At 71.7% G+C, this 55,742-nt stretch carries 54 protein-coding genes (1 of these 54 cut by a window edge); 25 read left to right on the top strand and 29 right to left on the bottom strand.

All coding sequences use genetic code 11. The features are described 5' to 3' along the window. On the top strand, positions 1-537 hold a 537-nt coding region (locus ACZ303_RS14805; RefSeq protein ID WP_467338829.1), incomplete at its 5' end, for a hypothetical protein. Between the two features lie 192 nt (positions 538-729). On the opposite strand, the gene ACZ303_RS14810 is transcribed toward ACZ303_RS14805, so the two are convergent. The 3 genes from ACZ303_RS14810 to mshA all read right to left on the bottom strand — a co-directional run bounded on the left by ACZ303_RS14810 (position 730) and on the right by mshA (position 3,410). Further along, the gene (locus ACZ303_RS14810; RefSeq protein WP_467338831.1) at positions 730-1,491 is read right to left on the bottom strand and encodes a phosphoglyceromutase; all 762 of its coding nucleotides are present in this window, start codon (positions 1,489-1,491) and stop codon (positions 730-732) included. A gap of 76 nt (positions 1,492-1,567) precedes the next feature. Then, a complete protein-coding gene (locus ACZ303_RS14815) occupies positions 1,568-2,056 on the bottom strand; it encodes a type III secretion system chaperone family protein (RefSeq protein ID WP_467338833.1) in 489 nt (162 codons plus the stop codon). Next, positions 2,049-3,410, bottom strand: coding sequence for a D-inositol-3-phosphate glycosyltransferase (mshA, locus tag ACZ303_RS14820; protein ID WP_467338835.1), 1,362 nt, complete (start codon positions 3,408-3,410; stop codon positions 2,049-2,051). Before mshA ends, ACZ303_RS14815 begins: the two co-directional genes overlap by 8 nt. A gap of 145 nt (positions 3,411-3,555) precedes the next feature. Here mshA and ACZ303_RS14825 point away from each other — a divergent pair, with 145 nt between their 5' ends. After that, positions 3,556-4,362, top strand: a complete 807-nt coding sequence (locus ACZ303_RS14825) for a methyltransferase domain-containing protein (RefSeq protein ID WP_467338837.1) — start codon at positions 3,556-3,558, stop codon at positions 4,360-4,362. A gap of 188 nt (positions 4,363-4,550) precedes the next feature. On the opposite strand, the gene ACZ303_RS14830 is transcribed toward ACZ303_RS14825, so the two are convergent. The 8 genes from ACZ303_RS14830 to ACZ303_RS14865 all read right to left on the bottom strand — a co-directional run bounded on the left by ACZ303_RS14830 (position 4,551) and on the right by ACZ303_RS14865 (position 12,561). Continuing rightward, complete coding sequence (locus tag ACZ303_RS14830) at positions 4,551-4,973, bottom strand: NUDIX hydrolase (protein ID WP_467338839.1); 423 nt, start codon at positions 4,971-4,973, stop codon at positions 4,551-4,553. Then, on the bottom strand, positions 4,970-5,995 hold the full coding sequence (locus ACZ303_RS14835; protein WP_467338841.1) for a CHAD domain-containing protein: 1,026 nt from the start codon (positions 5,993-5,995) through the stop codon (positions 4,970-4,972). Before ACZ303_RS14835 ends, ACZ303_RS14830 begins: the two co-directional genes overlap by 4 nt. A gap of 37 nt (positions 5,996-6,032) precedes the next feature. Further along, positions 6,033-8,354: an RNA degradosome polyphosphate kinase gene (locus ACZ303_RS14840; protein ID WP_467338843.1), complete on the bottom strand. Its 2,322-nt coding sequence runs from the start codon at positions 8,352-8,354 to the stop codon at positions 6,033-6,035. Positions 8,355-8,569: 215 nt separating this feature from the next. Beyond that, complete coding sequence (locus ACZ303_RS14845) at positions 8,570-9,565, bottom strand: hypothetical protein (RefSeq protein WP_467338845.1); 996 nt, start codon at positions 9,563-9,565, stop codon at positions 8,570-8,572. Further along, positions 9,562-10,497 carry an ABC transporter ATP-binding protein gene (locus tag ACZ303_RS14850; RefSeq protein ID WP_467338847.1) on the bottom strand — a complete coding sequence of 312 codons (936 nt, stop codon included), beginning with the start codon at positions 10,495-10,497 and terminating at the stop codon, positions 9,562-9,564. The genes ACZ303_RS14845 and ACZ303_RS14850 overlap by 4 nt, the downstream gene beginning before the upstream one ends. Beyond that, a complete protein-coding gene (locus ACZ303_RS14855) occupies positions 10,494-10,931 on the bottom strand; it encodes a GntR family transcriptional regulator (protein ID WP_467338849.1) in 438 nt (145 codons plus the stop codon). The genes ACZ303_RS14850 and ACZ303_RS14855 overlap by 4 nt, the downstream gene beginning before the upstream one ends. A 103-nt stretch (positions 10,932-11,034) precedes the next feature. Continuing rightward, entirely contained in the window at positions 11,035-11,958 is a 924-nt protein-coding gene (mshD, locus tag ACZ303_RS14860) for a mycothiol synthase (protein WP_467338851.1), read from the bottom strand. Positions 11,959-11,994: 36 nt separating this feature from the next. Then, positions 11,995-12,561 carry a hypothetical protein gene (locus ACZ303_RS14865; RefSeq protein WP_467338853.1) on the bottom strand — a complete coding sequence of 189 codons (567 nt, stop codon included), beginning with the start codon at positions 12,559-12,561 and terminating at the stop codon, positions 11,995-11,997. A 317-nt stretch (positions 12,562-12,878) separates the two neighbouring features. Here ACZ303_RS14865 and ACZ303_RS14870 point away from each other — a divergent pair, with 317 nt between their 5' ends. Continuing rightward, positions 12,879-14,696, top strand: a complete 1,818-nt coding sequence (locus ACZ303_RS14870; protein WP_467338855.1) for a bifunctional metallophosphatase/5'-nucleotidase — start codon at positions 12,879-12,881, stop codon at positions 14,694-14,696. A gap of 240 nt (positions 14,697-14,936) precedes the next feature. Here the strand turns inward: ACZ303_RS14870 and ACZ303_RS14875 are convergent, their stop codons facing one another. From ACZ303_RS14875 to ACZ303_RS14885, 3 genes are all read right to left on the bottom strand, one after another. Continuing rightward, complete coding sequence (locus tag ACZ303_RS14875; RefSeq protein WP_467338857.1) at positions 14,937-15,938, bottom strand: hypothetical protein; 1,002 nt, start codon at positions 15,936-15,938, stop codon at positions 14,937-14,939. 152 nt (positions 15,939-16,090) lie between these two features. Continuing rightward, on the bottom strand, positions 16,091-16,456 hold the full coding sequence (locus ACZ303_RS14880; RefSeq protein ID WP_467338859.1) for a hypothetical protein: 366 nt from the start codon (positions 16,454-16,456) through the stop codon (positions 16,091-16,093). 910 nt (positions 16,457-17,366) lie between these two features. Next, complete coding sequence (locus tag ACZ303_RS14885; RefSeq protein ID WP_467338861.1) at positions 17,367-17,606, bottom strand: dsRBD fold-containing protein; 240 nt, start codon at positions 17,604-17,606, stop codon at positions 17,367-17,369. Between the two features lie 358 nt (positions 17,607-17,964). Here ACZ303_RS14885 and ACZ303_RS14890 point away from each other — a divergent pair, with 358 nt between their 5' ends. The 3 genes from ACZ303_RS14890 to ACZ303_RS14900 all read left to right on the top strand — a co-directional run bounded on the left by ACZ303_RS14890 (position 17,965) and on the right by ACZ303_RS14900 (position 21,265). Further along, complete coding sequence (locus ACZ303_RS14890; RefSeq protein WP_467338864.1) at positions 17,965-19,035, top strand: S1C family serine protease; 1,071 nt, start codon at positions 17,965-17,967, stop codon at positions 19,033-19,035. A 65-nt stretch (positions 19,036-19,100) separates the two neighbouring features. After that, the gene (locus ACZ303_RS14895; protein ID WP_467338866.1) at positions 19,101-19,829 is read left to right on the top strand and encodes a response regulator transcription factor; all 729 of its coding nucleotides are present in this window, start codon (positions 19,101-19,103) and stop codon (positions 19,827-19,829) included. Continuing rightward, positions 19,826-21,265, top strand: coding sequence for a sensor histidine kinase (locus tag ACZ303_RS14900; RefSeq protein ID WP_467338868.1), 1,440 nt, complete (start codon positions 19,826-19,828; stop codon positions 21,263-21,265). Before ACZ303_RS14895 ends, ACZ303_RS14900 begins: the two co-directional genes overlap by 4 nt. A gap of 117 nt (positions 21,266-21,382) precedes the next feature. Here ACZ303_RS14900 and ACZ303_RS14905 read toward each other — a convergent pair whose 3' ends face one another. The 4 genes from ACZ303_RS14905 to ACZ303_RS14920 all read right to left on the bottom strand — a co-directional run bounded on the left by ACZ303_RS14905 (position 21,383) and on the right by ACZ303_RS14920 (position 26,886). Further along, entirely contained in the window at positions 21,383-22,468 is a 1,086-nt protein-coding gene (locus ACZ303_RS14905; protein ID WP_467338870.1) for a threonine aldolase family protein, read from the bottom strand. Positions 22,469-22,666: 198 nt separating this feature from the next. Beyond that, positions 22,667-23,899 carry an ATP-grasp domain-containing protein gene (locus ACZ303_RS14910; RefSeq protein WP_467338872.1) on the bottom strand — a complete coding sequence of 411 codons (1,233 nt, stop codon included), beginning with the start codon at positions 23,897-23,899 and terminating at the stop codon, positions 22,667-22,669. A gap of 64 nt (positions 23,900-23,963) precedes the next feature. Further along, positions 23,964-25,292 carry an MFS transporter gene (locus ACZ303_RS14915; protein ID WP_467338874.1) on the bottom strand — a complete coding sequence of 443 codons (1,329 nt, stop codon included), beginning with the start codon at positions 25,290-25,292 and terminating at the stop codon, positions 23,964-23,966. Positions 25,293-25,632: 340 nt separating this feature from the next. Then, complete coding sequence (locus ACZ303_RS14920) at positions 25,633-26,886, bottom strand: LmeA family phospholipid-binding protein (RefSeq protein WP_467338876.1); 1,254 nt, start codon at positions 26,884-26,886, stop codon at positions 25,633-25,635. Between the two features lie 311 nt (positions 26,887-27,197). Here ACZ303_RS14920 and ACZ303_RS14925 point away from each other — a divergent pair, with 311 nt between their 5' ends. Then, positions 27,198-28,052 carry an NAD(P)H-binding protein gene (locus ACZ303_RS14925; protein ID WP_467338878.1) on the top strand — a complete coding sequence of 285 codons (855 nt, stop codon included), beginning with the start codon at positions 27,198-27,200 and terminating at the stop codon, positions 28,050-28,052. A gap of 43 nt (positions 28,053-28,095) precedes the next feature. On the opposite strand, the gene cspE is transcribed toward ACZ303_RS14925, so the two are convergent. From cspE to ACZ303_RS14940, 3 genes are all read right to left on the bottom strand, one after another. Beyond that, entirely contained in the window at positions 28,096-28,305 is a 210-nt protein-coding gene (gene cspE, locus ACZ303_RS14930) for a transcription antiterminator/RNA stability regulator CspE (RefSeq protein WP_467338880.1), read from the bottom strand. 90 nt (positions 28,306-28,395) lie between these two features. Further along, positions 28,396-29,799, bottom strand: coding sequence for a condensation domain-containing protein (locus ACZ303_RS14935; RefSeq protein ID WP_467338882.1), 1,404 nt, complete (start codon positions 29,797-29,799; stop codon positions 28,396-28,398). A gap of 77 nt (positions 29,800-29,876) precedes the next feature. After that, positions 29,877-30,347 carry an ATP-binding protein gene (locus ACZ303_RS14940; RefSeq protein ID WP_467338884.1) on the bottom strand — a complete coding sequence of 157 codons (471 nt, stop codon included), beginning with the start codon at positions 30,345-30,347 and terminating at the stop codon, positions 29,877-29,879. A gap of 223 nt (positions 30,348-30,570) precedes the next feature. Here ACZ303_RS14940 and ACZ303_RS14945 point away from each other — a divergent pair, with 223 nt between their 5' ends. Next, positions 30,571-31,431, top strand: coding sequence for a helix-turn-helix domain-containing protein (locus tag ACZ303_RS14945; RefSeq protein WP_467338886.1), 861 nt, complete (start codon positions 30,571-30,573; stop codon positions 31,429-31,431). Position 31,432: 1 nt separating this feature from the next. Then, positions 31,433-31,627, top strand: coding sequence for a DUF397 domain-containing protein (locus ACZ303_RS14950; protein ID WP_467338888.1), 195 nt, complete (start codon positions 31,433-31,435; stop codon positions 31,625-31,627). 71 nt (positions 31,628-31,698) lie between these two features. Here ACZ303_RS14950 and ACZ303_RS14955 read toward each other — a convergent pair whose 3' ends face one another. Next, positions 31,699-33,081, bottom strand: coding sequence for a helix-turn-helix domain-containing protein (locus tag ACZ303_RS14955; RefSeq protein WP_467338890.1), 1,383 nt, complete (start codon positions 33,079-33,081; stop codon positions 31,699-31,701). Positions 33,082-33,286: 205 nt separating this feature from the next. Here ACZ303_RS14955 and ACZ303_RS14960 point away from each other — a divergent pair, with 205 nt between their 5' ends. The 5 genes from ACZ303_RS14960 to ACZ303_RS14980 all read left to right on the top strand — a co-directional run bounded on the left by ACZ303_RS14960 (position 33,287) and on the right by ACZ303_RS14980 (position 38,417). Then, complete coding sequence (locus tag ACZ303_RS14960; RefSeq protein ID WP_467338892.1) at positions 33,287-34,288, top strand: Gfo/Idh/MocA family protein; 1,002 nt, start codon at positions 33,287-33,289, stop codon at positions 34,286-34,288. Continuing rightward, complete coding sequence (locus ACZ303_RS14965; protein WP_467338894.1) at positions 34,285-35,538, top strand: DegT/DnrJ/EryC1/StrS family aminotransferase; 1,254 nt, start codon at positions 34,285-34,287, stop codon at positions 35,536-35,538. The genes ACZ303_RS14960 and ACZ303_RS14965 overlap by 4 nt, the downstream gene beginning before the upstream one ends. Further along, positions 35,535-36,086, top strand: a complete 552-nt coding sequence (locus ACZ303_RS14970) for an NUDIX hydrolase (RefSeq protein WP_467338896.1) — start codon at positions 35,535-35,537, stop codon at positions 36,084-36,086. Before ACZ303_RS14965 ends, ACZ303_RS14970 begins: the two co-directional genes overlap by 4 nt. 337 nt (positions 36,087-36,423) lie before the next feature. Continuing rightward, complete coding sequence (locus ACZ303_RS14975) at positions 36,424-37,452, top strand: hypothetical protein (protein WP_467338898.1); 1,029 nt, start codon at positions 36,424-36,426, stop codon at positions 37,450-37,452. Positions 37,453-37,775: 323 nt separating this feature from the next. Further along, on the top strand, positions 37,776-38,417 hold the full coding sequence (locus ACZ303_RS14980) for a twin-arginine translocation signal domain-containing protein (RefSeq protein WP_467338900.1): 642 nt from the start codon (positions 37,776-37,778) through the stop codon (positions 38,415-38,417). On the opposite strand, the gene ACZ303_RS14985 is transcribed toward ACZ303_RS14980, so the two are convergent. Next, positions 38,418-39,080 (bottom strand): class I SAM-dependent methyltransferase, encoded by a 663-nt coding sequence (locus ACZ303_RS14985; protein ID WP_467338903.1) that lies wholly within the window; start codon positions 39,078-39,080, stop codon positions 38,418-38,420. Between the two features lie 176 nt (positions 39,081-39,256). Beyond that, positions 39,257-40,897 (bottom strand): ABC-F family ATP-binding cassette domain-containing protein, encoded by a 1,641-nt coding sequence (locus ACZ303_RS14990; protein ID WP_467338905.1) that lies wholly within the window; start codon positions 40,895-40,897, stop codon positions 39,257-39,259. Between the two features lie 382 nt (positions 40,898-41,279). Between ACZ303_RS14990 and ACZ303_RS14995 the strand changes: the two genes are divergently transcribed. Beyond that, entirely contained in the window at positions 41,280-41,936 is a 657-nt protein-coding gene (locus ACZ303_RS14995; RefSeq protein ID WP_467338907.1) for a hypothetical protein, read from the top strand. A 197-nt stretch (positions 41,937-42,133) separates the two neighbouring features. On the opposite strand, the gene ACZ303_RS15000 is transcribed toward ACZ303_RS14995, so the two are convergent. Together ACZ303_RS15000 and ACZ303_RS15005 are read right to left on the bottom strand one after the other, a co-directional pair. Next, positions 42,134-43,159, bottom strand: a complete 1,026-nt coding sequence (locus ACZ303_RS15000) for a LacI family DNA-binding transcriptional regulator (protein ID WP_467338909.1) — start codon at positions 43,157-43,159, stop codon at positions 42,134-42,136. A gap of 24 nt (positions 43,160-43,183) precedes the next feature. After that, positions 43,184-43,972, bottom strand: a complete 789-nt coding sequence (locus tag ACZ303_RS15005; RefSeq protein ID WP_467338911.1) for a response regulator transcription factor — start codon at positions 43,970-43,972, stop codon at positions 43,184-43,186. Positions 43,973-44,236: 264 nt separating this feature from the next. Here ACZ303_RS15005 and ACZ303_RS15010 point away from each other — a divergent pair, with 264 nt between their 5' ends. Then, a complete protein-coding gene (locus ACZ303_RS15010) occupies positions 44,237-45,097 on the top strand; it encodes an alpha/beta hydrolase (protein ID WP_467338913.1) in 861 nt (286 codons plus the stop codon). Between the two features lie 328 nt (positions 45,098-45,425). Here ACZ303_RS15010 and ACZ303_RS15015 read toward each other — a convergent pair whose 3' ends face one another. Together ACZ303_RS15015 and ACZ303_RS15020 are read right to left on the bottom strand one after the other, a co-directional pair. Then, positions 45,426-47,324: an ABC transporter ATP-binding protein gene (locus ACZ303_RS15015; protein ID WP_467339045.1), complete on the bottom strand. Its 1,899-nt coding sequence runs from the start codon at positions 47,322-47,324 to the stop codon at positions 45,426-45,428. A gap of 92 nt (positions 47,325-47,416) precedes the next feature. Next, a complete protein-coding gene (locus ACZ303_RS15020; RefSeq protein WP_467338915.1) occupies positions 47,417-49,150 on the bottom strand; it encodes an ABC transporter ATP-binding protein in 1,734 nt (577 codons plus the stop codon). Between the two features lie 166 nt (positions 49,151-49,316). On the opposite strand from ACZ303_RS15020, the gene ACZ303_RS15025 reads away from it, so the two are divergent. The 7 genes from ACZ303_RS15025 (at position 49,317) to ACZ303_RS15055 (ending at position 53,919) form a co-directional block, all read left to right on the top strand. Further along, on the top strand, positions 49,317-49,592 hold the full coding sequence (locus ACZ303_RS15025) for a MoaD/ThiS family protein (RefSeq protein ID WP_467339047.1): 276 nt from the start codon (positions 49,317-49,319) through the stop codon (positions 49,590-49,592). Between the two features lie 10 nt (positions 49,593-49,602). Continuing rightward, positions 49,603-51,048, top strand: a complete 1,446-nt coding sequence (locus ACZ303_RS15030) for a hypothetical protein (RefSeq protein ID WP_467338917.1) — start codon at positions 49,603-49,605, stop codon at positions 51,046-51,048. Between the two features lie 136 nt (positions 51,049-51,184). Next, positions 51,185-51,892: an LmeA family phospholipid-binding protein gene (locus tag ACZ303_RS15035; protein ID WP_467338919.1), complete on the top strand. Its 708-nt coding sequence runs from the start codon at positions 51,185-51,187 to the stop codon at positions 51,890-51,892. A 227-nt stretch (positions 51,893-52,119) separates the two neighbouring features. Further along, the gene (locus ACZ303_RS15040) at positions 52,120-52,200 is read left to right on the top strand and encodes a putative leader peptide (protein ID WP_359104787.1); all 81 of its coding nucleotides are present in this window, start codon (positions 52,120-52,122) and stop codon (positions 52,198-52,200) included. Between the two features lie 163 nt (positions 52,201-52,363). After that, the gene (locus tag ACZ303_RS15045; protein WP_467338921.1) at positions 52,364-53,209 is read left to right on the top strand and encodes a sulfurtransferase; all 846 of its coding nucleotides are present in this window, start codon (positions 52,364-52,366) and stop codon (positions 53,207-53,209) included. Between the two features lie 29 nt (positions 53,210-53,238). Further along, positions 53,239-53,529: a DUF1416 domain-containing protein gene (locus ACZ303_RS15050; protein WP_467338923.1), complete on the top strand. Its 291-nt coding sequence runs from the start codon at positions 53,239-53,241 to the stop codon at positions 53,527-53,529. A gap of 132 nt (positions 53,530-53,661) precedes the next feature. Further along, a complete protein-coding gene (locus ACZ303_RS15055; RefSeq protein WP_467338925.1) occupies positions 53,662-53,919 on the top strand; it encodes a DUF3099 domain-containing protein in 258 nt (85 codons plus the stop codon). Between the two features lie 60 nt (positions 53,920-53,979). Here the strand turns inward: ACZ303_RS15055 and ACZ303_RS15060 are convergent, their stop codons facing one another. Continuing rightward, a complete protein-coding gene (locus tag ACZ303_RS15060) occupies positions 53,980-54,348 on the bottom strand; it encodes a DsrE family protein (RefSeq protein ID WP_467338927.1) in 369 nt (122 codons plus the stop codon). 273 nt (positions 54,349-54,621) lie between these two features. Between ACZ303_RS15060 and ACZ303_RS15065 the strand changes: the two genes are divergently transcribed. Together ACZ303_RS15065 and ACZ303_RS15070 are read left to right on the top strand one after the other, a co-directional pair. After that, positions 54,622-55,209, top strand: coding sequence for a heme-binding beta-barrel domain-containing protein (locus ACZ303_RS15065; protein ID WP_467338929.1), 588 nt, complete (start codon positions 54,622-54,624; stop codon positions 55,207-55,209). Positions 55,210-55,449: 240 nt separating this feature from the next. Further along, on the top strand, positions 55,450-55,742 hold the start of the coding sequence (locus tag ACZ303_RS15070) for a FecCD family ABC transporter permease (RefSeq protein ID WP_467338931.1). It continues 808 nt past the right edge of the window; the window shows 293 of its 1,101 coding nt (coding positions 1-293); the start codon lies at positions 55,450-55,452; its stop codon lies off the right edge, out of view.

The following is a 55,742-nucleotide window of genomic DNA, read 5'->3' on the forward strand; positions in this document are numbered from 1 at the left end:
GTCGTGACGCCCGTCGTGGTCGTGGCGGCCATCGTGGTCGTGCCGACCGTCGTGGTCGTCACGGCCGTCGTGGTCGTGCCGACCCTCGTGGTCGTGGCGGCCGTCGTGGTCGTCGTGACGCCCGTCGTGGTCGTGGCGGCCATCGTGGTCGTGCCGACCGTCGTGGTCGTCACGGCCGTCGTGGTCGTGCCGACCCTCGTGGTCGTCGTGGCGACCGTCGTGGTCGTGACGGCCATCGTGGTCGTGACGGCCATCGTGGTCGTGACGGCCATCGTGGTCGTGACGCCCGTGGTCGTGACGGCCGTGGTCGTCATCGTCGCAGTCGTCGTCGTCACGGTCGTGGCGACCGTCGTGGTCGTGGCGACCGTCGTGGTCATGGCGGCCGTCATGGTCACCGCGGTCGTGGTCGTGGTCCGGGCCGTTGGTCTCCGGGACGGCCTCGACAACGGGCAGGCTGCCGAAGGCGTAGGCAGGGGCGACCGGAGCCGCGCAGACGGCGACGACGGTCGCGGCACCGCATATGGCGGAGCGGATTGAGTGCATGGTGTTACCTCCTTGATCCGAGGCTCACCCGGCGACGCGCCGACCGCATCCGCAGCGTATCCGTCTTGCTCCATTCGGTGACCAATCCGTTTTCCGGTCACCCTCGGTATCCGGAATCCGGGCATGCGAAAGCCCCCTGCCCGCGGTCTTCCCGCAGGCAGGGGGCTTCGGCCCGGTGCGGTCCGGTTACTTCTTCTTGCCCTGGTTCTTCACGGCCTCGATGGCGGCCTTGGCGGCCTCCGGGTCGAGGTACGTGCCGCCGGCCTTGACCGGGCGGAAGTCGGCGTCGAGCTCGTAGGCGAGCGGGATGCCGGTGGGGATGTTCAGGCCCGCGATGTCGGCGTCGGAGACGCCGTCGAGGTGCTTGACCAGCGCGCGCAGGCTGTTGCCGTGCGCGGCGACCAGGACCGTACGGCCGGCGAGCAGGTCCGGGACGATGCCGTCGTACCAGTACGGCAGCATGCGGACGACGACGTCCTTGAGGCACTCGGTGCGCGGGCGCAGCTCCGAGGGGATCGAGGCGTAGCGCGGGTCGTCGCTCTGCGAGAACTCGGTACCGTCCTCGAGCGCCGGCGGCGGGGTGTCGTAGGAGCGGCGCCAGAGCATGAACTGGTCCTCGCCGAACTCGGCGAGGGTCTGGGCCTTGTCCTTGCCCTGGAGAGCGCCGTAGTGGCGCTCGTTCAGCCGCCAGGAGCGGTGAACGGGGATCCAGTGGCGGTCGGCGGCCTCCAGGGCCAGCTGCGCGGTGCGGATGGCGCGCTTCTGGAGGGAGGTGTGGACCACGTCGGGGAGCAGGCCGGCGTCCTTGAGGAGCTCACCGCCCCGGATCGCTTCCTTCTCGCCCTTGTCGTTGAGGTTGACGTCCACCCAGCCGGTGAACAGGTTCTTCGCGTTCCACTCGCTCTCGCCGTGGCGGAGGAGGATCAGCTTGTACGGTGCGTCGGCCATGCCCATGAGCGTAATCGACGGTGGGGGTGGCGCTGTGCGCGCTGTCCGTGCCAGCGGTCGGCGGCCGGCGGCCGCGTCAGCTCTCGTCGCGCGTCAGGTTCGTGAACGCGTCGAGGTTGCGCGTGGACTCCCCCCGCGACGTGCGCCACGCGTACTCCTTGCGGATCGCGGTCGCGAAGCCCATCTCCAGCAGGGTGTTGAAGCTGCCGTCCGCGTGCTCCAGCACGGTGCCGAGGATCCGGTCGATCTCGTCCGGGGTCACCGCGGCCAGCGGCAGCCTGCCGACGAGGTAGATGTCGCCGAGCCGGTCGATCGCGTACGACACCCCGTACAGGCGGGTGTTGCGTTCCAGCAGCCAGCGGTGGACGGCGGGGTGGTTCTCGTCGGGGCAGCGGACGACGAAGGCGTTGACCGACAGCGAGTGCTTGCCGACGATCAGCGAGACGGTCGTGGACAGCTTGCGGGTGCCGGGGAGCTTCACGACGTACGTGCCGTCGGCCGGGCTCTCCCATTCGAGTCCGGCCTCGTGGAACGTCTGCTCGATGACGGATTTCGCGTCAGACATGGGTCGAGCGTAGGCGACGCCGCCGCTCGGTGATCGCCGCGGTGTACACATCGGCCGTGGCGGACGCGGCCGTGTCCCAGCCGAAGGACCGCGCGTGCCGGGCCGCGGCGTCGCCCATCCGGTCCACCAGGGCCGGTTCGTCGGCGAAGCGGCCCAGCGCCCGCGCGTAGTCGGCGGGGTCGTGGCCGTCGACGAGGAAGCCGCTGACACCGTCGCGCACGGCCACTGGCAGGCCGCCCACGGCCGCCGCGACGACGGGCGTGCCGCACGCCTGGGCCTCGGCGGCGACCAGGCCGAAGGACTCGCTGTAGGACGGCATGACCAGCACGGACGCGGCGCGGTACCAGTCCGCGAGCTGCTCCTGGCCGACCGGCGGGCGGAAGCGGACGACGTCGGATATGCCCAGGTAGGCGGCGAGCTTCTGCAGCCCCTCGGGCTTGGCGAGGCCGCTGCCGCTGGGGCCGCCGACGACGGGGACGACGACGCGCGGGCGCAGCTCCGGCCGCTGGTCGAGGAGGTCGGCGACGGCGCGCAGCAGGACGTCGGGGGCCTTGAGCGGCTGGATGCGGCCGGCGAAGAGCGGGATCAGGGCGTCGGCGGGCAGGCCGAGCCGTTCGCGGGCGGCCGCCCGGCCGTCGGCGGGGGTGAAGCGGTCGAGGTTCACGCCGGGGTGGACGACGGCGACCTTGGCGGGGTCGGCCTCGTAGTGGTGGATGAGCTCCTCGGCCTCGCCGTCGGTGTTGGCGATGAGGCGGTCGGCGGCCCGGACGATCTGGGTCTCGCCGATCACCCGGGCGGCGGGCTCGGGGGTGTCGCCCTCGGCGAGGGCGGCGTTCTTGACCTTGGCCATGGTGTGCATGGCGTGCACGAGGGGGACGCCCCAGCGCTCGGCGGCGAGCCAGCCGACGTGGCCGGAGAGCCAGTAGTGGGAGTGGACGAGGTCGTAGTGGCCGGGCCGGTGGCCGGCCCACGCCCGCATCACGCCGTGGGTGAAGGCGCAGAGCTGTGCGGGCAGTTCCTCCTTGGCCAGGCCCTCGTACGGGCCGGCGTCGATGTGCCGTACGAGCACGCCGGGGGCCAGCTCCACGGCGGGCGGGAGCGTGCCGGTGGTGGCGCGCGTGAAGATCTCGACCTCGATGTTGATCGCGGCGAGGCGCTTGGCCAGCTCGACGATGTAGACGTTCATGCCGCCCGCGTCGCCCGTGCCGGGCTGGTGCAGCGGGGAGGTGTGGACGCTCAGCATCGCGATGCGGCGGGGCCTGCGGGCGGCTCCCAGGCGCCGGAGCGGAGTGCCGGCGAGCGTGCCGAGCGCGCGGCCGCGGCGGGCGCCGAGCCTGGATGCGTACTGGCTCACCGTGCGTGTCCTCCATCCGCCTTCGGGCGTGCACCACCTGTCACCTGTGGCAACGCCGTGGAGCCGGGTCCCCTTCCCCTCCCCTCGCCGCTTTACCAAAGCGTGACGTGCGGCACCGGAATCCGCCTGCCATAGGGTTTCTTCCATGGCCCCCCGCACTGCCCCGCCCGGCCGTCCCGTCGGTTCGGTGACGCGCGGGACGACCAACCCCAACCGGCTGCGCCGCATGGACCGCTGGATCGCCGACACGCACGGCGCCGCGCTGCGGTCGAGCGCGGACCCGGTCGCGGTCGACCTCGGCTACGGCGCCGCGCCGTGGACGGCGGTCGAGCTGCTGGGGCGGCTGCGGACGGTGTGCGCGGACGCGGAGGTCGTCGGCGTGGAGATCGAGCCGGCGCGGGTCGCGGCGGCGAAGCCGTACGAGCGGGAGGGGCTGTCCTTCCGGCACGGCGGTTTCGAGGTGCCGCTGGGCGGCGGCCGTCGGCCGGCGCTGATCCGCGCGGCGAACGTCCTGCGGCAGTACGACGAGGCCGAGGTCGCGGCGGTGTGGGCCCGGCTGTGCGCGCGGCTCGCTCCGGACGGGCTGCTCGTGGAGGGCACGTGCGACGAGATCGGGCGCCGGCACGTGTGGGTGGCGCTGGGCCCGGAAGGCCCGCGCACGGTCACCTTCGCCACCCGTCTCGGCTCCCTGGCCACCCCCTCCGACCTGGCGGAACGCCTGCCCAAGGCGCTCATCCACCGCAATGTCCCGGGCGAACCGGTGCACGCGTTCCTCCGCGACTTCGACCGCGCGTGGGCCCTGGCCGCGCCGTACGCGCCGCTGAGCGCCCGGCAGCGGTGGATCCGCGCGGTGTCGTCCCTGCGGTCGGACTGGCCGGTGACGGACGGCCCGCGGCGCTGGCGCCAGGGCGAGGTCACCCTGCGCTGGGAGGCGCTTGCGCCTTGCGGCTAGCGGCCGGGCCAGTGTCCCGGCAGGTCTTCGGCCGCGGGCCGTCCTTGCCGCCTGCGGCGGCGGGCGCCCTGCGGGCGCGTCCTCAAACGCCGGACGGGCTCGAATGCGGACGGGCTCGAATGCGGACGGGCTCAGCCAATCCCAGCCCGTCCGGCGATTGAGAACACCGCCGCGCGCCCAGCCGACCCTCACCCCACCCCCGGAACCTCCAGGAACTCATCCACCAGCACGCGGTCCCGCTCCTCCGTCACACGGCGGCGGGCCGCCGTCGGGGGCAGCCACAGGACGCGGTCCACCTCTCGGGTCGGCGCGAACGCGCCGGACGTGGCACGGGCCGCCCAGTAGCGGACCTCCTTCGGGCGGCCCGCCGCGACGTACCGCGCGGTCGGCAGCGGGGCGCCGGGCTCGCACTCCATGCCCGTCTCCTCGCGGACCTCGCGCACCGCGCACTCCAGGGCGCCCTCACCGCGCTTGAGCTTGCCCTTGGGATGTGACCAGTCGTCATATTTGGGTCGGTGGACCAGTGCTATCTCCAGCCGCCCGTCGTACGGCGAGAGCCGCCACAGCACACACCCCGCCGCCAGCACGACATCGTTCACCACGTCGTTCACGGCGCCGCCACCGCCATCCGCTGCCAGATCCGGCCGAAGGCGAACCGTGCCGCCTCCACCTCGTGGCGCTGGTCGGCGTGGAGCACGCCGAGGGCGTACGCCGTGGCGGGCGCGATGCGCGGGGTGCGGGCGGCGGCGGCCGCGGCGGCCGCCGCCTCGGCGGCGTCGCGGTGGCGGTCCAGGGCCTGGTTCGCGCTCAGGAGGCGGATGGCCAGGGGCGTCTCGGCCCCCTGCTCGTCCAGCACCTCCTGCGCGTACCGCCGCAGTCGCACCAGGCGTCGCACCTGGTGCCAGGGCGCGTCCTGCCGCCCCTCGGGGGGCGGCGCGTCGGAGGAGGTGGTCGCGGCGAGGCCGTGGGTGAGGGCCTCGGCGTTGTAGGGGTGCCCGGCGACCGTCAGCGGCAGCGCCTCCGCCGCCTCCATCAGCCGGCGGTGGGACTGCTCGGCCAGGCGTGGCAGGGCCTCGTGGGCGAGCAGGTCGTGCGCGGCGGGGTCCAGCGGCACCTCGGACGCGAGGACCGCCGCGGCGTCGGCCACGGCGTGGAAGCGCGAGGAGCCCAGCACCTGGAGCGCCGCGGAGTGGGCGCGCGTACGGGCCAGCGTCAGCTGCCGCTCCAGCAGCGCCCCGGCGCGGGCGGCTCCGACGGTCAGCCCGCCGCGCTCCGCGGACGGTTCCGTCCCCGAGAGCCGGTGCAGCGCGCCCCGCAGCCGGGCCAGCCGCGCGGTGTAGGCGTGTTCGCGGCCGAGCGTGTCGGACAGCCACGCCATCTCCGTACGGATCAGGTCCGTCCGGTTCGCCTCCGTGAGCAGCCGGTAGACGTGCAGCGTCCCGGAGATCCGGCGGGCCGAGCGGCGCAGCAGCCGGGCGGCCTCGGTCGCGTCCTCGGCGTCGGCGCCGCTGTCGCCGTGCAGCCGCAGGCTGCGCAGGAAGTCCGCCGCCTGCGCGTGCAGATAGGCGGACAGCACCTCCCCGGCGGTCGTCCCGTCCGTCGCCGCGTGTGGTGTCGTTGTCGTTGTCGTCATGTCCCGTCTCCCCGCCGCGGCGGCCGTAAGCGGCGGGTCATGGGGTCGCTGAGCCACGCCGGCGCCTCCGGGCGTCAATGAGCATCTCCTGTACGTTCCGCAGCGGGTGCCCGTCGGCGTCCGTCGCATGTCGGGTCCAGTCGCCGTCCGGGCCGAGGTGCCAGGAGGCCGTGGAGTCGGACGTCCCCGTGTCCAGCAGCCGGCAGAGCGAGGCCCGGTGGCCGGGGTCGGTGACCCGGACCAGTGCCTCGATGCGCCGGTCGAGGTTGCGGTGCATCATGTCGGCGCTGCCGAGCCAGACTTCCGGGTCGCCGCCGTTGCCGAACGCGAAGACGCGCGAGTGTTCCAGGAACCGGCCCAGGACGCTGCGCACCCGGATGTTCTCCGACAGCCCCTTCACACCGGGCCGCAGCGCGCAGATGCCGCGGACCCACACGTCCACCGGCACGCCGGCCCGCGCCGCCCGGTAGAGGGCGTCGATGACCGCCTCGTCCACCATGGAGTTGACCTTGACGCGGATGGAGGCGGGCCGTCCGGCGCGGTGGTGCGCGACCTCCTTGGCGATGCGGGCGATCAGCCCGTCGCGCAGGGATCTGGGGGCGACCAGCAGCCGTCTGTAGGTCTCGCGGCGCGAGTAGCCGGACAGCCGGTTGAAGAGGTCGGAGAGGTCGGCGCCGACCTGCGGGTCGGCGGTGAGCAGGCCGAGGTCCTCGTACAGCCGGGCGGTCTTGGGGTGGTAATTGCCCGTTCCCACATGGGAGTAGCGGCGCAGCGTCTCGCCCTCCTGCCGCACCACCAGGGACAGCTTGCAGTGCGTCTTCAGCCCGACCAGCCCGTAGACGACGTGGCAGCCGGCCTCCTCCAGCTTCCGCGCCCATTTGATGTTGGCCTGCTCGTCGAAGCGCGCCTTGATCTCGACGAGGACGAGCACCTGTTTCCCGGACTCGGCGGCGTCTATCAGCGCGTCCACGATGGGCGAGTCGCCGGAGGTGCGGTACAGCGTCTGCTTGATCGCCAGCACGTCCGGGTCGGCGGCGGCCTGTTCCATGAACGCCTGGACGGAGGTGGAGAAGGAGTCGTAGGGGTGGTGGAGCAGCACGTCCCGCTCGCGCAGGGCCGCGAAGACGTCGGGCGCGGACGCGGACTCGACCTCGGCGAGGTCCCGGTGGGTGCCGGCGACGAACTTGGGGTACTTCAGCTCGGGGTGGTCCAGGGCGGCGATGCGGAAGAGCGCGGTGAGGTCGAGCGGGCCGGGCAGCGGATAGACCTCGGCGTCGGTGATCTTCAGCTCGCGGACGAGCAGGTCCAGGACGTACGGGTCGATGGTCTCCTCGACCTCCAGCCGTACGGGCGGGCCGAAGCGGCGCCGCATGAGCTCCTTCTCCAGGGCCTGGAGGAGGTTCTCCGCGTCGTCCTCCTCGACCTCCAGGTCCTCGTTGCGGGTGACCCGGAACATGTGGTGGGCGAGCACCACCATGCCGGGGAAGAGCTCCTCCAGGTGCGCGGCGATGACGTCCTCCAGGGGGACGTACCGCTGCGGTGACGCCTCCAGGAAGCGGGAGAGCAGCGGCGGGACCTTCACGCGCGCGAAGTGGTCGTGGCCGCTGACGGGGTTGCGGACGACCACGGCGAGGTTGAGGGAGAGCCCGGAGATGTACGGGAAGGGGTGCGCGGGGTCGACGGCCAGCGGGGTCAGCACGGGGAAGATCTGCTGCCGGAAGAGCGTGAAGAGCCGCTCCTGTTCCTTCTCGGTCAGGTCGGCCCAGCGGATCAGGTGGATGCCGCGCTCGGCGAGCTCGGGGGCGACGTCCTGCTGGTAGCAGGCGGCGTGCCGGGCCATGAGCTCGCGGGAGCGGTTCCAGATCAGCTCCAGGACCTCGCGGGGCTGGAGGCCGGAGGCGGAGCGGGTGGCCACCCCGGTGGCTATGCGCCGCTTGAGGCCGGCGACGCGGACCATGAAGAACTCGTCCAGGTTGCTCGCGAAGATCGCCAGGAAGTTCGCTCGTTCGAGGAGCGGGGTGGCCGGGTCCTCGGCCAGCTCCAGCACCCGCTCGTTGAAGGCCAGCCAGCTGCGCTCGCGGTCCAGGAAGCGGCCGTGCGGCAGCGGCTCGTCGTCGCGGGAGCCGTCGGGGTCGTAGGGCCCGAGGGAGCCCTCCGCCTCGTCCGCGTAGGCGGCGTCGCCGTAGGTGCCCAGGTCCGAGGCGTCGAGGTCGGGCTCCAGGGCCGGTGCGGCCGGGGAGACGACCGCGTACGGGCGGTGCGCGGCGATGGATCCGACCGAGGGCTGCGGGTTGCCGAAGCCGTCTCCCCGCGGCCGGGGGGAAGGGTCGTGTGCCGGGGCGCCGGAGGACTGGGTCATGTCTTCATTGTTCCGCGCGAGGGGCGTCACGGGCGCGTCGGAGACGTGCACGGGCGGGGGCTCCGGGGCGGTGCGGAGCCTCCGGCCGGGGGCGTGGGGCACAGCGGGCTGCATTCGGTCAGAGTCGCAACCGCGTTTGAATCACAGGTAACGCCCACATGGCGCGCAGGGAAGCGGAACCCCTCTCGGTGGCGTCACCGGGGGCCCGGGGGCGCTCAGGGGTGGGTACGCCGCAGCCACCACACCGTGCCGGCGCCGATCGCGGCGGCGAGGGCCAGCAGGATGCCCGCCTGGATCCACTGCGTGGGCCACAGGTGGGAGGCGGGGTGGTAGTCGAGGTACCAGCCGGTGCCGCCGTGGTCGGCGAGGCACTGTTCGGGCCGTACGCCGATGCCGCAGTCGGGCTCGGGGACGCGCCCGCCGGAGGCGGTGAGGATGCCGCGCTCGACCGGCCAGGTGGTGTCGCCGGCGAGCCCGGCCATCTCGGGGCTGAGCTTCGTCACGGGGCTGACCAGGTACGGGCGTACCGCCCCCAGCGGCCAGGTCAGGACGAGCCAGGCCAGGGCGGTGCCTGCCATGGCGGGCAGCGTGCGTTTGACCAGCAGGCCGACGAGGGCACCGAGGACGACGGCGAGCAGGGAGCCCGCGACGGGCGCGGGGCCGAGCGCGTCGAAGGACTCGTACCAGTGCTGTCCGGGCAGCAGGTTGCCGGAGTCGACCTCGCTCACGGTCCGCCAGGCCCAGGTGTACAGCGCCGACAGCGCGGAGACCCCGGCGAGCACGGCCACGGCGGGCAGCGCGAGCTTGGCCAGGAGCCAGTGCAGGGGGGAGACGGACTGCGTCCAGGCCACCCGGTACGTACCGTTCTCCAGCTCGCGCGCCACCATCGGGCCCGCCACGAACGCACCGGTCAGCAGGGGCAGATACGAGATCAGGAGGCCGTTGTAGTGCAGGGCGTCGCCGTAGCCGGACCGGAACCGCTCCACGGCCGACCACTTCGCCATGCAGGGTTCCGGGTCGGCGCAGGCGGAGCGCAGTGCGTGGGCGTCGAGGTAGCCGTCCATCGCGTCGCGCAGCCAGACCAGCTCGGCGCAGAGCGCGAGGAACGCGGCGAGCACGATCCAGGACGTGACGCGGTGCTGCCGCCAGACGGTCCAGGCGAGCCCGCGTACGGGCGTGCGGCGCCCTGCGGCGGAGGTCGTCGTGGTCATGCCGCCGCCTTCCGGGACCGGGGCTCGGCGCTGGGCGCGAGGAGCGGTGGGGCGCCGGGGGCGCGGAGGTGGGCGAGGAGCAGTTCCTCCAGGGACGGCTCGGAGGCCCGCCACTGCCCGCCGACGGGCCCCTCGGGGCGTACGAGCGCGGTGAGCTGACGGCCCGTGACCCGCGACTCGACGACCGTGTGGGCGGCGAACTCCCGGGGCGTGCCGGTGCCTTCGTGCCTGCCCACGAGGACGGTGTGCGCGGCGAGGAGGTCCTCGACCTCGCCCGCGAGGCGCACCCGCCCGTCGGCCATCAGCAGCAGGTAGTCGCAGACCCCGTCGAGCTCGGCGAGGACGTGCGAGGCCATGACGACGGTGGTGGCGTGCTCGGCGGCCTCGCCCATGAGGGCGGCCATCATCTCGTGGCGTACGAGCGGGTCGAGGTCGGCCATCGGCTCGTCGAGGAGCAGCAGTGCGGGCCGCTTGCCCATGGCGAGGGCGAGGGCGACGCGGGTGCGCTGGCCGCCCGAGAGGTCGCCGACGCGGGCGTGCGGGGAGAGGCCGGCGTCGCCCACGAGCCGATCGGCGGTGGCCTGGTGCCAGCGGCCGGGGTTGAGTTCGCGGCCCATGCGCAGGGTGTCGGCGATCGTGAAGCGGGGGTAGAGCGGCTTGTCCTGGGAGAGGAGGGCGACGGCCGGGCGGACGGCCGGGGCGCCGGGGCGGCCGCCGAAGACGGTGAGCGAGCCCTCGGCGGGCCGCCGCAGGCCGGCCACCAGGGACAGCAGCGTCGACTTGCCGGCGCCGTTGGGGCCGACGAGCGCGCAGACCCGGCCCGCGGGCAGCCGGAAGGAGCAGTCGCGCAGCGCCCAGCGGCGCCGGTACCGCGCGCCCAGGCCCACCGCTTCCACGGCGGTGCGCTCGGGATGGAAGGTCAGGTCGGTCATCCGGTCGTCCCCTTGTCCACGTCGTACGAGCCGGCCCGCGCGGGACCGTCGTCCTCGCCGAAGCTCTCCTCCAGGACGGAGGCGAACAGCGCGGCCACGTCCTCCCGGTCGAGCCCGGCCGCGCGGGCGCGTGCCGTCCAGTCGGCGAGTTCGGCGCGCAGGGGCGAGTCGGCGGCGGCCTGCGGACGGGCCAGCGAGCGCCGTACGAAGGTGCCGAGCCCCGGGCGTGCCTCGACGAGGCCCTCGCGGTCGAGCTCGCGGTAGGCCTTCAGGACGGTGTTGGGGTTGATGGCCGTGGCCGCGACGACCTCTTTGGCCGTGGGCAGCTTGTCGCCGGGGGTGAGCAGGCCCAGCCGGAGGGCTTGTTCGACCTGCTGGACGATCTGGAGATAGGTGGCGACACCGCTGCGCCGGTCGATGCGGAACTCGACCACGGCGCATCACCCTTTCACTACTTGACTAGTGAAAGGGTGATGGACGGGAACGGCGCCTGTCAAACGGAGGTCAGGGCCCGACGGAAACGACGGGCCCGGCCGGTCAGCTCTCCGTGCGGTACATCAGGTCGGTCTCGTGCACCAGGAAACCGAGGCCCTCGTAGACGGCGACCGCCGCGGGGTTGTCGGCGTCGACGTAGAGCATCGCGGTCGGCAGGCCCCGGGCCGCCAGGTGCCGCAGCCCGACGGTGGTCAGCGCCTTGCCGAGCCCGCCGCCCTGCGCGCCGGGCCGCACCCCCACCACGTACACCTCGCCCAGGTCCTCGTCGGCGTGCACCTTCGTCCAGTGGAAGCCGACGATCTCACCACCCCTCTCGGCCAGGAAGAAGCCCTCGGGGTCGAACCAGCTCGCGGCCTTGCGGTCGTCGAGGTCGCGCTGGGTCAGCGAGCCCTGCTCCGGGTGGTGCGAGAAGGCCGCCGCGTTCACCGCCAGCCAGGCGGCGTCGTCCTCGCCGGGCCGGAAGGTCCGTACGGACACGCCCTCGGGGAAGACGGGGTCGGCGAGGTCCAGGCCGGCCAGCGGACGCCGCATCTGGCGCAGCTCGCGGAAGAGGCTCATCCCCAGCACCTGCGCGAGGTGCCGGGCGGCGGGGTGGCCGCCGTGCGCCCAGACCCGCAGCCGCTTGCCCGACTCGGCCAGCAGGGCGTTGCCCAGGGCGCGTCCGTGCCCGCGGCCGCGGTGGCCCGGGTGGACGACGAGCTCGCCCGCCGGGGCCTCCACCGGGTCGCTGTCCTCCAGCTGCCCGTATCCGACGAGCTCGCCCTCGGTATTGCGCACCAGCACATGACGTACGCCCGGGCGCCGCCCCTTGAGCTGGAGGCGGCCCTGCTCGGAGACGGCCGGCTGGCCGTCCACGACCGCGGCCTCGGTCACCAGCCGCAGCACGTCCCGCGCCCGCTCGGGCGCCAGCTCGTCCAGTACCTCGATCGACCGCTGTCCGCCTACGTCATTCACCACGTCAGTCATGGTGTGAGCCTACGACCCAGGGGTGGCGGGACCCGGTCAGCGTCGGCCGTTGAGGAATCCGATGACGGTGGCGCCCCACCAACCGAGCTGCGAGACCAGGACGGTGGAGGCGCAGCGGGCGACGAAGAAGCGGCTCGCCGTGCCGCCGGAGGCGTACGCGCCGGACAGGGACGCCAGACGCGGCCGCAGGGTCCACGCGTGCACGCCGTTGAGGGCCACGAGGAGGACGAGGCCGAGCTTGACCTGGGTGAGCGGGCTACCGGCGGCCGGGTGGAGCAGCACGCCGCTGGTGACAAGTCCGGCCAGGCCGAGCCAGATCGGCAGGTGGACGGCGTCCGCCGTGCGCAGGACCTCCGGCAGGGGGCGCCGCCCCAGCAGCCACAGCAGCCCGAGCCAGTCGACGGTCAGCACCGCGCCGAAGCCCACGACCAGGGAGACCAGGTGGACGAAGAGCGCCACGTCGTGGAGGAGCGGGTCGGCCGTCAGGTGGACGGCGGTCCAGACGGCCGCCGCCCACACCGCGCACACGCCCGCCACGGCGGCGCCGACGAGGACCGCCCCGCCGAGGACGGGCGTGGGGGCAGGGGCGGAATGGGCGGTCACGTGGTGGTTCCTTGAACGGGGAGAGCGGACGGACAGGCCGGCCCCCCACAGGCCGAACCGCGACCGGCGGCAGCTTAGGAAAGCCTTGCCTTAGCAAGTTCGCCCTTACTAGGCCACACGGGATTCCGTCCGGTCAAGCGGCGTGACCGATTCGTTGCCCATGGCGGACGGACCCGTCGGGGGCGTGCCGCCACCCCGGCACCAGGCGAGCTCCACCGGTTCATCACGTCAACCCTCCTGCCGTGCTACGCGCGTTGACATAAGCTGCGGCCGACCGCAATACCCGCTGTACCTGCCAATTGCACAAAGGGGAACAAATGCACGCGCCGCCGCCCCGGAAGCGCCTCGCCAGACGGCTCACCACGACCACTGTCGCCCTCGCCGCCACCGCCGGCGTCCTCGTCACCGCCTCCCCGGCGAGCGCCGACAGCTCCTGGGGCGGGCTGTGGCACCAGAAGCGGACCGTCGACGTCCAGCTGCTCTCCTTCAACGACCTCCACGGCAACCTGGAGCCCCCGCAGGGCTCCTCCGGCACCGTCAACGAGACGCAGCCGGACGGCACCACCAAGGCGATACCGGCCGGTGGCGTCGAGTACCTCGCCAACTCGCTGCGCACCGCCCGCAAGGGGCACGAGTACTCGATCACCGCCGCGGCCGGCGACATGATCGGCGCCAGCCCGCTGATGACCGGCCTCTTCCACGACGAGCCGACCATCGAGGCGCTCAACAAGCTCGGTCTCGACGCCACCTCGGTGGGCAACCACGAGTTCGACGAGGGCCGCGACGAACTGCTGCGCATGCAGAAGGGCGGCTGCCACCCCAAGGAGGGCTGCTTCGAGAAGGGCAAGAAGTTCCGCGGTGCGGACTTCCCCTACCTGGCCGCGAACGTGACGGACGAGAAGACCGGCAAGCCGCTCTTCAAGCCGTACACGATCTGGAAGCACAAGGGCGTGAAGATCGGCATCATCGGTCTCACCCTGGAGGGCACCCCGGACGTCGTCACGGCCGAGGGCGTCAAGGGCCTGAAGTTCGCCGACGAGGTCGAGACGATCGACAAGTACGCCAAGGAGCTCGACCGCCAGGGCGTGAAGTCCATCGTCACCCTCATCCACGAGGGCGGCATGCCCGCGTCCGGCTCGTACAACTACAACTGCGACACCCCGGGCGCCGGTGCCGGCATCTCCGGCCCGATCGTGGACATCGCGAAGAAGGTCACGCCGAAGGTCGACGCCTTCGTCACCGGCCACACGCACCAGGCCTACGCCTGCACCATTCCCGACCCCTCGGGCGCACCGCGCACCGTGACCTCGGCGGCCTCCTTCGGCCGGCTCTACACCGACACGACCCTCACCTACGACCGCCGCACCAAGGACATCGTGCGCACGGCCGTGAAGAGCCCGCGCGCCGGCAACCACGTCGTGGACCGCGTCCAGCCGAAGGCGGCCGACATGACCGCCCTCATCGACCGCTGGAAGAAGCTGGCCGCGCCGGTGGCCAACAAGCCGGTCGGCTACATCTCCGCCGACATCAACGGCCGCGGCTCCGAGGCGTACGAGAAGCCGCTCGGTGACGTCATCGCCGACGCACAGCTGGAGGCCCTCGCCCCCGCCGACAAGGGCGGCGCGCAGATCGCCTTCATGAACCCCGGCGGCATCCGCTCCGACCTCGCCTACAAGGCGTCGGGCAGCGAGGGCGACGGCGTGGTGACGTACGGCGAGTCCTTCACGGTCCAGCCCTTCACCAACATGATGGCCACCGCCGACCTCACCGGCGCCCAGGTCATCGCCGTCCTCCAGCAGCAGGTCAGCGGCCCCAACCAGGCCGACCCGAAGATCCTCCAGATCAGCAAGGGCCTGACCTACACGCTCGACCTCAAGAAGTCGGGCGCGGACCGCGTCGACCCCGCGTCGGTCAAGCTGAACGGCACCGCGATCGACCCGGCGAAGACCTACCGCGTCGCGGCGAACGCGTTCCTCGCGGGCGGCGGCGACGGCTTCCCGGCGTTCAAGGAGGGCAAGAACACCCGGATCGGCGCGTCCGACCTGGACGTCTTCAACGCCCACCTCGCCAAGCACTCCTCGGCGACCTCTCCCCTGGCTCCGCCGAAGGCGGACCGCATCACGGTGGTGAAGTAGCCGCACCGGTCGGTGAGGGCGGCTTCGGCACGCACCGCGGGCCGCGAGCCCTCACCGACCGCACCCCCACGCGCTACGGCGCGGCGTGCGCGGCCACCCACGGCACGGGGTGCGCCCACCTCGGCAACGGCCTGCGCGTCAACCGCCCCACAGCGCAGGCGTGAACACACGCCGCGCGCCCGTCGGGGAAGGATCGCCCATCCTCCGGCAGCACTGGCCGAGCCGGCCGGCGGGTTGGTGTCAGCCCCAGGTCAGGATGACTTCGCCGTTGTGGCCGGCACCTGTCACGACGGCGCCGTTCCCTGTCTCGCCCGAATGGCCGTCATCTGTTCCCTTGCTGGAGTCGGCGCCATTGCCACCCCAGTCTCCGGCGCCGCCCTGCCCGCCTTCACCAGCGTTCCCACGAGCCTTCTTCGTGGGGTGCCCACCCTTGCCACCGGGGCTCGGCAGGCCGCCGATGCCGCCCCACCCCTGGCCATGGCCGTCCTCCCCCTTATAGGCGTCCACGCTCCCATGGCCCGTTTCTCCGGGGGAGTTGCTGCCGTCCGACCCGCCGGTGCAGGCCCCCTCGCCTCCAGCGCCACCGGGGGCGGCAGAGCCACCGGCGCCACCGTCGGCATTCTTGCCGTGGTAGAACTCGCCGCCCCATTCCCCGCCGTAGCCGCCCTGTCCGCCCTTCCCGGCCTGGCCTCCCTTTCCGCCATCGGCCACTGCGGGAGTGCTGCCGTCCGGCAGGGTCAGGGAACTGGCACCGCCGTCGATTCCGGCGGTTCCGTCCGTGGCGTGTCCGCCGCGCTCGCCGTAACGCTGGTAAGCCGCCTTGCCTCCGGCACCCTTGTCGCCTCCGGACCCGCCGGCCCCGCCCCGCCCTACGGTGATGGTCAGGGCGCTGCCCGCGGTGACCGCCACGGTGCACACGGTGTGGCCCCCGCCGCCACCACCGCCTCCTCCGGTGCCGCCACCGCCGCCACCGGCCCCACCACCGAATTTGGTCCAGTCGTAGCCGCCCGCGCCGCCACCCGCGCCCCCACCGCCACCCGCACCGCCGCCGCCGGAACCCCACAGCTCGACGTTGATCGAGGAGACACCCTCAGGCACAGTGAATGTGGCCGTTCCATGCCGCCAGAATTTCTTGGTGTGGCCGGCGGCCGCGTGCGCCGGCGATGGCAGTGCGGGCAGGAGAGCAAGGGCAGCGGTGACGGCCAGCAGTTGTGCACTCCTGGCCCGGTAGGCCTGTGTCATACGGACTCCTGTGAAGGGAAGCGGGGGCCGCACCGGCGCGGCCCCCGAGGCGGTGGTCCGGCCCGTGGGCAGGGCGCTTGCCGGGGCAAGGCCCCACCCACGGGCTTCCTCGCACCAGGCGCGGTGGAGCACCGGCACGAGAGGAAATGGCGCTACTTCGCGGCCGAGTCGGCAGTGGCGCCGGCACCGGAAGTGACGCTCTGAACCGCGGAGTTGGCGGTGTCCTTCAGGTTGGTGACCGGGCCGGGTTCCGGGGCGGCGGGGGCCGCTCCCTGGCCGGGGGAGCTGGGGGAGGACGCGTCCGAGGAGCCGGAAGCCTTGGAGTCGTACTGGTAGGTGTCGGTGACCTTGTGCTCCTTGGTGATCTTCCCCGGGGCGGGGGAGACGATCGCCACCGGCAGCGGGCCCAGGCCGCGACCGTGGTCGTCGGCCATCGCGGCGGACGCCTGGCCGACGACCAGGGCGGACGCGGCGACGGCCACCGCGGCGGCGGCCAGACGGGTACGTGCAGAGAACATCAACTACTCCTTGATGAGAGGGACTTGAGAAGTCGGCCGAGAGCGAAAGCGGCTGGCTTGTCGACTGGAAGGCCGGTGCCGCGTTGACTGCCGGACAGCCGACGAGGAGGAAACACCGCGGAGAGGATCCGGCGGCGGGGACCGTTCCTACGGGCCGCCGAGCACGCCGGTCAAATCGTCCGATGAACAGGCCGGAAAAGATGCCGCACACGGGCTCGATACCTGAAAGCGATATCGAGCAATGCTCGATCGCCCCGCTTCACAGACCGGCTGGACGTCAACTCAAACCTGGACCGCGGTACCGGATGGATGAACCCGCTCCCGTACTGGAACCACCGGACGGTCTTGATGACCTGCACTCCCCTTTGGAGTGACAGCGGCCACCGAAATGGTCATCACACCGCTACGAGGGACCTATCGCCGCCCACACCGGATCACGCGTTTTCGCCGCGTCGTGTACATAGCGGGTGCGGTGGTGCGCGCCCGGCGCGCGCCACCGTGCGAGGGGGGCGGCTGTCGCTTGTCGGCCCACGCCGACGCTCACGTCGACATCGCCGGTCTCGTGGACGCGGACAGCAACGGCGTGATCGGCCTGAGCGGCCCCGGCGGCTCCTCCATCCTCGACCGCCGAACGTCCTGTCGTCCGTCCTCCGACCGCCCCGGCCGCCGCTGGGCCGTGTCCGGCGGAGCTTCGGCTGCGGGCCGTCTTTGCCGCCTGAGGCGGCGAGCGCCCTGCGGGCGCGTCCTCAAGCTCCCCCGGCTACCGCTGGGAGGTGCCCCCGGACGGGCTTGATCTGGCTGGGCTCAGCCGATGCCGGCCCGTCCGGCGTTCGACGGCACCGCCGCGCGCGGCGGTGGTGCGGACGCCACGGCCCGCGGCACCCGCTCGGATGATCCACCGAACACGCCCTCAGAGCTGCCTGACCTCCGCGCCGGCCTTCGCCGTCAGCTGCTGGGCGATGTCCATCAGCGCCCGCCCGCCCGCGAGCTCCTCACCGATCCTTCGCTCGTCGGGATCCCGGGAGTCACGCGTCGTCTGCCCGCGCCCCCGCAGCTCCGTACCGTCGCGCAGCCGCAGCAGGGCGGCCGCGCGCGTATGCGTGTCGTCCTCATCGAACTCGACTTCCACGTGCCAGCCGGCTACCTGCATGGTGTGTACCTCCGCGACGCGTCCGGGTGAAGGGCCGGGGCTCCGCCCCCGGTCCTCGATCTCCCCCAGCTACCGCTGGGAGGTGCCCCCAGACGGGCTTGATCTTCAAGCCCGGCCGGCGATTGGGCCAACGGGGGCCTGGGGGCTTGCCCCCAGTTACGGGAAGGGGCGGGTAGGGGAAAAATCAATCCACGGCCAACCACTCCGTACCCGCACCCCACCCACCCTCCAGCCGCCCCGCCCCGAAGATCACCCATCCGGATCGCCGACCGGCCCTTATACCGGGCATACCCACTTCTGTCGGCCTTCTCAGCACTCATTCAGACTGTTCTCATGTAGGACGAGCACAGTCATCACCATGACGGACAACCACCGCCCCGACCGCACCCCGGCCCCGCACCCCCAGCCGCACGCGTACCCGCCCCCGCCCCCGTACGCGCCGCAGCCCGCCACCACCGCCACCGGAGTCCCCGTCCAGCCCGGCGAGGGCACCGGCACCGGCGACTGCGCCGGCTTCGCCGCCCCGGCCTCCAACGGCACCCACGCCGCCCCCCGCACCCGCCGCCCCGCCGCCCTCCTCGCCGCCTGCGCGATCGTCGCGGCCGTCGTCGGCGGCGGCTCCGCCGCCCTCGTCGGCGAGCTGACGCATACGGCCGACGGCACCGGCACCGGCGCGCCCGTGCAGAACGTCTCCTCCAAGAGCAGCGGCGTCGCGGCCGTCGCCCAGGCCGTCAGCCCCAGCATCGTGGAGATCAAGGCCGCCACCACCTCCGGCCAGTCGACCGGCTCCGGCGTGGTCATCAGCCGCGACGGCGAGGTCGTCACCAACAACCACGTCGTCGCCGGCGCCGACTCCGTCAAGGTCACCTTCAGCGACGGCAGCGCCAAGACCGCCAAGGTCGTCGGCACCGACCCCGACAAGGACCTGGCGCTCATCAAGGTGCAGGGCGCGAGCGGCCTCAAGGCCGCCTCCCTGGGCGACTCCGGCAAGGTCAAGGTCGGCGAGGACGTCGTCGCCATCGGCTCCCCCGAGGGCCTCACCGGCACGGTCACCAGCGGCATCGTCTCCGCCCTCGACCGCGACGTCACCGTCTCCAAGGAACAGGGCCAGGCCCCGCAGCAGCGCCCGGGCCGCGGCACGCCCCAGTGGCCGTTCGAGTTCGGCGGCGAGCAGTACAACGGCGACACCGGCTCGTCCAAGACCACCTACAAGGCCATCCAGACCGACGCCTCCCTCAACCCCGGCAACTCCGGTGGCGCCCTGATCAACATGAGCGGCCAGATCATCGGCATCAACTCCGCGAACGCCTCCGGCTCGTCCGCCGGCTCCGGGGACTCCGGCGGCAGCGTCGGCCTCGGCTTCGCCATCCCCATCAACACCGTCAAGGCCGACCTCGCCAAGCTGCGCGCCGGCGGCACCGGTGGCTGATCCCGCCGCCCCCACCGGCATGCGACGCTGAGGGGGTCCGCACCCCGACCCCGTGAGGTAAGCCGATGAGCCCCGCCGACCACGGCGACCAGCCCGCCCGCATCCTGATCGTGGACGACGAGCCCGCCGTCCGCGAGGCGCTGCGCCGCAGCCTCGCCTTCGAGGGATACGGCACGGAACTGGCCGTCGACGGGCTCGACGCGGTCGAGAAGGTCGCCTCCTACGCACCCGAACTGATCGTCCTGGACGTGCTGATGCCCCGCATGGACGGCCTCACCGCCGCCCGCCGGCTGCGCGCCTCCGGAGTCACCGTGCCCATCCTCATGCTGACGGCCCGCGACACCGTCGGCGACCGCGTCACCGGCCTCGACGCCGGGGCCGACGACTATCTCGTCAAGCCCTTCGAGCTGGACGAGCTGCTGGCCCGCATCCGCGCCCTGCTGCGCCGCAGCTCCTACGCGGCCGCGGCCCCCGCCGCCGACGACCACACCCTCGCCTTCGCCGACCTGCGCATGGACCTCGCCACCCGCGAGGTGACGCGCGGCGCCCGGGCGGTCGAGCTGACCCGCACCGAGTTCACGCTGCTGGAGCTCTTCCTCACCCACCCGCGGCAGGTCCTCACCCGCGAGCAGATCCTCAAATCGGTCTGGGGCTTCGAATTCGAGCCCTCCTCCAACTCCCTGGATGTCTACGTCATGTATCTGCGCCGCAAGACCGAAGCGGGCGGCGAGCCGCGCCTGGTGCACACCGTGCGCGGCGTGGGCTACGTCCTGCGGGCGGACGGCGCGGAGTGAGCGCACCGAACGGGCCGAACGGGCCGGGGGCGTCGCCCGGGCGGTTCCGGCGACTGCCGCTGCGATCACGGCTGGCGCTGCTGACGGCGGTGGCCGTGGCGGTCGCCGTCGCGGCCGTCGCGGGCGTGTCCTGGGTGGTGCTCAAGCAACAGCTCGAACAGCAGCGAGACACCACCCTGACCAATGTGCGCCCGGCGGACGACACGGTCGTGGACCTGCTGCGCACCTGCGGCGCCGGGCAGCGCCCGTACCCCAGCCCGTACACCGTGCAGGTCATCACGACGTCCGGCACGGTCTGCACCACCGCGGGCAAGTCACCGGTCGAGGTGGGCGCCGCCGACCTGACCGTCGTACCGGACCAGGACCCCGTGCTGCACGACGCGCGGGCCAAGGACGGCAAGGAGATGCGGGTCGCCACCTCGGCGAGCCGGGTGCGCGGCGTGTACGCCGTCACCATCGCCCAGCCGGTCAGCGACATCGACAAGCCGCTCAACAAGCTCGCCCTGGTGCTGGCCCTGACCGCCGGCGTCGGCGTCCTCGGCGCCGCCACCGCCGGCCTGTGGATCGCCCGCGCCGGCCTGAGCCCCGTCGACCGGCTCACCGGCGCGGTCGAGCACATCGCCCGCACCGAGGACCTGGCCGTACGGATCCCCGTCGAGGGCGAGGACGAGATCGCCCGCCTCTCGCGCTCCTTCAACTCCATGACGGCGGCCCTCGCCTCCTCCCGCGACCGCCAGCAACAGCTGATCGCCGACGCCGGCCACGAGCTGCGGACGCCCTTGACGTCGCTGCGCACCAACATCGACCTGCTGGCACGCAGCGAGGACACCGGCCGTGCCATCCCGCCGGAGGACCGCAAGGCCCTCCTGGCGAGCGTCAAGGCCCAGATGACGGAGCTGGCCGCGCTGATCGGCGACCTCCAGGAGCTCTCCCGCCCGGACGGCGCGCCCGGCAGCGGCCCGGTGCAGGTCATCGCCCTCCACGAGACCGTGGAACGCGCGGTGGAACGGGCCCGGCTGCGCGGCTCGGGCCTGACCTTCGAGGTGAGCCTGGCCGACTGGTACGTACGAGCCGAACCGGCCACCCTGGAGCGGGCGCTGGTGAACCTCCTGGACAACGCGGTCAAGTTCAGCCCCCCGGCCGGCGTGGTCGAGGTGACCCTCTCCCACGGCGAACTGACCGTACGCGACCACGGCCCGGGCATCGCCGCCGACGAACTCCCCCACGTATTCGACCGCTTCTGGCGCTCCCCTTCCGCGAGGAGCCTGCCCGGCAGCGGCCTGGGCCTGTCGATCGTCGCCCGCACGATCCGACAGGCGGGCGGCGAGGTGACCCTGAGCCCGGCAGCGGAGGGCGGAACGGTGGCATCGATACGCCTACCGGGCGCGACAACACCACCGCCCACCCCAGCCGAATCCAGCCCGTCCGGCGCTTGAGGACCGGGGCCCGGGGCGGAGCCCTGAGCACCCCACCCAGCCCGTCCGGCGTTTGAGGACCGGGGTCCGGGGCGGAGCCCCGGTTACGGGAAGGGGCGGGGCTGGGGAAAGAAAACGTCAGCGCCCAGCAAGCGCCCCCGCCGCCACCTCCCCAATCGCCTTGACGGCCACATCCACCTGCTCCGCAGAGACATCAAGATGCGTGACAACACGAACAGTCGTAGGCCCGAAAACACTCACCCGAACCCCATGCTCCGCAAGAACCCGCCGCCCGAACTCCGCCGCGGAAACCCCCGTCGCCCCCACATCGAACAACACGATGTTCGTCTCGACATGCTCAGGCCGCACCGACAGCCCCTCGATCTCCGCCAGCCCCTCCGCCAGCGCCCGGGCATTGGCGTGGTCCTCGGCCAGCCGCCCCACATGGTTCCGCAGCGCGTAAACACCCGCGGACGCGATGATCCCCGCCTGCCGCATCGCCCCGCCCCACCGCTGCTTGAGCCGCCAGGCCCGGTCGATGAACTCCCGCGTACCCGCGAGCATCCCGCCGACCGGCGCCCCGAGCCCCTTGCTCAGGTCGATGAAGACGGAGTCGAAGAGCGCGGCGTACGTACGCGGCTCGACGCCGCTCGCCGTGGAGGCGTTGAGGAGCCGCGCACCGTCCATGTGCGTCCACATGCCGTGCTCCCGGGCGATGCCGGTGATCTCCTGGAGGTGACCCAGCGGCCAGACCGTGCCGCCGCCCGCGTTGGACGTCTGCTCGATGACGACACCGCTGGTGACGGGCGCGTAGCGGCTGGCGGGGCGGATCGCCTCCCGGAACTGCTCGGGCGTGAAGACGCCGCGCTCGCCGTCCAGGCCGCGCACGTTGAGGCCGCTGAGCGCGGCGGGCCCGCCGACCTCGTAGTTGATGATGTGCGCGGTCCTGTCGGTGAGGACCTCGTCGCCGGGGCGGGAGTGGACGGCCAGCGCGATCTCGTTGCACATGGTGCCGGAGGGCAGGAAGACGGCGGCTTCCTTGCCGAGGAGCTCGGCGGTCATGGTGTTGAGCTCGTTGACGCTGGGGTCCTCGCCCTTCTGCTCGTCGCCGAGCAGGGCCTCGGCCATGAAGGTGCGCATGGCGGCGGTGGGAAGGGTGATGGTGTCGCTGTACAGGTCGACAAGCGGACGCTGTACCTGGGCTACCTGGGCAGGAGTACTCACGTGCGTGCTCTTTCGTCGGGTGTGACGCTGCGAGGTCGCGTCGGGGTGTGACGCGGTGGTGGCCGTCGGGTGCGACGGCATGAGAGGTACGGGTGGTGACGCACCGATCACGTACGGGCAGTGCGTGAGGGTGTGACCGACCGCGCGATGCCGGCCCGGAGGGGGCGGCGCCGCGTGGCGGGGTCTACTGAGGGGTGCCTACTGGTCGTCGCCGAAGACCGGCCGCAGATAGCCGGCCGCCGAGGCGGCGCGGATGCCGGCCTCGTCGGCGGTCGCGCCGGTGCACCACAGCGTGCCGTATTCGCTGCGCTGGTCCTTGGCGTCGGGCAGGACGTCGCCGGTCCGGGCGGTGATGCGGATGTCGCGCAGGCCCGGTACGCGCTCGGCGAGGTTCCGGCCGGCGACGTCCTCGAAGCGGCCGCCGCGCTTGGCGTAGAGGGCCTGTTCGGCGGCGGCGCCGACCGGCTTCGGCGCGTGGACGGGCTCGCCGAGGTAGGAGGCGATGACGCCGTCGAAGACGTTCCAGTCGAGGGCGGCGGAGACCATGGTGGAGACGTTGCGCCCGGCGAAGCGGGGGTTGAACTCCACGACCTTGGGCCCGTCGGCGGTGAGCGCGAACTCGATGTGGGCCGGCCCGTTCTCGTACGCCATCAGGCGGGCGAGGTCGGCGCAGACGCGCTCGATCCGCTGGTGGGTGTCGGCGGAGAGGTCGACGGGGAAGCGGATGGCCAGCTCCATGAAGTACGGGAGCTCGCTCATGATGCGGTCGCTGATGCCCAGGACGTGCGGGGTGCCGCCGGTGTAGAGCACCTCGGCGCTGACGACCGGGCCGATCAGGAACTCCTCGACCAGCGGCACGCCGCCCTGGCCGTCGGACTCGGCGAGGACCTCGGCGAAGTGCCAGCGCAGTTCGTCGGCGTCGGCGGCGGAGACCACGCCGTAGCTGCCGGTGCCGATGGAGGGCTTGAGGACGACGGGGTAGCCGGTGGCCTCGGCCGCGGCGAGGGCGGTGGCGAGGTCCGGGGCGGCGGTGCTCCGGGGGGCGGGGATGGCCTCGGCGGCGCAGGCGCGGCGGAAGGCGTGCTTGTCCTGGGTCAGCCGCACGGAAGCGGTCGACAGGAAGGGGATGCCCAGCTTCTCGGCCGCGGTGGCGGCGGGCAGCAGGTACTGCTCGTTGGGCGCGATGAGCGTGAACTCGCCGCGGCCGCGGAGCTGCTCGAAGAGCTCGGTGAGCTCCTCGACGGACCGGGTCTCGCGGACGTACACCTCGATCGTGCCGGACTCCAGCAGGTCGCGGAGCGGGTCCTTGGTGTAGCGGCCCTTGTCGCGGGTGACGAAGGTGACCCGGCCCGCCTTGCGTGCGGCGGCCTCGACGACCCGGAGGCCGGTGCCGCTGGTGAGTGCTTCGACGATGACGATGTGATCGGCCATGATGCCGGTCTCATTTCTTGTGTGGAAGTGACGAGATGTGCTGCGGCGACGGGCTGCCGTGCTGCTACGAGACGTGTCGCGGCGACTCCCGCCGCGACGCGGAGGCGGCGGGGCCGGAGCCCGCGCCCGCGTTCCCCGGCCGCCGGGACAGCAGTCGCGGGGCGAGGACGACGCCCAGCGCCGTGAGGAGGGAGAGGGCGGCCGCGACGAGGAACGGCGACCAGCTCACCCATGAGCCGGCGGTGGAACCGCCCGCGACGGCCGTGCCCAGGGCGCCGCCGGTGGACTCCGCGATGCCCCAGACGAGGCCGGCGAAGCCGAAGGCGGCGAAGCTGTTGCCGGCGGCCTTCTTGGCCATGATGCTGTCGGCCGCGGGCGACCAGACCAGTTCCGAGAAGGTGAAGACGGCGGCGCCCACGAAGATCACGGGCCATGCCGGTCCCCGGCCGGGCACGAACAGCACCAGTCCGGCGGCGAGGAGGACCAGGCCGAGCGCGATGACCGCCTGGTCGCCCCGCTTGCGCGAGAGGCTCTCCATGCGCCGGGCGACGATCCCCTGGAACAGCACGATCAGGATCGCGTTGACCAGGAAGAGCATGCTGATGACGCGGGTGGAGACGGACGTGCCCACGTACATGGGCAGCACATTGGCGAACTGCGCGTAGGCCAGCCACAGGGTGGCCGTCACGCAGGACCACAGCAGGACCTGGCGGTTGGGCAGCCCGAAGCGGGCGGCGCCCTTGGCCGGTGGGGTGGCCGTCACGTCACCCGGCGCACGGGCGGCCAGCACTGCCGCCAGCGCGAACACACCGGCCGGTATCAGGGGGAAGGCGCGCCCGGTCGCGGACATCAACCAACCGCCCACGACGGGCCCGAGGGCCGCGCCGCCGTTGATGGCCGCGTTGAGCTGCCCGAAGGCCCGCAACCGCGTCGTCTCGTCGCAGCCGTTGGCGATCAGGGCCTTGGTGCCGACGTTGGCGCACGACACGGCCGTACCGTTCACGGCCAGCACCGCGAGCCAGGACACCGGGTCGTCGAGCGAGAGGGCCACGGGTACGAGCAGCACGGCGCCCGCGACGAGATAGCCGCCCACGAGGACCACCCGCAGCCGGAACCGCACCACCACGAACTGCGTGTAGACGGCGCCGGCCCGCATGCTCAGCAGGTGCACGCCCACCGCGGTGGCGGCGAGCGACACCGGGATCCCCAGGGTGCTGTGCAGCCAGATCGCCAGGAACGGCGAGATGACGTAGTAGGCGCTGCTGCCGAGCGCCCGTGAGGCCAGCGCCGACCACAGGCCCGGCATCCTCTCGGCCGTCCCCGCCGCTTTCCCGGCAGCGTCCGCCGTACCCCCCGGTCCCGTCGGTCCCGCCGATTCCGTCGTTCTGCTCATGGTGACGCGTGGTTCCTCAGGTCGCCGTCGAGCCGCCGCGCTCCCCTCCTTCGGCGCGGCGGCCACATGCGGTCAACCGGCCGGCCACGGGGCCGACGGTTGATCACATACCGAAGACACAAACACAGACCGTACGGTCTGTTCAATGGATCCGGGTGTGATCTAGCCCTCTATCCGATAGATGCAAGGCAAGAACCCCTTACATCCTTCAATTGTTAGAGGAGTGCTAAATTCCGGTGAATCTTTGGGGACTCGGCCGAGCCCGGCCGAACCAGCCCGTCCGGCGATTGAGGACACCGCCGCGCAGCGGTGGAGCACCCCCGTGATCCGCCGGACAGGCCTACCGCGCCTTCCCCACCGGGAGCTCCACCCCGGTCACGTTCGCCCGTATCCCGTCCCGCTCCACCGTGACATCACGGAGCCGCAGGTCCGCCGCCTCCTTGGGAAGCTGGAAGGAGAGGGACAGCCGGTCGTTCAGCTCCGGGGGCCGCAGCTGCATCACGCCGGTGATCAACCGCGAGTCGACCCCGATCTTGTCCAGCAGCCAGGGGTGCTCGACGACCGCGTCGACGAGATTGACCCGGGTCAGCCGCTCCACGAACTTGGGCGCGCCCGTGAGCCGGTGCAGCCGTTCCTCGTCGCGCATCACCAGCGCCACCTCGCTCCGCGAGACCCCCATCCGCTCGGCCAGCGCGGGCACCGACAGCATCGCCTTCACCCGCGCCGCGTCGCGGGCGATGCGCTCGGCCGTCTCGCGGTGCAGGGTGAGGCCCTTGTCCTTGCCGGGGCGGTACGTGGCGACGCGCGGCACGTCGACGCTCATCCCGTCGACGTCCGTGGAGATACCGCGCTCGCCGACGCGCTGCAGCCGGGCCTGCGCCCGTAGCCGCAGCTGCTGCCCGGCCACGTCGATGCGGCCCTCGGCGGCGATCTCGTGCTCGCCGACGCCCCGGAACCTCACCTGCGAGGCGCCGAGTTCACGGTTCAGGTCGGCGAAGGCCAGGAGGACATTGCCGTCCACCTGCCCGATGACGGCCCCGCGGATGTCCTTGGGCAGGTCACCGGTCAGCCGGATGTCCTTCCCACTGGCCCGCACCTTGGCGAGCGACACCCGTCCGGCGGCGACGTGCGGCACGGTGACGTCGACGCGGTCCAGCTGCTTGGCCAACACCTGGGTGAGGAAGGGGAAGCCGTGGATGTCCACCTGCGGGGCGGCCTCCAGGTGGAGCTGCTTCTGGAGCTTCCGCTCGGCCTGCTTCTCCGCGTACAGCACCGCGCAGCGGTCGGCCAGGACGAGGAAGGCGGCGGACGCGGTGACCGCGATCAGCAGCTTCGCCGCCCGGGGAACGGCCAGGTGACGGCGTCGGCGGGGGCGGCGGCGGGAGCGCTTGGCACGACGATGGCCGGCCGGGGGCGAACCGTCGTCATCGGGGGTGACATAGCTGAAGCGGAAACCGAGGAGGTTGTCGTCGTCCTCCGGTATCTCGGACGGCTCGGTTGCCCCTGGTATCTCGGGTGCTTCAGGGTCGGCCAGGGACGCGAGTTCGTCATAGGGGTTCGGGGGAAGGGGCGGCATGCGTGTGGGGGTGCGCATCACCTCATCCCATCACGCGGGGCGCCCTCGAACGCAAGCCCTACCACTGGTACACGTGATTTGAGTGCTATTTCCGGCCGTTGCGTGGCGCACACGACCCACGGGGCATGGCGCGATCTAGCGTGGCCGCATGGCACACGCTCGAAGGCATCGCGACGACCACGCGACGGTGAAATACGAGGTACGGACGGCTGTCGGGGTTACGGACGCCGTCGGGCGTGGAAACCTCCGTATCTCCTGAACGGCAACAGCAACGGCAACTCCGACACCCCTGGAAACTCTGACAACTCAGGCATCGAAAAGAGGCCCTCGTGATAGTCGTCACCGGAGCGACCGGAAACATCGGCCGCAGTCTCGTGGAACAACTCCTCGCCGCGGGCGAGTCCGTACGTGCGTTGAGCCGTGACCCCGCACGAGCCCGGCTGCCCGCGGCCGCCGAGGTCGTACGGGCCGACCTCGGCGCCGGAGAGCCCCTGGAGCCGCTCTTCGCGGGCGCCGACGCCCTGTTCCTGAACCTCGCCGCGGCCGGCCCGACCGACCCGGCAGTGATCACGTCGGCGGCGGCCGCGGCCGGCGTGCGGCGCATCGTCCTGAACTCCTCCCTCGCCGTCACCGACACCCGGGACGAGGAGGGCTTCATCTCCCGCTGGCACCGCGCGGCGGAGCAGGCCGTCCGCGACTCGGGCCTGGAGTGGTGCTTCGTACGCGGCGGCATGTACGCCACCAATGCCCTTCAGTGGGCCGATCAGATCCGTGCCGAGGCCGTGGTGCGCGGCCCGTTCCCGGACGCGGTCGCCGCCCCCGTGCACGAGGCCGACCTCGCGGAGATCGCGCTGCGGGCGCTGCTGGACGAGGACGGGACGCACATCGGCCGGTCGTACGAGGTCACGGGCCCGGCGCCGCTCACGCTCAGGGAGCAGACGGAGGTGATCGCCCGCGCGATCGGCCGGCCGGAGGTGCGCTTCAAGCGGATCTCGCTGGAGGAGGGCGTCGCCTCGATGGTGCGGGCCGGCGCGCCGAAGGAGGTCGCCGAGGACGTGATGCGGAGCTTCGGCACGCTGGTGGGCTCGGAGGTGATCGTCACGGACGCGGTGGAGCGGGTGACGGGCCGTCCCGCCCGCACCTTCGAACAGTGGGCCCGGGAGCACGCGGACGACTTCCGCTGAGCACAGCGGGCGGCCCGCTCGGCGGGCCGCCCGAGGGGCTGGGCTAGATGGCGGTGACGTTGACGGCCGAGGGCCCCTTCACGCCGTTCTCGATCTCGAACTCGACATGCTGCCCTTCGGCGAGCGTCTTGAATCCGTTGTCCTGGATGGCCGAGAAGTGCACGAAGACGTCCTTGCTCCCGTCCTCGGGGGTGATGAAGCCGAACCCCTTGGCCTCGTTGAACCACTTGACCTGGCCCTTGAGCTTGGCCATCGCTGCCTCCAGTGTGATGTGATCGGAGATCACGGTCTCACGCGGCACGGCCTTGGGGAATGCCTTCCGGCGTACTCGATCCGGCGCCGATCAGCGCACCGTCCCCGAGCGCGACATCTCCGCCAGCGTCCCCCGCAGCATCCGCTGGAATCCGGCCATCGTCCTCCGGGCTTCCGGGGTGTCGGCATAGATGGAGTTCATATGGAGCCCCTCGGTGTCCCGGTGGAACCAGGAGCAGGTCCCGTTCGCGCGCGACGACCACACGTGCGACGCGGGCCGCCATTCCTGGTGGTTCTCCGCCCCCGGGCACTTCCTCGTGTCGATGTACGAGAAGAAGTTGACCGGGAACGGCCAGGAGCGCAGGGCGAAATGATGCGGCGCGAGCAATTCCCAGGCCCTGACGAAGGGCACGTCGATGTTCCCCATCATCTCCGTGAACCCGCTCCGTACGCCCGCCATGACCTCGGCGAAGTCCTTGCCCTCCGCCACCGAGAACTCGATGGGCATCGTATTCACGAACCACCCGACCGAATGCTTCCAGGGCCCCCGGCCGCGCTCGCTCACCGGCATGAACCCCCGGTAGACCCCCGGCCCGCCGGCCTGCCGGAGGGAGACCGCGACCGCCGCCAGCACCCCCATGAACGCCTTGCCGCCGACCTCCAGGCACCGCGCTTCCAGTTCTTCCGTCTCCCCCGCGTCGAGGATCCGGCCCGCGTCGTTCACCGTCGGGTACATACGGCCCGATTCCACGCCGAGTTCCAGCGGGAAGCGCGGGAAGAACTCCCCGTTGCGCTCGATGAACGCCTTCCAGTAATCCAGCCGGGCGTCGTCCGCGTCGATGGACAGATAGCGCTCGCACTGCTCGTGCGCGAAGTCCAAGTAGCTCCCCGCCTCGGGGAGTACGGCCTGACGCCCCGCCGCGTATGCGGCATAGGCGGTCTGGATGTCGAAGACGACATTCGCCATCGACATGCCGTCGGACACGATGTGGTCGAACGCGAGGTAGACGGTCGACGATCCCTCCCGCACCACCGCACCCATCATGAACAGCGGCCACGCGAGTGTGTCGATGCTCTTCGCGAACCGGTCGGCCAGAAAGGCCCGCAGCTCGCTCGTGGAGTCGAACTCCCCCATTTCGGTGGCGTCCAGACTGATGTCCTCCGGCGCGAACGCCTCGCACGACAGGTCCCCGGCCAGCCGCTGGAACTCGCACCGCAGCACCTCGTGGCGCCGCGCGAAGAACAACAGCGCGGCTTCGAGCGCCTTTCGGTCGAGCGTTCCCCGCACCTCGAACGTCGTCGCGAGCCAGGACGCGAACGGGTCGTTCACCTTGCGGGCTTCCTCGACCACGGAGAAGTGCTTGTCCTGGTTGAACGAGGCCCGTCTGCGGGACTCCTCCGCGCACCCGTCACCGGGCGGCTCCGCGGCCCGCAGACGCCACTCGACGACGCGTCCGGGCGCGATATCGAGCCCTTCCAAAGGAAACTGCCGCATGCTGACTCTCTCCCGCCATGGAGGAACGACTCTCCGGCTGTCAACGAGAGCGAGCCGTACGGGTGACGCGGCGCACGTCAGGCGGTCAGCTGCACCACGGTCGATTTCACGCCGAGTTCGCACCACAGCAACTTCCCGCGAAACCCTGGCCCCGACAGCGGCCCGCCGAATGCTTGGCTCCCCCAGTTGTCGGCACACCCCCGCACGATGAGGAGCCCACGGCCGCGCGTGGCGCCCCCTTCGAGCCCACGTCGGATCGCCTCGGGCCGCTCACCGAACGGCGCGGGCACGTCGGGGTTCGTGTCCCACACGGTGATCCGCACCCCGCGCCGGGTCTTGCGCACGCGCAGTTCGGCGGGGCCGTCGGAGTAGCGGTAGGCGTTGGTGACGAGCTCACTCACCAACAGCTCGGCGTCGTCCACCAGTTCGTGCAGCGCGTGGCTGCTGAGCACCCCGCGCAAGGTGATGCGCGCGATTCGCGCCGAGCGCGGGTCGTGCGGCAGATTGAGCGAGTACGACCAGGGCTTCTCCGGGGATACGGTTGCCATGAGGGCTCCTTGGAGGAGGAAAATCAGCGGATGCCGCACGGTGTCAATGCCGCCTCCCCTGCGGGGTGGCGGTGCGCTTCCGCTTCGCGGCGGGCCGGGTCAGTGGCTTGGGTCACACCGTAGCGCTGCCCGCTGAAGGTATTTAGCGCGATTGGCAAAATGGCTTGAGCTGACACTCGTGTGGGTGACGTGCACCCCGCGCACGAGCAGGGAGAAACGGTAGATGCCCGTGAGAAGCAGCCCGACGGCGCGTCAACTCCGGCTTGGTGCCGAGCTGCGCAAGCTGAGGGAGCGGGCAGGGATGTCCTCGACCGAGGCCGGTCGACTCCTCGGCACCAACCAGGCGCAGATCAGCAACATCGAGGCAAGCCGCTTCGGCGTGAGCGCCGACAGGCTGCGCGCCATGGCCCGAAACTACTCTTGTGCCGACCAGGCGTTGGTGGACGCACTGATCGAGATGGCCGTCGAGCGCAAGCGTGGCTGGTGGGAGGAGTACCGGGAGATCCTCCCGGCAGGTCTACTCGACCTGGCGGAGCTGGAGCACTACGCGGTGGAGTTGCGCACCTCGTACGTTGCGCATCTACCCGGCCTCCTCCAGACCCCGGAGCATTGCCGTGAGGTATTCCGCCAGGTCGTGCCAGCGTTGTCCCCGCCAGAGATTGAGCATCGAGTCTCACACCGAATCAAGCGTCAGGCCGTCCTGTTCCGCGATGCTCCCACCTCGTATACGGCGATCATCCATGAGGCAGCATTGCGCATGCGTTTCGGCGGTCCACGGGTTGCTCGTCAGCAGTTGGAGCACATCCTGGACATGGGCGAGCACGAACACATCAAGGTGCTGGTGATCCCGTTCGATGCCGGATCATTTCCCGGATCGGGGCAGTCCATGCTGTACGCGGTGGGGCCAGTGCCACAGCTCGACACGGTGCATCTCGACAGAGAACACGGCTCGGAGCTCCTCGATGCCGAAGCCCAACTGGAGCGCTACCGCATGGTCCTTGATCGCATGGAGTCAGCGGCCCTCAAGGAAGACGAGTCCCGCGAGCTCATCAAGAACATTATTGGCACCCTGAAAGGGGCATGAGTTGTCCGCAAAGGCTTGGCAGAAGTCCTCTTACAGCGGCGAAGGCGACGCCTGCCTCTACATAGCAGCCGCAGTCGACGGCACCGTAAGACTCCGCGAGAGCGACACCCCCGCGACGACCCTCACCACCACCCGCTCGCAACTGCTCGCACTGGTCCGCACGCTAAAGGCCGGGCAGCTCCGTGGCGACCGGTGACTCCGGCCCGGCAGAAGTCCTCCTTCAGCCAGACAGGGCCGTTCGGCCCGTACGGCACGGCGAGTGAACCGTCAGACGAGGACACCGACGCGGGCGGCGAGCCCGCGTAGCTCGGTGGTCGTGCGCCCGGAGATCAGCAGTCCGGAGACCAGGGACTTCACCGCCGGGCGGGCGTGGGTCTCTTCCGGGGCGTGGTGCTCGGCGGCCAGGAGTGCGCGGATGCAGTCGTCCCGGCGGTTCCAGCGAGCGAAGGCGGTGGCAATGTCAGTGTAGTAGCGGGCGCGGCGCTCGGTGCTGGGCAGGCTTCCGGGCGCCACCGCCTTGGCCGCGGCGAGTGCGGCGGAGGGGTCGCCGGCGGAGTTCTCCGCAGAGACCAGGTGGAGCTGGACGGTGGTGGGGCTGAATCCGCCGCCGTGATCACGCAGCACGGCGGTCGGGCCGAGCTCCCGGGCGATGGCAGCGGCCTCGCCGGTCAGTTCCCGCATCCCGGCCGCGTCGCCGGCCCGGGCGGCGGTGTAGGCGGCGGACTGGATCAGCAGGCCCCGCTGGGCCGCCAGTGCCTGCTCCCCACCACGGAGGGCGGGGTGGTCGGCGGCTGCCAGGGCGATGGACAGCGCCTGATCGTGCCAGTCGGCCTTACGGGCCAGAACCGCGAGCTGCCGCGCGGCCTCCGCGACCAGCAGAGGCTCGCCGGCGGTTTCGGCGGCCTGGCGGGCCCGGTCGGCGGCCATCCAGCCGAGTTGCTGCTCGTCCAGCTTGATCAGCATGCGCGTGGCCAGCAGGTAGCTGTGCACCAGCAGCCCGTCGTTCTCGGCGCCCTCGCCACCGGCTCGGGCGTGGGCCGCGCAGATCAGCCGGGGCAGCCGTACGGCCAGGCTGCCGTATGCGCAGGCGTGGAAGTCGGTGAAGGCTCGTTCCAGATCCGTGTGCAGGACGGCCGACGGCGGCACGGTGACGTCGGCGTGGAGGCCGAGCATGGCGTCCCGCACGTGCGCGACCAGGGCTTCGCCGACGGCGGCGTCCTCGGAGGGCGGCTTGCCGACGGGCAGGACCGAGGCTCCGACGGCCGCGGCGGCCGTGACCGCGAGGTTCGCGAGCAACTTCCTGCGCCGCACCGGGTCCTCCCCGTCTTCTCGACGAGCCGTTCCTGCCACCCTAGGGCCCGGAAGGCGGGGATAGGCGGTGGCTGGGCCGATAGCGCGCCCGTGCCGGACGTCCGGTCGCGGGGTCAGGCCGAGGGCCTGCGGGGGGATACCCAGGGCGTCGGCGAAGCGCCGCAGCACGGTGACGTCGGTCAGCGGCGAGATGCCGCGCTCGTACCGGGAGACCTGGGCGGCGGAGAACCTGGTCAGCGCACCGAGCTGGGCCAGGGTCAGGCCCTGCTTCTTGCGTGTCTGCCGGACCAGGCCGCCAACGGTCATGTCCGCCACCAGCTGTGCTCGGACCGCGTCCATACAGTCCCCGCTCGTCGGCGAGAGGTGGGCCGCCGCTCACCGTACCGGCGCCCGCGTCCGCAGGACAGAGGCTTTGCACGGGATGCAAACGGCTTTGCGGCCCACGGCAGCGCCCCTGCCACCGACGACGTGGCCGCGGTGTCCTCGGAGGGCAGGCGGCCCGGACGGCGGGCCGCCGCCGCGCATCCGAAAGGGGATGTGAGCGATGAACGTACCCAAGAGGGCCGCGATGGTGGGGCTCGGCGGCCAGGCCACCGGCGACCACCTGCCCGGCCTCGCCCAGTGCCGGCTCGCCGAGCTAGTGGGGGTCTGCGACGTCGAAGCCGACCGGGCCACCGGCGTGGCCGACACGCACCAGGTGCCCGGCTTCACCAGCGTCGAGGACCTGCTGCAGGGGGTCCGGCCGGACTTCGTCATCGCCGCGGTGCCGCACCACGCCGGCCGGGAGGTCGTCGCCGCGTGCGCCGAGGCCGGGGTGCACGTGATGAAGGAGAAGCCGTTCGCCACCGATCCCCACGAGGCGGCCGAGCTGGTCGAGCTGTGCGGAAAGGCGGGGATCGAGCTGATGGTCACCGTTCAGCGCCGCTTCCACCCCATCTACGCCGCCGCCCTCCAGATGCTGGAGCGGATCGGCGCCCCGTACCTGGTCGAGGGCCGGTACACCTTCCACTGCCCGGACCCGTCCACCGGCTGGCGCGGCCGCGCGAAGCTTGCCGGCGGCGGGTGCCTGGCGGACATGGGCTACCACCTCGTCGATCTGCTGATCTGGTACTTCGGGCTGCCCGATCGCGTCCTCGCGGGCACCTCGACCGCCGCAGCGCCGAGCGCCGAGTACGACGCGGAGGACACCGCCCTCGTCCACCTTGCCTACAACTCCGGCCTGTACGGCCCGCTGTTGGTCCCCCGCTCCACCGGCCCGAAGACCGAGCGCCTGGCCATCACCGGCCCGCACGGCACAGTCGCCGTCGAGCGCGGCACCGTGCGCCTCCTCGGCCCGGGCGGGCAGGTGATCGAGTCGCTGCTGCACGAGCCGGCCCGGCCCTGCTCGCCCGCCGTGCAGATCGACCATTTCTGCCGCCTCCTGGACGGCACCGCCCCCAACCCCTCCGGTCCGGCCGCCCACCTTCCTCACGCCGCGTTCCTGGCCGCCGCCTACGCCTCCGCCAGCACCAACCGCGCTACGGACCCGAAGGAGTTCCTGACATGAGCGACTCCCCGCTCGCCCTGCTCGGCGGCGAACCGGCCGTCTCCGCTCCGGGCCCGCACTTCGTATGGCCGCCGATCGAGGACGCCGACCGGGGCGCGGTCGCAGCCCAGCTGGAGACGGCCGTCTCGATCCCCGATCGCTCCGGCATCGTCGCCGACCTGGAGGACGCGCTCGCCTCCTACCTCGGGGTCCGGCACGTCGTGACGACCTGCACGGGGACGGCTGCGCTGCACTCGATGTACGCGGCCACCGGGATCGGCCCCGGCTACGAGGTGATCGTCCCGGCCCTGACCTTCCACGCCACCGCCACGCCGCTGTTCCACCTCGGCGCCCACCCGGTTCTCGCCGACGTCGACGACCGCGGCCGGCTCGACCTGGAGGACGCCGCCCGCCGGCTGACGGCCCGGACGAAGGCCGTCGTCGCGGTGCAGCTGTGGGGGCTGCCCGAGGACATGGACGCGCTGGTGTCGTTCGCCGACGAACACGAGCTGATGCTGCTGGAGGACGGCTCCCACGCGCACGGCGCCACCTGGAACCGCCAGATGGTCGGCACGTTCGGCACCGCGTCCGCGTTCAGCCTCAACGGCCCCAAGCCGCTCTCGGCCGGCGAGGGCGGATTCGTCGCCACCGACGACACCGAGCTGTACTACCGGGTACTGCTGCACGGCCAGTACAACAAACGGTGCCGCCGCGAGATCCCCGCCGACCACCCGCTCGCGCGCTTCGCCGTGACCGGCATGGGCCTCAAACTGCGCATCCACCCCCTCGCGGCTGCGCTCGCTTGCGCCCAGCTCGCCCGCCTGGACGACTACCTCGCCGGGCGGCAGGCCATCGCAGCCCGCATGTGCGCCGCCCTCGACGGCGTGCCGGGCATCCAGGTGCCGCACGTGCCGGTCTCCGCCCGGCCGTCCTGGTACGCACTGCCGCTACGGTACGAGCCGGCCGAGCTCGGCCGGCTGCCGCTTCAGCGGTTCCTCGACGCCGTACGCGCCGAAGGCGCCACAGAGGCGGACCAGCCGGGCTCGACCTGCCCCCTGGGCACTCACCCGCTGTTCCAGGCGCCCGGTGCCCTGCTGCCTGGATACGCTGACCGCCAGGACCTCGCCGCCGGCGACTTTCCGGTGGCCGAGCATGTGCACTCCACCACCTTCAAGCTGCCGGTCTGGCACCGCGAGGAGGACGTCCGCCTCGCCGACGCCTACACCGCGGCCGTCGCCAAAGTCGTTTCTCATGCGCAGGACTTGCTGTGAGCCCGTCTCCCCTCGACATCGCTCTGCTCGACGACCTTGCCCGCGCCGCCGAACGCGACGGCATCACCAAGACCGTCGTCGGCGCCGTCATCACCGACGACGACGGCAAGGTCCTGCTGCTGAACCGGCCGGCCGACGACTACCTCGGCGGGCTGTGGGAGCTGCCCTCCGGCGGCGTCGACGCCGGCGAGACCCTCGTCGAGGCCCTGCGGCGGGAGGTCGCCGAGGAGACCGGGCTGACGGTCACGGCTGTCGGCAACTACCTCGGCCACTTCGACTACCGCTCCGGCAGCGGACGCGCCACCCGCCAGTTCAACTTCACCGCCACCGTCACGGGGGATACGGTCACGCTCACCGAGCACGACGCGCACCTGTGGGCCGACGACACCCAGCAGAACCAGGTCTCCAGCGCCGTCCAGGCCGTTCTCGACACCTGGCGCGACCAGGCAGTCCGACCGGCTCCCGGGCCAGACCGGGCCCCGGTCGCCCGCTCCAGGAGGGCGACCGGGGCCCGCCGCTGCACGGGGCCGACGACGGGTCCCTCGTAACGGTGTGTCGACCCCGTGAAGTGGACTGGTGTCACCCGCAGGCGGTCGATGTGTCGTCATGAGGCCCCAGTAGCGCCCGGATTCAATTATTCGTTACTCGTTGGGGCATTTGAGGGGCGCTGGTCTGTCGGCGGGATACCGAGGAGGCGTCGCCGCTCCCTCCACTTCTTGTCGATTCCCGTACCTGCGTACGGACCGCCTTCGGTCGGCTCATCGGACGATTTGACCGGCCCGCCCGGTGGCCCGTAGAAGACGGGTCTGTTGCCGGGTCCCACGCCTGGTGCATGCCGTGCACGCCCCGCTGGTGGGCGCCCTGGCCCCGAAAGGACCGTGTCGGATGGACGAGGGGAACATGACGATGGATCGCACGCGAGTGCCCCAGGTGAGACGTCGCGCGGCATGGGCAGCCACCGCTGTACTGGTCGGCACCCACCTGCTGGCGGTTTCCTTCAGCTCCGGTGCGGAGGCCGCGTCCCCTGCCCAGCAGGCTTTCGAGTCGTCCACGACATGGAAGCCCCCGGCGGGGGTGACCAAGGCGACCGTCTACATCTGGGGTGCCGGTGGGACCGGCGGAGGGGGAGGCGGCGGCGGCGGGGGCGGTGGTGGCGAAGCCGCCGTCACCAACTTCTTCGACGCCCAGGCCGGAGCTGATGGACGCAAGGGCGGCTCAGGTGGAGCGGGAGGGGCTGGAGGTGGCGGCGGTGGCGGCTCCTACCTGGCCTGCCAAGTGACGCTGGACGCCTCCCACACGTACCGCGTGTCGATCGCGGGGGGAGGCAGCGGGGGCGAAGGCGGCGTCAAGGGCCAGGGCGGTGCGCCGGGCACCGGGAGTTCCGGCCAGGACGGTCAGAGCGGGCGGTCGGGCAGGCCGGGCAACAACGGCAACGAGACGCGTCGCAGGACCGAGTTGTTCGACACGACGGAGGACGTGCAAGTGGCCGACGTCGACGAAGGTCCCGCCGGCAGCCGTGGGCTGGAGGGGACAGGTGGTGAAGGCGGCGGCAAGAGCGGCGGCCGTGGTCACGACGGCAAGCCGGGCACCGCCGGCACTGTCACACACAAGGCATGGCCGGGAAGGTGCCCGGGAGGCAAGGTGAAGGAAACCCTCCAGGGCGGCGCCGGCAGCCAAGGCAGGAAGCAATACTTCCCGGGAGCCGGCGGGGCGCCGGCCAAGACCACCGGGCCAGGAGGGATGAAGCTGCCTCAGGGGACCGGCGTCGGCGGGCAAGGCGGTCTGGGAGGACGAGGCGGGTCCTCGGGAATGGGCGCGGTGGTCCACCACGATCCCGCAAGCGCCGGAGGCAACGGCGGCGACGGTGTCCGTGGCAAGTCCGGTGGCAAGGGATACATGGTCATCACCTGGTAGCTCCGGTGCGAGAGCGTCGGGGAGGAGTCGGTGCGTGGGTCCGGGCCGACGGATGCCGACCGGCCGGGGGGGCTCGTACCGGCCGGGGGCTCGTACCGGCCGGGGCCCGGGTGCGGCGGTCGGGGCCGGGGCCCAGGACTTGGCCCGGCACCCAGGTCGGGTGATCGCCCGGACCCGATCACGATGGGCGTCAACCCCCGTTGCCACCAGGCCCTCAGGGGCACCGCCTCCACCGATCCGGCGGCAGCCACTCGTCACTCGTTGGTGGGGGCGGAGAGCGCGTCGGACGTGTTCCAACGCGCGACGGGGCCACACTCACCCGCATGAATCCGCTCTCCACGCCCGTAAGCCGACGGCAGTTGCTCCGCGCCGCAGGCGTGGCCGGTGCAGGGGTTGCCCTGGCCGCCACCGACGCCGAGGCCACCCATGGCGGGATGCCCACCGTGGGGCAGATCTACCGGCTCAGCCTGAACGCCTTCGGTGTCACCCTCGCCGCCAGCGCAGCGCCACCGCACACACGCGTGAACTTCGTCGGGGCGCGGACGCTGGCCATCCTGCCCGGCGGCGCCAAATTCGCCCGCTATGAAGTCCTCGACTTCGCCATGAACGCCTCGCACCCGCTGCTCGGGAGGGTCACTCTGGGGCCGCCCGTGGTCAGTACTCCGAACAGCAGGATCAGCAGATCCTCCAATGGGCTCGTGGAGGACTGGCGTCAGCCGATGGTGATGACCGTCGAACGTCTCGGCGGCCGGAAGGGACCGTTCGTCTTCGCGACCGCCAGCGCGCCGCATCTCGTCGCCCACCTCAGCCGGTTCCCGCCGCCACGGCAGAGGGTTCACCGCGATGGGTCGCCGGTGGGCGGGGCGCTGTACAGGGCGCAGGAGCCGATCAGGTTGACCTCGTCGGGCGACGGCCGCACCGTGGTCAGGCTCGAACGGTTCGACGTCAATCAGGGACGGATCTGATCAGGATCGTCGGGCCCGCACCATGAGGGTTCCGACGTCCTGGTGGTCCGGTGCCGCCAGGACGTCGGCCTCGATCTCGGTGAAGCCGGACCGCTTCAGGAGGTCGGCCCACGCCTCGGGCCCGTACGCCCAGCGCTGGACGGCGAGCTTTCGGCCGGCGTAGCCGTTGGCGTACATGGCCTGGGGGCCGTAATTGCCGTCCAGGGCCTCCGCGTGGGAGAAGGCGAAGACGCCGCCGGGGTTGAGCCGTTCGAAGACGAGGGGGAAGAGGATCTCGGGATCGGTGAACCAGACCGCGCCCCAGACCGAGTAGACGGCGTCGAAGGTGTCGTCCACCTTCGTGAGGTAGTCACATGCCTCCGCCTCCACGAACCGCACCCCGGCCGTCCGGCGCCACCAGCCCCGCGCCCGCTCGATCTGCACGGTGGAGAAGTCCAGCGCGGTGACCCGCACTCCCTTGCGTGCGAGGTAGACCGCTTCCTTGCCCTCGCCGGAACCGAGCTCCAGGACCGTGCGGGGCTTCAGCAGGAACGCGTCACCGGGGCCGTGCCCGGGGTATTGCGTCCACTCGAACGTGGCAGCGGCCGGGACCTGATCCCCGCTGTCGCCGCGCGGCTTGAACGTATCCCAGTACTCAGGCAGATCACGCGCCGATCGGTGCATGCGGCGGCTCCTCGGAAGGCTACAGAGGCAGGGCGTCCGTCAGATCCGACACCGTACCGCCTCGGACGCCCCTTCCCCGGGGCGCCTTTGCCGCTCGGCGCGGCGCTGTGCGGACCTCGTGCGCGACGAGGGCGTCGGTCCCGCCACCCGACGCCCCCGGCCGCCGGCGCACGGCCTCAGTTCATGGCCGTCTCCGCGCGCACCTCCTCGCCCGTCGTGTCCCGCAGTTCGCCGTCCAGGCGCAGCCAGCGCGTCACGCCGAGGGACTCCAGGAAGCGCAGGTCGTGGCTGGCGACGATCAGGGCGCCCTCGTACGACTCCAGGGCCGTGGTCAGTCGGCGGACGCTCGCCATGTCGAGGTTGTTCGTCGGTTCGTCCAGCATCAGGAGCTGCGGGGCGGGTTCGGCGAGCATCAGGGCGGCCAGGGTGGCCCGGAAGCGCTCGCCGCCGGACAGCGTCGCGGCGCGCTGGTCGGCGCGCGCGCCCTTGAACAGGAAGCGGGCCAGGCGTGCCCGGATGCGGTTGTCGGTCGCCTCGGGGGCGAACCGCGCCACGTTCTCGGCGACGGTCAGCTCCTCGTCCAGGACGTCGAGCCGCTGGGGCAGGAAGCGCAGCGGCACATGGGCCACCGCCTCCCCGGAGAGCGCGTCCAGCTCGCCGGCGATCGTGCGCAGGAGCGTCGTCTTGCCCGCGCCGTTGCCGCCGACGAGGGCGATCCGCTCGGGGCCGCGCAGCTCGAACTCGCCCTTCACACGGGCCCCGTACTTCAGGTGGAGCTCGCGCAGGGTGAGCACGGAGCGGCCCGGCGGCACCGCCGTGGAGGGGAGGTCGACGCGGATCTCGTCGTCGTCGCGGACGGCTTCCACGGCCTCGTCGAGCCGTTCCCGCGCCTCGGCGAGCCTGTTCTCGTGCAGGATGCGGTGCTTGCCGGCGGAGACCTGGGCCTGCCGCTTGCGCTCCCCCATGACGATCTTGGGTTCGCGCTTGGTGGCCTCCATCTTCTGGCCGTACCGCTTGCGCCGGGCGAGCTTGACGTGGGCGTCGGCCAGCTCGCGCTTCTGCTTGCGCAGGTCGGACTCGGCGGCCCGCACCAGGCGCTCGGCCGCCTCCTGCTCGGCGGCGAGCGCCTCCTCGTACGCGGAGAAGTTGCCGCCGTACCAGGTGACTTCGCCCGCCCGCAGGTCGGCGATCTGGTCGACGCGGTCGAGGAGTTCACGGTCGTGGCTGACCACGATCATGACGCCGGACCACGCCTCGACGGCCGCGTACAGCCGCCGGCGTGCGTGCAGGTCGAGGTTGTTGGTGGGCTCGTCGAGGAGGAGGACGTCGGGGCGGCGCAGCAGCAGCGCGGCCAGGTGGAGCAGGACCGATTCGCCGCCGGAGATCTCGCCGACGCCCCGGTCCAGGCCGATGTGGTCCAGCCCCAGTCCGGCGAGCGTCGCCGTGGCGCGCTCCTCGACGTCCCAGTCGTCGCCGACCACCGTGAAGTGCTCCTCGCGGACGTCGCCCGTCTCGATGGCGTGCAGCGCGGCACGTATGCCGGTGATGCCCAGGACGTCCTCGACGCGGAGCGTGGTGTCGAGCGTGATGTTCTGCGGCAGATAACCCAGCTCGCCGGCCACGCGGACCGTGCCGCCGGTCGGTGCGAGCTCGCCGCTGATCAGCTTGACCAGGGTCGATTTTCCCGATCCGTTGAGACCGATGAGGCCGGACCTGCCGGGCCCGAAGGCGACCTGGAGGTCGTCGAAGACGGTGGTGCCGTCCGGCCAGGCGTAGGAGAGCGATGCGCAGGTGATGGAAGTGGAGGGGGCAGACATGCGGGCCTCACGTGGTTGCTGGAGGAAGTGGCCAGGACAACGTGTCGGGACACCACAGGGCGACCATGCTCGGCGAGCGGGGATCGGGGATCCCCGCACCGGCGGGAGGACGGCTCGATGCTCGAGGTCGCACACGGAACGCGGGCAGCGGCGGCGCCGTGACGGCGGTGGCTGCGTGACGCGCGGTGTCTCAGGACCTCAGACGAGCAACGTCCTTCTCCGATCTACGGCAACAGGGGCGTCGCCCAACGTACGAGGGCGCCGACGACGGCGTCAACGCGTTATTCGCGATTGGCGCGCGGGCGCCTTGTCACCCGTACCGCGCCGGGATGGAATGCGGATGACGATGCTCCACGCCGATGCGACAGGAGTGGGTTGCCGCGTGATTCACATGACCGAGACCCTGGCCGTGCACACGATCGAGGGCTTCCTCACGCCCGACGAGATCTCTCAGGTGACGAAGGTGCTGGACGAGCATGTGGCGGCGACGGGCTGGGTTCCCGCGCGGCCGAGCGACGGGATGACGCCGCCCGAGGAGGTGCAGGACATCATGTCGGGCGCCGTCGAGCGCGCCCTGCCCGCCATTCGCCGGGTGTTCCCGTCCGTCGCGGGCGTCACACCGTGGGACTACCACGACCTGGGCCCCGGTGACCGGATCGATCCGCACCTCCATGGCGTGGACGACCCGGACACGCGGCCGCAGCGGGTCGCCCGGGTGGCCTTCCACTTGCAGGAGGCGGCACGCGGCGGGCAGTTCTTCGTCGACACGTGCTCGTCGGACGCGCTGTGGACCGGGCGCACCGCCACCGCGGGCAGCGGCTTCGCCCCGGGGACGCGCTTCACCCGGGAGATCTCCCACGAGGCCGGGCCGGAGGCTGTCGCGGAGCTGCGAGCCGTCCCGCACACCCGCTGGACCAGCGCACCACCGGCCGGGACCGCCGTCGTCTACGGCGCCCAGCTCGTGCACGGCGTCGAGGAGGTCGTCGAGGGACGGCTGCGCAAGCTGATCACGAACCTGCTGGACGGCCCGCCCCGCTGAGCGCACCGGGCCGCGCGGCGGTTGTACGGGGCCCGGAAGAGCCGCCCTCCGACGTACGGGGGCGTCGACGCATCATCAGGGAGCGGCCGGGAGGCGGATCCGTCATCATGCGCACCGGAGAAGCTGCAGCAGGCGATGACGAGGTCGGAAGGATCGCGCCATAGGTCCGGTTTCCTGCGCGGCCAGGCGCGCGGCGGTCAGCCCCCGCAGCCGCAGGAACGGCGGATGACCAGGGCCGACGGGAACTGCTTCAGGCGCTCGCGGCGGGAGCCGGCGACGCGGAGGCCGTCGTCGAGGACGAGGTCGACCGCCGAGCGGGCCATCGCGATGCGGTCGGAGGCGACCGTGGTCAGGGGCGGGTCGGTGAGAGCCGCCTCCTTGACGTCGTCGAAGCCGGCGACCGCCAGCTCGCCGGGGACGTCGATGCGCAGCTCGCGCGCGGCGCGCAGGACGCCGATGGCCTGGTCGTCGGTGGCGCAGATGAGGGCCGGGGGGCGGTCGGGACCGGAGAGGATCTCGAGGGCGACCTGGTAGGCGTCGTAGCGGTTGTACGGGGCCTGGAAGAGCCGGCCTTCCAGGGACTTCCCGGCCTCCCGCATGGCGCGGCGCCAGCCTTCGACGTGGTCGGTGACGGGGTCGCCGACGGTCGGGGTCTCTTCGGTGCCGCCGAGGCAGGCCACGTACGGATGGCCGTGCTCCAGCAGGTGGCGGGTGGCGAGCTGGGCGCCGCCCACGTCGTCCGTGACGACGGCGACGTCGTCGATCGCGTCCGGACGGCGGTGCATCAGCACCACCCGTGCGTCCCACGCGTCGATCTCCGTGGCGGCGTGCTCGCTCGGTCCCTGACTGATCAGGATCAGACCGGAGACGCGCATGCCCAAAAAGGCGCGCAAATAGTGCACTTCGCGCTCGTCGAGATAGTCGGAGTTGCCGACGAGCACCATTTTTCCGCGCTCGGCGGCCGCTTGCTCGACGGCGTGGGCCATCTCGGCGAAGAACGGCTGACGGGCGTCCGGGACGATCAGACCTATGAGGTCCGTCCGTCGGGACGCCATCGCCTGGGCGACCCGGTCGGGGCGGTAACCCAGCTCCTTGATCGCGGCCAGGACACGCTCGCGCGTGGCCGGGGCCACCGGCCTCGGCCCGTTGTTGATGACGTAGCTGACCACCGCGGTCGACGTCCCCGCAAGTCTCGCCACATCGTCCCGCGTCACCTTGGCCACGACGGGCAGTCTACGCGGGTCCACCTAGCGTTTGACCGGCCGAACGGTATCGGTTCGGTCAGTCTCCGGCCCCTCCGCGCGGGGCCGCTCGGACGGCTCCTTCGCCTTGGCCTCCTCGGTGCGATCGGCCCCCTTCTCCGGCTTCTCGGGGACCACGAAGCGGTAGCCGACATTCCGAACGGTGCCGATCAGCGACTCGTGCTCCGGGCCGAGCTTGGCGCGCAGCCGCCGCACATGGACGTCGACCGTGCGCGTACCGCCGAAGTAGTCGTAGCCCCACACCTCCTGGAGCAGCTGGGCCCGGGTGAAGACCCGGCCGGGGTGCTGCGCGAGGTACTTCAGCAGCTCGAATTCCTTGAAGGTCAGATCCAGTATCCGGCCCTTCAGCTTCGCGCTGTACGTCGCCTCGTCGACCGACAGGTCGCCCGTACGGATCTCCATCGGGCTGTCGTCCGTGGTGATCTGCTGGCGGCCCATCGCCAGCCGCAGCCGCGCCTCGACCTCGGCCGGGCCCGCGGTGTCCAGCAGGACGTCGTCGACGCCCCAGTCCGCGGTGACGGCGGCGAGACCGCCCTCGGTGACCACCAGGATCAGCGGGCAGCCGGGGCCGGTGGAGCGCAGCAGCTGGCAGAGGCTGCGTACGTGCGGGAGGTCGCGGCGGCCGTCGATCAGTATGACGTCGGCCCCCGGGGTGTCCACGAGCGCCGGACCCTCGGCCGGGGCCACCCGCACGCTGTGCAGCAGCAGGCCCAGCGCGGGCAGCACCTCCGTGGACGGCTGGAGGGCATTGGTCAGGAGCAGCAGGGAGCTCATCGGCTGCCACCCGCCCCGGTCGTACGGTTCTGGCGGATCTGCGCGCGTCGCTCGCCCATGACGTCGGTTCCTCCTCGGTCCCTGCGAAGGGGGCACCACCCAGGGCCTGGCTCTGGGGGAGTATGCGGCTCTGCTTCGTACGGTTACGGGCTGTGCGCGCCCTGGAGCACGCGTGCGCTCATTCGCGCGGGCGCGCGTCCGAATGCACAAAAGGACCCGGGGGCTACTCTGCCCGGATCCTCTCTGCCCAGCAGAATAGCCCACATGGCTTTCGGAGGTACGGACGATTTTGCACGACCTTGTGTTTCGTCGATCACTTCGAGTGGTCATCGTCGGGCCCTCTTGACAGCGGATGGGGTCCGCATCGAGGCGGCGTACGAGCCGTACGAGGGCCCCGCGACCGGCGCCGGGCCGGTGCCCGCGGTCGTGCTGGCGCACGGCTTCACGGGCGCGCTGGACCGTCCCGGGCTGCGCCGCGCGGCGCGGGTGTTCGCCCAGCGTGCGGCCGTGATCACGTTCTCCTTCCGGGGCCACGGGCGCTCCGGGGGCCGGTCCACGGTGGGCGACCGCGAGGTGCTGGACCTGGCGGCGGCGGTGGAGTGGGCCCGCGCGCTGGGACACGAGCGGGTGGCGACGGTCGGCTTCTCCATGGGCGGCTCGGTCGTCCTGCGGCACGCCGCGCTGTACCGGCCCGCCGGCCCGGGGCATGGGGGGCGCACTGAGGCACACGCCGACATGGTGGTCGCCGTGAGTGCGCCGGCCCGTTGGTACTACCGGGGGACGGCGCCGATGCGGCGGCTGCACTGGGCGATCTCGCGCCCTTCCGGCCGCGTGATCGCCCGGATCGGGCTACGGACGCGGGTGCATTCGGAGGACTGGGACCCGGTCCCCTTGTCCCCCACGGAGGCGGTTCCCTTGATCGCGCCTCGGCCGCTCTTGATCGTGCACGGGGACCGTGACACGTACTTTCCGCTGGATCACCCGCGGATGCTTGCCGCTGCCGCGGGTCCGGGGTGTGTGGAGCTGTGGATCGAGCGGGGGTTCGGCCACGCGGAGAATTCGGCGGGGGTTGAGCTTTTGGAGCGGGTTTCGGGGTGGGTGTCCTCAAACGCCGGACGGGCTTGATTCCCGAGCCTTGTCCTCAAACGCCGGACGGCTGGAGTGGCGGGCCCGACCCGATTACTCGCCCCCACCGGGCTCAGCGTTGCCCTCAAACTCCCCCAGCTAACGCTGGGAGGTGCCCCCGGACGGGCTTGGTTGTGCGGGAGGCGTCGGGACGCGCAGGGTCCTTGCAGGGCGTAAAGCGAAGCAGCCCTGCAAGGACCCGGAGCGGCACGGCGCCGCACCTGACCACGGCGGGAGGCCAAACCACCCCGCACACGACGACTGCGGTCAGCAAAATCAAGCCCGTCCGGCGATTGAGGACACCTGAAGCCGCAGCCGGAAACCAGGGTCAAGCCCCAGCGACCGGCGCCGCAAACTGCGCGGCATACAGCCGCGCATACGCGCCCCCGGACGACAGCAGCGCGTCATGCGACCCCTGCTCCACGATCCGCCCCGACTCCATCACCAAAATGACATCCGCATCGCGAATCGTCGACAGACGGTGAGCGATGACGAAGCTCGTCCGCCCAGCCCGCAGCCGCGCCATCGCATGCTGGATCAAGACCTCCGTACGCGTGTCGACGGAGCTCGTCGCCTCGTCCAGGACGAGGATCTCCGGCTCGGCGAGGAAGGCGCGGGCGATCGTGATGAGCTGCTTCTCGCCGACGCTGACGTTGGAGCCCTCCTCGTCGAGGACGGTGTCGTAGCCGTCCGGCAGTGTCCGGACGAAGCGGTCGACGTGGGTGGCCCTCGCCGCCTCGACGATCTTGTCCATGGAGGTGCCGGCAGGCGCCCCGTAGGCGATGTTCTCGGCGATCGTGCCGCCGAAGAGCCACGTGTCCTGGAGGACCATGCCGATGTGCGAGCGCAGCTCCTCGCGGGACATCCCCGCGATGTCGACGCCGTCGAGGGCGATGCGCCCGCCGCTCACTTCGTAGAACCGCATCAGCAGGTTGACCAGCGTGGTCTTGCCGGCGCCGGTGGGGCCGACGATGGCGACGGTCTGGCCGGGCCGCACCGTGAGCGACAGGTCCTCGATGAGCGGCTTGTCGGGCTCGTAGCGGAAGGAGACCTTCTCGAACGAGACGCGGCCGAGCACCTGCTCCGGCTTCTGCGGGGCGGCCGCCTCCGGCGACTGCTCCTCCGCGTCGAGGAGCTCGAAGACGCGCTCGGCGGAGGCGACGCCGGACTGGACGAGGTTGGCCATGGAGGCCACCTGCGTGAGCGGCTGGCTGAACTGGCGCGAGTACTGCACGAACGCCTGGACGTCACCGATGGACAGCGAGCCGGAGGCGACCCGCAGGCCGCCGACGACGGCGACGAGCACGTAGTTGAGGTTGCCGATGAACATCATCGCGGGCTGGATGATGCCGGAGATGAACTGGGCCTTGAAGCCGGCGGCGTAGAGGTCCTCGTTCTCCTTGCGGAAGGTCTCCGCGGACTCCTTCTGGCGGCCGAAGACCTTGACCAGCGAGTGGCCGGTGTACATCTCCTCGATGTGGGCGTTGAGCTTGCCGGTGGTCTTCCACTGGGTGACGAACTGCGGCTGCGCGCGCTTGCCGATCTTCGTGGCGACGACGACGGACACCGGTACGGTGACCAGCGCGACGAGGGCCAGCAGCCAGGAGATCCAGAACATCATGGCCAGCACGCCGACGATGGTCAGCAGGGAGGCGACTATCTGGCTGAGGGTCTGCTGGAGGGTCTGCGCGATGTTGTCGATGTCGTTGGTGGCGCGGGAGAGGACCTCGCCGCGCTGCTGCTTGTCGAAGTAGCTCAGCGGCAGCCGGCCGAGCTTCTCCTCGACCTCCTCGCGCAGCCGGAAGACGGCGCGCTGGACGACGGTGGTGGCGATGCGGGCCTGGACGAACCCGAAGAGGGACGCGCCGACGTAGATCAGCAGGACCCACAGCAGGACCTGGCCGACGGCGTCGAAGTCGATGCCCCGGCCGGGGGTGAAGTCGACGGAGGCGAGCAGGTCGGCGACCTGGCCGTGGCCCTCGCGCCGCATGGTCTCGATGGCCTCGGCCTTGCTGACGCCCTCGGGGAAGCGCCGTCCGACGACACCGGCGAAGATCAGGTCGGTGGCCCGGCCCAGGATCTTGGGGCCGAGGACGGTCAGCGCGACGCTGGCGACGCCGAGGGCCAGCGCGAAGGCGATGATCGCGCGCTCGGGGCGGAGCGTGCCCAGGAGCCGCTTGCTGGAGCCCGCGAAGTCCATGGACCGCTCGGTGGGCTGGCCGCCCATGAAGCGGGCGATGCCGGTCGCCGGGGCGGGGCCTCTGCGCGCCGGGGCGGCGGGCTGTTCTTTTCCGCCCTGTCCGGGCTTTTCCGGGGTCGTCACGCCGCCTCCTCCTCGGTGAGCTGGGAGAGCACGATCTCCCGGTAGGTCTCGTTCGACGCCATCAGCTCGGTGTGGGTGCCGGTGCCGACGACGCGGCCCTCGTCCAGGACGACGATCCGGTGGGCGTCGCGGATGGTGGACACCCGCTGGGCGACGATGACGACGGTCGCGTCCTCCGTCTCCCGGGCCAGCGCGGCGCGCAGCCGCGCGTCGGTGGCGTAGTCGAGGGCGGAGAAGGAGTCGTCGAAGAGGTAGATCTCCGGGCGGCGGACCAGCGCGCGGGCGATGGCCAGGCGCTGCCGCTGGCCGCCGGAGACGTTGGAGCCGCCCTGGGAGATGGGCGCCTCCAGGCCCAGTTCCATGCTCTCGACGAAGTCGCGGGCCTGCGCGGTCTCCAGGGCCCGCCACAGCTCCTCGTCGGTCGCGTCGGGCTTGCCGTAGCGGAGGTTGGAGGCGATGGTGCCGGAGAAGAGGTAGGGCTTCTGGGGGACGAAGCCGACGGTCTCCGAGGCCAGGACCGGGTCGAGCTCGCGTACGTCGACGCCGTCGACGAGGACCGAGCCGCCGGTGGCGTCGAACAGCCGGGGCACGAGGCCGAGCAGCGTGGACTTGCCGCTGCCGGTCGAGCCGATGACGGCCGTGATCTCACCGGGGCGGGCGACGAGGGAGACGTCCTTCAGGACGGGCTCCTCGGCGCCGGGGAAGCGGAACTCCACACCGGACAGCTCCAGGTGCCCGGCGCGGCGGAGCTCGGTGACGGGCGCGGCCGGGGGCACGACGCTGGAGTCGGTGGCCAGGACCTCCTGGACGCGCTCGGCACAGACCTCGGCGCGCGGCACCATCATGAACATGAAGGTGGCCATCATGACGGCCATCAGGATCTGCATGAGGTAGCTGAGGAAGGCCGTCAGCGCGCCGATCTCCATGTCGCCGCTGTCGATGCGGTGGCCGCCGAACCACAGGACGGCGATCGAGGAGAGGTTCACGACGAGCATCACGGTCGGGAACATCAGCGACATCAGCCGGCCGGCGCGCAGCGACACGTCCATGAGCTCGGTGTTGGCCGCTCGGAAACGTTTCCGCTCGTGGGTGTCGCGGACGAAGGCCCGGATGACACGGATGCCGGTGATCTGCTCGCGCAGGACGCGGTTGACCGTGTCGATGCGCTCCTGGACGCCACGGAAGATGGGCCGCATCCGCCAGATGATCAGCGAGACGATGATGCCCAGGACCGGGACGATCACCAGCAGCAGCGCGGAGAGCGGCACGTCCTGGTTGAGGGCCATCATGATGCCGCCGACGCACATGATCGGCGCGGACACCATCAGGGTGAAGGACATCAGGACCAGCATCTGGACCTGCTGCACGTCATTGGTGGTACGGGTGATCAGCGAGGGTGCGCCGAACTGGCCCACCTCGCGGGCCGAGAAGGACTGCACCCGGTCGAAGACCGCGGCCCGCAGGTCGCGGCCGAGCGCCATGGCCGTACGGGCGCCGAAGTAGACCGCTCCGATCGCGCAGACGATCTGGATGACGGAGACGCCCAGCATCCAGCCGCCGAGCTCCAGGATGTAGCCGGTGTCGCCCTTGACGACACCGTTGTCGATGATGTCGGCGTTCAGGGTGGGGAGATAGAGCGTGGCAAGCGTCTGGACGAGCTGCAAGAGCACGACCAACGCGATCGGTTTGGAGTAGGGCCTCAAATACGCCCGCATAAGTCGTACCAACACACCGCGCAGCCTATGGGAACGCCCCGCCGCGCGGCCTCCCGTTTTACCGGCGGCGGGCCGTGGGCCGCCCGGCACCCGTCATCATGGGAGGCGCAGATGAAGGAAAGGGGTCGCCGTGGCGACGACACAACCGGCACATCCGGTGAAACCGGCTCTGTCGGGTGAGCTGCCGAAGCAGCCGGGACCGGCGGGCACGATCCGGTACTGGGCCGCGGCGAAGGCCGCCGCCGGCACGGCCGAGGAGCCGTTCACGGCCCGGACGCTGGCCGAGGCGCTCGACGCCGCACGGCGGCGCCACGCGGAGCGCCCGGAATTCGCGCGGGTGCTGCTGCGCTGCTCCTTCCTCGTGGACGGCGACCCGGTCGGCACGCGCGACCACACGACGGTCCAACTGGCGGAGGGCGGCACCATCGAGGTGCTCCCGCCCTTCGCAGGAGGGTGACCCCGCCACCATGAGCGATCAGCCGCACAACCCGTACGAGCCGCGAGAGCCGTACGACCCGTACCAGCCGCACGAGACCTACGGGCAGCAGCACGAGGGCTACGCCCAGCGGCGTGGGCAGCAGCACGAGGGCTACGGGCAGCAGGAGAGCCACGGGCACTACGACCAGCAGGGCGCGCACCCCCCGGCGCAGGCTCCGGGCGCGTACGACGCGCACAGCCCCTACAACGGCGCGTACGACCCGTACGCGGCGCAGGGGCAGGCGCACGCGCAGCAGCCCCCGACGCCCTCGGCGTGGCCCACGACACAGGGCGGGCAGCAGGGTTACGCCCAGCAGTCCGAGCCCCTGACCCAGACCTGGCAGACGCCGACCTGGGACACCCAGACCTGGCAGCGGCCCGAGCCCGAGCCCGCCCCCGCGGCGGATCAGGGGTACGGCTCGCAGCGGCCCGGCGGACCGCTGCCGGACGCCGTCCCGGGCCACCCCGACGGCTCTTCCGGCGCCTTTGGCCCGTACGCGCACCGGACCGGCGGCCACCGCCGTGCCGACGACGGCGCGGCCGGCGCCGCCGACCGGCCGCGCGCGGCGGAGTCGCGCGCGCCGGGCCGGCACGCGCAGCCGGCGCCGCCCGTACCGGACCGGGTGGCGGAGCCGACAGCCGCGCCGTCCGGGCCGGACGCCGGCGAACGGCCGATGACGGCCGCGGAGAAGGCGAAGGCCGAGGGCCGTCCGCAGATCCTCTCGCCGGGCCTCAAGCCGGCCCTGCTGACGACCGTGCTGGCGGCGCTGCTCGCGCTGACCGCGCCCCTGGGGCAGGTGGCGCTGGCGGTGCCGGTGGTGCTGCTGCAGGCGGTGACGGCGGCGGGCTGGTTCCGGCTGAACGGGATGTGGCCCGCGCGGCAGGGCATCGCGCTGGCGTTCATGGGCGGTCTGGCCGCCGACATCGGGCTGCTGGCCACGGACGCCGACCAGGCACCGACCGTGCTCATCGGCACGCTCGGGGTGTGGCTGCTGCTGACGCTCGTCCTCCAACTGCGCAGCCACGCGGGGCCCGACGAGCGCTTGCAGGGGCTGATGGTCGCGGGCGCCTCGGCGGCCCTCACCGTCGTCGCGACCGGGCACCTCGCCTCGGCCGCCCACTCCGACGCGGTCGTGGTCGGCGCGGTGGGTGTCGCCGTGGCGGCCCTGGCCCGCGCGCTGCCGCTGCCGTCCTTCGCCTCCCCGATCGTCGCGCTGATCGCGGCGGCGGGCTCCGGCGTGGCCACCGGCGGACTGACCGGCATGGGCACCTCGGCCGCGCTCCTCGCGCCGGCGGCGGGCGTCTGCGCGCTGATCGGCCTGCGGGTGGCGAGCTACGACTACCCCTCGCGGTTCGTCCACATGACGGCGGGCGTCGCCCTGCCGCTGACGGTGGCCGCGCCCGCGATCTATGTGATCGGCCGGGCGCTGGCCTGACCGGCGCCCCACCCGTCCCGGTGACCTCCGTGGCCACGGAGGTCACCGGTCGTTCCATCGGCTTCCCGACCGGGTCCGGTTAGGCTCCCTGCACAGGCAAGGGGCCTGACCGAAACCCGGGGGAGCGAGACATTCGATGCGCGCAATACGGATAACCCTGATCGTCGCCGTGATTCTGGGGGCACTCTTCGTGGGCGCGGACCGGCTCGCGGTGTACCTCGCCGAGGACCAGGCCGCCGAGAAGATCCGCAGCAGCCAGGGCCTCTCCGGCACCCCGGAGGTCTCGATCAAGGGCTTTCCGTTCCTGACCCAGATAGCCGGCTCCAGCCTCGACGAGGTCGAGGTCAAGATGGACGGCGTCACCGCCGGTTCGGGCCGTGAGTCGGTGCGGGTCTCGGCCTTCGACGCCACGCTGCACGACGTCCGCATCGACAGCAGCTTCTCCTCCGCCGTCGCCGACCGCGCGACGGGCACCGCGCGCATCACGTACGAGGAGCTCACCAAGGCCGCCGCCGATCCCGGCGTGACGATCGCCTACGGCGGCACGAGCGCCTCCGGCAAGAGCCAGGTCAAGGTCACCGGCAAGGTGATGATGATGGGCCAGACCGTCGAGCGCAGCGTCGTCTCCACGGTGAGCGTGCAGAACGGCGACACCGTCCGCGTACGGGCCGACGAGGTGCCGTCGCAGGGCATCCCGGGCCTGGAGGACGCCGTCCGCCGGAAGATCGACCTGGACCGCCGAATCAACGGCCTGCCCAAGGGCATCAAGCTGGACAAGGTCGTCACCACGCCGGAGGGCGTCGACATCACGCTCACCGGTTCGCAGGTGAACCTGGCGGGCTGAGGCCCGTAACCCGCACGGGGCGCCGGTCCCCCACCCGGAGCCCCGTCCAGCACGGTCCAGCACGCGAGACGCGCATGTCCGTACGACAGAACACGTACGGACCCCCGGCCCGGAACCCGCTCGTCCGGCCTCTCCTCAGGCGAGGCGATCCCACATGGTGGAAGATCTCGTCTCGCAATTCGACACACCGGTGACACGCACGCCTGTCCGTCCCTACGATCGGACGCATGAAGCGACAGGCGGATCTCACGAAGCGGCGGGCAGTAGACCTGTGCCGCGTCGCCGCCATGCTCTGTCGTCATGTCTGACGGGGACCAAGCCCCCGGCGGTCCCTCCCTTCCGCCGGCCGCTCGTCCCCCGCTTGTTCCGCCTCGCCCCGTCGAGGCCCTCCCACACCATCAGCTGCGCGGCGCCACGCCCCCTCTCTCGCGTACCCGCGCACATTCCGCAACTGCCCCGGAGGAGAACAGCATGAGCCGCAGTGACGTCCTGGTGGACGCCGACTGGGTACAGGCCCGCATCGACGCAGGCGACCCGAAGACCGTCATCGTCGAGGTCGACGAGGACACCTCGGCCTACGAGAAGAACCACATCAAGAGCGCGGTCCGCATCGACTGGAAGTCCGACCTCCAGGACCCGGTACGCCGTGACTTCGTCGACCAGGCCGGCTTCGAGAAGCTGCTCTCGGAGAAGGGCATCGCCAACGACGACACCGTCGTCCTCTACGGCGGCAACAACAACTGGTTCGCCTCGTACGCCTACTGGTACTTCAAGCTCTACGGCCACCAGGACGTGAAGCTCCTCGACGGCGGCCGCAAGAAGTGGGAGCTGGACTCCCGCGACCTGGTCGCCGAGGTGCCGGAGCGCCCGCGCACCGAGTACCGGGCCAAGCCCCAGGACGCGTCGATCCGCGCGTTCCGCGACGACGTCATCGCCGCCATCGGCTCGCTCAACCTCGTCGACGTGCGCTCCCCCGACGAGTTCAGCGGCAAGCTGCTCGCCCCGGCGCACCTCCCCCAGGAGCAGTCGCAGCGCCCCGGCCACGTGCCCAGCGCCCGCAACATCCCCTGGTCGAAGTCGGCCAACGACGACGGCACCTTCAAGTCCGACGACGAGCTCAAGGCGATCTACGAGGGCGCCGGCGTGGACCTGTCCAAGGACACCATCGCCTACTGCCGCATCGGCGAGCGCTCCGCGCACACCTGGTTTGTGCTGCACGAGCTGCTGGGACAGCCCAACGTCCGCAACTACGACGGCTCCTGGACCGAGTACGGCTCGCTGGTCGGCGTGCCGATCGAGCTCGGCGCCGGCAACTGACCCGTCCCCCCAACCCTCAAGGATCACTTATGTGTGGAGCAAAGGCCGGCGGCCCGGACGCCTCGACCGCCAAGCCCGGTGAGACCACCATCCAGGGTTCGGTGACCCTGGACGGCCAGCCCGTCAGCGGTTACGTCCGCCTGCTGGACAGCACCGGCGAATTCACCGCCGAGGTGCCCACGTCCGCGACCGGACAGTTCCGCTTCTACGCGGCCGAGGGCCGGTGGACGCTGCGGGCGCTCGTGGCCGGCGGGAAGTCCGCCGACCGTACGGTCGTCGCGCAGCAGGGCGGCCTGGCGGAGGTCGCCATCGCCGTCTGAGAACGGCTCACCTACGGCCGAAGGGCCGCACCCCGGGGTTGGACGCCTTGATGGGGGTGCGGCCCTTCGCGCCGTCGCCTGTTCGCACGGCCGCCTCTTCGCACCGCTCGCGGCCGGTCGTACGGTGGATGCATGTACACGCGGCGCCGCCACTGGTACTTCGCCATGATGGGCACCTGCATCGGCCTGTTCGTCCTGGCGTGGGCGGTGGTGCGCCTGTGGTCGGTGCCGGCCGCGGTCGCGATGTGCCTGGTGGCGATGGTGATCCCGCCCGTGGCGGCCGTCGTGGCCAACCGCAGGGGGCCGGACGACCGCTGGTGGGACGACCCCTCGGGCGACCCGAAGTCGGACGAGTGGTGGGACGAGCTGGACGGCAAGCGCCGCCGATGACGGCGAGCGGCGGCCGACGGGCGAGCGGCGGCCAGTGGACGAGCAGTGGGCCGGCGGCGGCTAGTAGACCAGCGCCTGCGCGCCCTCCGCCATGATCTCGCTGACGAAGACCTGCGCCCCGGCGATGCGCGCGCCCTCGATGAGGTCCTTCTCCTCGATGTCCCGGCGCGCCGCGCACTGCGTGCACACCGTGATCATGCCGCCGCCGACCCGGATCCCCTCGATCAGGTCGGGCAGCGGCGCCGCGTGCGGCAGCTCGAACTCCGCCGCCCGCCCCGGCAGCGCGAACCACGACGACTCACCGGTCAGCCACAGCGACACCTCGACGCCACTCGCGACGGCGACCGCCGCCACCGTGAACGCCTGCGAGCACCGCTCGGGCGCGTCCGCCCCGGCCGTCACCTTGATCACGAGCTTCTTGTACGCCATGCGATCACTCTAGGGCCCGCCGCCACCGTGCGGGCCGGGGGACGATCGACCTCACAGCGCCGCTCCGGACACGTCCGACTAGACTCGGCAGCGGTCCGTACACCCTCACTCCGACCGAGGAGCGCGCTCGTGCTTGAGGCAGTCTTCACCTCCCTGCTTGTCCTGGTCGTCGTCGGCGTTCTCGCGTTCGCCGGGCTGACCTGGAAGAAGCTGTACCAGGGCCAGCGCTGACCTTGTCGTTGACCGTTCACCTAGAGATCGTCTGAGCCCTCCATGATCGAGATTCCGTCCGACCTCCACCCGGACCTCGTGCCCCTGGTCTTCCTCCTCGGCAAGTGGGAGGGCGCGGGCGTCGCCGACTTCCCCGGTGCCGAGAAGTGCAACTTCGGGCAGGAAGTCGTCTTCACCCACGACGGCCGTGACTTCCTGGAGTACCACTCGCACAGCTGGGTTCTCGACGCCGAGGGCAAGATGGGCCGCCCGCTGGAGTCCGAGAGCGGCTACTGGCGGATCGACAAGGACCGCAAGGTCGAGGTCGTCATGATCCGCGACGCGGGTGTCGCCGAGGTCTGGTACGGCGAGCTCGCCGACCAGAAGCCGCAGATCGACCTGGCGACCGACGCCGTCGCCCGCACCGAGGCGTCCGGCCCGTACACCGGCGGCAAGCGCCTGTACGGCTACGTCAAGGGCGACCTGATGTGGGTCGGCGAGAAGGCGACCCCCGAGGTGCCGCTGCGCCCCTACATGTCGGCGCACCTCAAGAAGATCGCCGACCTCCAGGAGTGGGCGCAGAACCTGCCCGACGACATGCCGGACGGCGTCGCCTTCTTCAACCCGGACGGCACGCCCTACACCGGCTGAGCACGACCTACGAGAGCCTCGCTCTCACCACGCCCCGCGGGGGAAGTCCGGTCGAAGTCCGGCGCTGACCCGCAACGGTGGGCGGAGGGACCCTTGACGGTTCCCCCCGCGAGCCCGATCACCCGCGGCGGCGTCAGCTCCTGACAACTCGCCGTGGACTGCGAGGGGACGCCCCCGCGGATCGCGTTCGGGGCCGCTCCTTGGGACGCAGGGAAGCGGCCCGAGCCGAAGGCGTACCCCGTGGGGATCCCCTCCCAGGTCACCTCTCCCAGCACGACGGGCCCGCCCGGCAGGCCACCGGCTCCGCGCCGGGTGCCGCTGCCGCCCCTGCTGGCCGGCCTCGGGGCAGCGCTGATCGGCTCGCTGCTGTGCTGTATCGGCCTCGGTTCCTCCGGGGTGACCTGGTCGCGGACGCTGCGCTATCTCTGGGCCGGGCTGAGCGGCGGGTCCATCGCGCCCGACGAGGTCTCCGCCTACACCATCATCTGGGAGCTGCGCTTCCCGCGCGCCCTGCTCGCCGCCGTCGTCGGCGC

This window comes from Streptomyces sp. NPDC023527 (assembly GCF_055560115.1).

What these genes read in the sequence shown, in the direction of transcription:
- ACZ303_RS14810 (WP_467338831.1), bottom strand. Translation starts at nt 1,491, where the DNA reads ATGGCCGACGCACCGTACAAGCTGATCCTCCTCCGCCACGGCGAGAGC.
- ACZ303_RS15030 (WP_467338917.1), top strand. Translation starts at nt 49,603, where the DNA reads ATGAGCGATCAGCCGCACAACCCGTACGAGCCGCGAGAGCCGTACGAC.
- ACZ303_RS15045 (WP_467338921.1), top strand. Translation starts at nt 52,364, where the DNA reads ATGAGCCGCAGTGACGTCCTGGTGGACGCCGACTGGGTACAGGCCCGC.
- ACZ303_RS14880 (WP_467338859.1), bottom strand. Translation starts at nt 16,456, where the DNA reads ATGTTCTCTGCACGTACCCGTCTGGCCGCCGCCGCGGTGGCCGTCGCC.
- ACZ303_RS14870 (WP_467338855.1), top strand. Translation starts at nt 12,879, where the DNA reads ATGCACGCGCCGCCGCCCCGGAAGCGCCTCGCCAGACGGCTCACCACG.
- ACZ303_RS14915 (WP_467338874.1), bottom strand. Translation starts at nt 25,292, where the DNA reads ATGAGCAGAACGACGGAATCGGCGGGACCGACGGGACCGGGGGGTACG.
- ACZ303_RS14955 (WP_467338890.1), bottom strand. Translation starts at nt 33,081, where the DNA reads ATGGACGCGGTCCGAGCACAGCTGGTGGCGGACATGACCGTTGGCGGC.
- ACZ303_RS14965 (WP_467338894.1), top strand. Translation starts at nt 34,285, where the DNA reads ATGAGCGACTCCCCGCTCGCCCTGCTCGGCGGCGAACCGGCCGTCTCC.
- ACZ303_RS14875 (WP_467338857.1), bottom strand. Translation starts at nt 15,938, where the DNA reads ATGACACAGGCCTACCGGGCCAGGAGTGCACAACTGCTGGCCGTCACC.
- ACZ303_RS14850 (WP_467338847.1), bottom strand. Translation starts at nt 10,497, where the DNA reads ATGACCGACCTGACCTTCCATCCCGAGCGCACCGCCGTGGAAGCGGTG.
- ACZ303_RS14945 (WP_467338886.1), top strand. Translation starts at nt 30,571, where the DNA reads ATGCCCGTGAGAAGCAGCCCGACGGCGCGTCAACTCCGGCTTGGTGCC.
- ACZ303_RS14935 (WP_467338882.1), bottom strand. Translation starts at nt 29,799, where the DNA reads ATGCGGCAGTTTCCTTTGGAAGGGCTCGATATCGCGCCCGGACGCGTC.
- ACZ303_RS14985 (WP_467338903.1), bottom strand. Translation starts at nt 39,080, where the DNA reads ATGCACCGATCGGCGCGTGATCTGCCTGAGTACTGGGATACGTTCAAG.
- ACZ303_RS14910 (WP_467338872.1), bottom strand. Translation starts at nt 23,899, where the DNA reads ATGGCCGATCACATCGTCATCGTCGAAGCACTCACCAGCGGCACCGGC.
- ACZ303_RS15060 (WP_467338927.1), bottom strand. Translation starts at nt 54,348, where the DNA reads ATGGCGTACAAGAAGCTCGTGATCAAGGTGACGGCCGGGGCGGACGCG.
- ACZ303_RS15010 (WP_467338913.1), top strand. Translation starts at nt 44,237, where the DNA reads ATGGCTTTCGGAGGTACGGACGATTTTGCACGACCTTGTGTTTCGTCG.
- ACZ303_RS15015 (WP_467339045.1), bottom strand. Translation starts at nt 47,324, where the DNA reads ATGGGCGGCCAGCCCACCGAGCGGTCCATGGACTTCGCGGGCTCCAGC.
- ACZ303_RS15040 (WP_359104787.1), top strand. Translation starts at nt 52,120, where the DNA reads ATGAAGCGACAGGCGGATCTCACGAAGCGGCGGGCAGTAGACCTGTGC.
- ACZ303_RS15065 (WP_467338929.1), top strand. Translation starts at nt 54,622, where the DNA reads ATGATCGAGATTCCGTCCGACCTCCACCCGGACCTCGTGCCCCTGGTC.
- ACZ303_RS14940 (WP_467338884.1), bottom strand. Translation starts at nt 30,347, where the DNA reads ATGGCAACCGTATCCCCGGAGAAGCCCTGGTCGTACTCGCTCAATCTG.
- ACZ303_RS14890 (WP_467338864.1), top strand. Translation starts at nt 17,965, where the DNA reads ATGACGGACAACCACCGCCCCGACCGCACCCCGGCCCCGCACCCCCAG.
- ACZ303_RS14845 (WP_467338845.1), bottom strand. Translation starts at nt 9,565, where the DNA reads ATGACCACGACGACCTCCGCCGCAGGGCGCCGCACGCCCGTACGCGGG.
- mshD (WP_467338851.1), bottom strand. Translation starts at nt 11,958, where the DNA reads ATGACTGACGTGGTGAATGACGTAGGCGGACAGCGGTCGATCGAGGTA.
- ACZ303_RS14920 (WP_467338876.1), bottom strand. Translation starts at nt 26,886, where the DNA reads ATGCGCACCCCCACACGCATGCCGCCCCTTCCCCCGAACCCCTATGAC.
- ACZ303_RS14885 (WP_467338861.1), bottom strand. Translation starts at nt 17,606, where the DNA reads ATGCAGGTAGCCGGCTGGCACGTGGAAGTCGAGTTCGATGAGGACGAC.
- ACZ303_RS15005 (WP_467338911.1), bottom strand. Translation starts at nt 43,972, where the DNA reads ATGAGCTCCCTGCTGCTCCTGACCAATGCCCTCCAGCCGTCCACGGAG.
- cspE (WP_467338880.1), bottom strand. Translation starts at nt 28,305, where the DNA reads ATGGCCAAGCTCAAGGGCCAGGTCAAGTGGTTCAACGAGGCCAAGGGG.
- ACZ303_RS15035 (WP_467338919.1), top strand. Translation starts at nt 51,185, where the DNA reads ATGCGCGCAATACGGATAACCCTGATCGTCGCCGTGATTCTGGGGGCA.
- ACZ303_RS14975 (WP_467338898.1), top strand. Translation starts at nt 36,424, where the DNA reads ATGGACGAGGGGAACATGACGATGGATCGCACGCGAGTGCCCCAGGTG.
- ACZ303_RS14895 (WP_467338866.1), top strand. Translation starts at nt 19,101, where the DNA reads ATGAGCCCCGCCGACCACGGCGACCAGCCCGCCCGCATCCTGATCGTG.
- ACZ303_RS14980 (WP_467338900.1), top strand. Translation starts at nt 37,776, where the DNA reads ATGAATCCGCTCTCCACGCCCGTAAGCCGACGGCAGTTGCTCCGCGCC.
- ACZ303_RS14825 (WP_467338837.1), top strand. Translation starts at nt 3,556, where the DNA reads ATGGCCCCCCGCACTGCCCCGCCCGGCCGTCCCGTCGGTTCGGTGACG.
- ACZ303_RS14840 (WP_467338843.1), bottom strand. Translation starts at nt 8,354, where the DNA reads ATGACCCAGTCCTCCGGCGCCCCGGCACACGACCCTTCCCCCCGGCCG.
- ACZ303_RS14990 (WP_467338905.1), bottom strand. Translation starts at nt 40,897, where the DNA reads ATGTCTGCCCCCTCCACTTCCATCACCTGCGCATCGCTCTCCTACGCC.
- ACZ303_RS14815 (WP_467338833.1), bottom strand. Translation starts at nt 2,056, where the DNA reads ATGTCTGACGCGAAATCCGTCATCGAGCAGACGTTCCACGAGGCCGGA.
- ACZ303_RS15050 (WP_467338923.1), top strand. Translation starts at nt 53,239, where the DNA reads ATGTGTGGAGCAAAGGCCGGCGGCCCGGACGCCTCGACCGCCAAGCCC.
- ACZ303_RS14960 (WP_467338892.1), top strand. Translation starts at nt 33,287, where the DNA reads ATGAACGTACCCAAGAGGGCCGCGATGGTGGGGCTCGGCGGCCAGGCC.
- ACZ303_RS14835 (WP_467338841.1), bottom strand. Translation starts at nt 5,995, where the DNA reads ATGACGACAACGACAACGACACCACACGCGGCGACGGACGGGACGACC.
- ACZ303_RS15055 (WP_467338925.1), top strand. Translation starts at nt 53,662, where the DNA reads ATGTACACGCGGCGCCGCCACTGGTACTTCGCCATGATGGGCACCTGC.